Here is a 45,670-nt window from a genome sequence, read left to right as displayed (position 1 = left end):
CATGATCTCCACCTCACGCAGCTTGCCGATGATCTCCTCCGGCTTGTGCTTCTTCGCTGGCATTCGTCGTCCCTTCCTTGATCCAGACTGTCATAGTCGATGGACCACTCAGAAGGGGGCAGCTCAGTTCGCCCGGCCGAACGACGACATCGCCACCCTTCATCACGAACGCGACATGCTCGAGGGTCCGCACGTCGGTCAGGGGATCGCCATCCACGGCGATCAGATCGCCGTACCGACCCACTGCGATAGCGCCGACGTCGGTGGTGCGGTCGAGGGCCTGCGCAGCGCTACTGGTAGACGATTGGATCGCTTCCATCGGGGTCATGCCCCATTCGACCATCTTGGCGAATTGGAGCGCGTTGTTGCCATTGGGGTAGACGCCCGCGTCGGTCCCGAACAGCATCTTCACACCCGCAGCATGTGCAGCGCGGAAGGTTTCGCGTTGCTTGCGACCGATCTGGCGTTCCTTTTCAAGGCTTTCGGCAAAGACGCCGTTCTTGGCCCCTTCGGCGAGGATATAGTCGTCGTCGTAAATATCCATGACGAACCACGCGCCATGGTCCTTGGCGAGCTTGAACGAGGTCGCGTCGGCGAGGCTGGCATGCTCGACCGTGTCGACGCCAGCGCGCAGGCCGGTATTGATACCCTCGGTACCATGTGCGTGGATCGCGACGCGCATGCCCAGCATATGCGCTTCGTCGACGATCGCCTTGATCTCGTTATAGCTCAGTTGTTGCGCGCCGACCGAGTCGGTCTTCGACAGCACGCCACCGGTCATGCACACCTTGATGACTTCGGCGCCATATTTGCGGACGGTCCGTACGGCCGCGCGGAAGCCGTCGGGCGAATTCGCGATCTGCGGCTGCGGGACGCTGACCGATGGCGGGAACTCGGTCGCGTCGCAATGACCACCGGTCACGCCGAGGGCGTAGGTTGCGGGCACGATGCGGGGTCCGGGTATCTCGCCGCGCTCGATCCCCTGTTTCAACCCGACATCGGCATAGTCGCTCGATCCGACATTGCGCACGGTGGTGAACCCGGCATTGAGGGTCCGGCGGGCGTTGGCGACCCCGACGACCGTCCAGTAGCTGTCGGTGAATTCCAGCACCTTGTACCCGCTGAGGGTCGGGTCGCTGGTCAGATGGACGTGCATGTCGATCAGGCCGGGCAGCAAGGTGCGCGCACCGAGATCGATCCGCTCCGCCCCCGCCGGAACCGGATCGCCGCGGCGGCCGACGGTGCGGATGCGACCGTCGACGATCGTCACCTGCGGATCGTCGACGCGCTTTCCCGAAAGGACGTCGACCATATGCGCCGCGGTGACCACCACCGTTTTCGCCCCGGCCGGCGCCGCGACCAAGGCAAGCGCCAGCGAAAGACAGGCCAGACTACGCATCAACGTTCCTTCGAAAGCGGTCAGAAGCGGGCGCCGGCGCGGATGCCGATCGTCCGGGGGGTGTTCGTCACGATGTAAGGCCGCTGGTAGCAACTGCCGCATTGCTGAAAGCGCGACAATTGCGCGCGTTCGTCAAAGGCGTTCTGCAGATAGAATTCGAACGTATATGTCCGGAGATCGAGCCCGACCGAGAAATTGGCGGTCGTGAACGCGGCCAGCCGCCCGGTAAGCGCTGCCGGATTGACGATATCGCCGGTTCCGGTTTCGACGACGGCGGTGCGGATGTCGGACGACGCCGAACTTTGATGCGTCACCAGCGCCTGCACATAGCTTTTGGCACTACCGACCGGGACCGTGTAGCGCGCATTCCCGCTGATCTTGAAACGCGGCGTGATCGGCAACCGGGTGCCGGTCGGCGCGGCGATGAAATTACCGTCACCGGCGCAGGTGAAGGTCGGATCGTCAATCGCGCAGAGGTTCCGCTTCGTCTTCGCATCGGTGTACGACCCCGCGGCAGTCAGTGCCAGTCCGCCAAGATAGGCGCTGATATCGCTTTCGATGCCGCGGATACGGGCGTCGGGACCGTTATGGATTTCGGTAAAGCTGTTGGCGCCGAGGAACGAGAATTGGAACGCGTCCCAATTCTGTTGATAGACCGCACCATTCCAGCGCAGCCGGCCGTCGAGCAACGTCGTCTTCCACCCTGCCTCATAATTGGTCAGGAAGTCGGGCGCATAGGGCGCGACGGTCGCGCGACGATTGATGCCGCCGGGTCGGAAGCCTTTCGACCAGGTACCATAGAATAACAGCCCGTCGGCCGGCTTCCAACTCAGGTTGAGACGATAGGTGACACCCTGTCCATCGACGCTTCGCGGCGACAGTGAACGGCCGTCGAACTGCGCTAGGTTCGTACACGGGCTGCCGCTGACGGCGGCGGGGAACAATGTTCCACCGGGATTGTCGCGCAACAGCGCGCCGGTCGTCGTATAGCATCCGGCGACGCCCGTCCGCGAACTCCCCGCCGCATTATAGGGCGGGCCGTCGAGGTCGCGACCGAAGCCGAAGAAGCCGATCAGCGAATTGTCGAAGATATAGGCGCGCGCACCGGCGGTCAGTGTCAGCTTCGGCAACAGGTCGTAGCTGGCTTCGCCGAAAACGGCATAATCCTTGTCGACGCGATATTGCTCGGTCAGCCACAGCGTGCCGGGACGACCATTCACCGAAAGATTGTCGGCAAGACCGGCAACGCGATAGTCCTGCCCGATGCGGTTGCTCTGCCGTTGGTAGAAGGCACCCGCCACCAGCCGGAGCCGTTCGTCCTGCGGCGATGCGATGCGAAGCTCTTGGCTCATCTTCCTGAAGTGATCGGTGCCGATAATCCGCTGACGTGAATCGATCTGCTGCCCGGCATTGTTGAGGAAGTAGAAATAGCCGGCGATGCCGCCTACCGACGCGTAGAGCGAGTCATAGGCTTCGGCATAATCGGTATAGTCCGACGACTGCAGCGCGCGCCGATCGAAATAGGCGCCGGCATAGGTCAGGTCCCAATTGCCCAGCTTGCCTTCGATCGTCAGTGCCGCCTGCGCAAAACGGTCGCGGCGATATTCCGGGAAGAAATGCTGGACCTGAAGATCGCCGACCTTCGGATCATAGCCGAAGCTGCCGTGATTGCGCTGTTCCTGATAGAGAATGGTCGGCGTTACCGTCCAGCTATCGTCGAGATCGATCTTCAGCGCCGCGCGACCGCCCCAGATGTCGGCGTCATTATAGTTCTTCTCGACGAACTCGGCATTGTCGACGGTGATGTCGCCGGTGAAGCTGCGCGTGCCGGGGACGTTGTCGATGAAGCCCGCGTCATGCTGATAGAAGCCGACCACGCGCAGGGCCGCACGCTGTGACAGGGGAATGTTGAGCATCCCCTCCAGCCGGCCGCCCTGACCGCCCGATTTCACGGTGTTCGCCTCGCCATCGATCCGGCCGTAGAAACCGCTGGTATCGGGCTTGTTGGTGATGATGCGGATCGTACCGGCTTCGGACGACGCGCCGTACAACGTCCCCTGCGGTCCGGCGAGGCTCTCGATACGCGCGACGTCGTAGATATGGATGTCGGGGGTGCCGCCGATCGTCGTCACCGGCTGTTCGTCGAGATAGACACCGACGGAAGGGAGCGAGCCCGAATGGTTGCCGTCGCCGCCACTGGCGACACCGCGCATATAGACGGTGGTGACCCCCGGCTGCGAACTCTGGAACGCGACCGAGGGAAGCAGTTGCGAATAATCGGCGAAGCTGGTGACGTTCAGCTGATCGAGCCGGCGCGTTCCGATCGCCTGGATGCTGAGCGGTACCGTCTGGATGCTTTCGTCGCGCTTCTGCGCGGTGACGATGATCTCATCCTGCTCTGGTTCGCCAGCTGCCGCGTCTGCGGTCGGTGTCGAGGCCGGGCTGTCGGACGACTGGGCAAGGGCCGCTGCGGACGTCAGCGCTGACGAAACAAGCAAAGCCGTTGCAAGCGTTCCACGACAGATCGACCGCATCAAAGCCCCCGTTGTAACATAAAGTTACGCAACGCTACCAAGCGGCTTCCGGACGTCAATATCACGCCATTTGCCACCATCATTTCGCAGGTGCAGCGTGACAGTTTTACCACGCTCGCGCGTTCCGCTCAGTCGAACGGCGGTATCGCCGGGTAGGTGGTCAGCACCGGGCCGAGGCTGTTGCGCAGCGGCTCCAGCCAGCGATCGAACGGCTTCCACGCCTCGGTCCCGTCACGATAGATCGGCCGGCGCACCTGTTCGGAACTGGCGGTGCGGACGGCGCGGCGCGTTTCGTGAAAGGCGAGACAGGCGGGGTCCCAGTCCAGACCGCAGGCCGCGAGCAGGCGTCGCACCTCTCCCTCGGTATCGTCCACCATTTGCTCGTAAAAAACGCGGTGGACGCGTCCGGGAGCGACCCGGTCGACATGCGCCATCAACCGCACATAGTCGCGGTAGTAACGCCCCATGTCGACGAGGTCGTAGCTGAAGGCCTGACCGCGCGCGAAATGCTGTTTGTAGTTGGAGAAGCAGCAACCAAGCGGATGGCGACGGGCATCGATGACACGCGCATTGGGGAGCATCAGCAGGATCAGTGGCAGATGCGCCCAGTTGTTGGGCAGTTTGTCGATGAAGAAGGGCCGGTCGGAGCGACGTTGCACCGCAGCACGGCGCAGATAGTCGTCGCCCATCGCGCGCAACCGCTCGCCATCCAGCGCCGACAACCCGCTTGGATACTCGGCGACGCTCCGGGCAAGGGCGGGCACGTCGGGGAGTTCGGACGTTCCCTCCACCAAAGGATGGCTCGACAATATCTGTTCGATCAGCGTCGATCCGGCGCGAGGCATGCCGAGGATGAAGATCGGATCCGAGGCCATCGATCCCATCCGCGCGCACGCCGCGATCAGGGCGGCGTCGAAGGTCGCGATGCTGTCGTCGACGAAGCGCTCCGTCTCATCGGCGTCATAGACGATGCGGGTGCGCCGTAGCCGGTTGCCCGCGTCATAATGCGCGAATGCCGCTTCGGCCTGGCGGCGGTCCTCGAATGCCTTGCCGAGCGCGAAATCGAGGTGGAAGCGATCCTCCACGCTGACATCGTCGCGGGCCAGCGCGTCGGTCATCGCCGCGATATCGGCGTCGTCGAACGCGACGGTCTTGAGGTTCGCGAGGCTCCACCATGCCTCCCCCAACCACGGCGTGATCGCGACCGCGCGGCGATAGGCGGCGACACCGTCTGCCTGCCGCCCGACGGTCTTGAGCATATGGCCATAGCTCATCCACACGCGCGGCTGCTGCGGCGCATCGCGCAGCACGGTTTCGTACAGCGTGATCGCCTCTTCGAACCCGCCGATCCGCCCGAGCGCCGCCGCCTTCAGATTGGCGTGGCCGACATGATCGGGTTCCTCCTCGAGCAGCAGATCGAGTTCGCTGATCGCGTCCATCGGGCGATTGAGACGGTACAGCACGATCGCGAGATTGGCCCGCGCCGCATGAAAGGTCGGCGACAATTCCAGCGCCCGCCGCAACAGCGTCTCCGCATCCTTGTAGCGCCCGATCCGACCGGCGAGTTCGGCCAGCATCCGGATGGCGCGCGCGTCGAACGGGTCGGCTTTCAGATGCTGGCGCAGCAGCGGCTCGGCCTCGCTCAGACGATTGTCGTGCAGTGCCAGCGCGGCATCGACCAGACGGGGATGCCATCGGCGGTAGGGAAGCAATGGCGGCTGCGGCGTCATGGATCGTAGAAACCATCATGCAACCTCCAGATCAAGGTAAGCCGGTCGGCCGCACATATCGGCGGCCCGCTTCTGCGCAATGCGACGATCCGGTCGTGCGCGCGTTCAGCCGCGGATAAGTCGCCAAAGGATGCCATTTGCCCCAATATCTTATCGCGCAGAGCGAATTACCGGACGAGCGCGAGGCGCGTCGACGCAGGACGGGGAAAAGCGCAGGCGAAACCTATGCGGCCACGCTTCGGCAAATGGCGCCGGAGGCCGATGTGACCATCGTCGCGCCCGCCGATGACGACGCGCCCATCTTCTCGGCAGACGACCTTCGGACATTCGAAGGCGTGTTCCTGACCGGCTCGCCGATGCATGTCTATGACGAGACGCCCGAAGTCGCGCGACAATTGGCGTTCATGCGCGCGGTGTTCGGGTCGGGCGTACCGTCGTTCGGGTCGTGCGCCGGGCTGCAGATCGCGGTCGCGGCGGCGGGCGGGAAGGTTCGACGGATGCCGCAGCGCATGGAGGCAGGCGTCGCCCGTAGCATCCTCGCGACCGAGGCCGGGCGGCACCATCCGCTGCTGGCCGGACGGGGCAGGGTCTGGGAGGCGGGGGCGATTCATGGCGATGAGGTTGAAGTCCTGCCGCCGGATGCTGTTCTGTTAGCGGGAAATTCCGTCACGGGCGTGCAGGCGGCGGAGATACGTTTTGCCGGTGGCGTGTTCTGGGGCGTGCAATATCATCCCGAATTGTCGCTGGAAGAGATTGCGGTGGCGCTGCGGGCGCAGGCGGAGGAACTGGTTGCGCAAGGGCTGGCGGCGGACGCGGGCGACGTCGCCGATCAGGCGGACCTGCTCGAACGGCTGCATGCCAATCCGGACCATGGCCCGACGCGGTGTAAGCTGGGCGTCGGCGACGAACTGGCGGTCGAGGCCAACCGGCGGCGCGAGATCGCCAATTTCCTTGCCCATCTTCCCATGTTGCGGAACAAGGTGGGATGAGATGCTTCTTCGACGATCGCCAGCTCGCCCATGCGCCCGGGCGGGAGTTTCACAATGGCGGTTGGGCGGTCCATGCCGAGACGCCGGGGCGCGCGCGGTCGATAGCGGATGCGCTGGGACGATGGGAAGCGCCGCGCGACCATGGAGCGGAGCCGATCGCGGCGGTCCATGATGCGCGCTATCTGGCGTTCCTGCGGACCGCGTGGGACGACTGGGTTCGGGAAGGGCGCGAGGGCGAGGCGATCGGCTATGCCTTTCCGGTGCGGCATCGGCGGGCGCTAGACCTCACGCGTATCGACGCGCGGCTGGGCGCGTTCAGCATGGATGCGTCGACGCCGATCACGGCAGGCAGTTGGGACGCGGCCTATTGGGGGGCGCAATGTGCCGTGAGCGCCGTCGAGGCGCTGGTGGAGGGCGCGCGGAACAGTTTCGCGCTGTGCCGGCCGCCGGGGCATCATGCGGGCGCCGATTATCTGGGTGGCTATTGCTTCCTGAACAACGCCGCGATCGCGGCGCGGCGGGCAACGGCCAGGGGGCTGGGGCCGGTGGCGGTGCTGGATGTCGACTATCATCACGGCAATGGCACGCAGGACATTTTCCTCAGCGATGGCAGCGTGTTCTTCGCATCGATCCATGCCGATCCGCGCACCGACTATCCCTTTTACTGGGGGCATGGCGACGAGCGGGGTGAGGGAGCGGGGACGGGCGCTACGCTCAACCTGCCGTTGCCGCGGGGGACCGATTGGGCGGCATATCGGCCGGCACTGGCGCAGGCGCTGGCGGCGATCGCCGACTGGGGCGCGAGGACGCTGGTCGTGTCGTTCGGCGCCGACACCTATGCCCATGATCCGATTGCCGGTTTCGCGCTGGAGACCGGGGACTTCGCCGAAATGGGGCGGATGATCGGTGCGGCGGGGCTGCCGGCGGCGATCGTCATGGAGGGCGGCTATGCCGTCGAGGCGCTGGGGACGAATGTCGCGGCGTTCCTGTCGGGCGTGGAAGGTGACGAAGGTGCCACGTAACGGCATTTGTCGGCGCTTCCGCAATCGATTGTTGTCAGCGCCGGCGAAGCTGATATAGCGGGTGGCCAGGCTCGCGAAGACGGGCGTCAGCCATGAGGATGTCCGATGCGCGTACCCGCTTCCAAACCCCATTTGTCGCTCCCCCGCATCCTCGAGATGAATCTGGGCTTCCTTGGCCTGCAATTCTCGTTCGGGTTGCAGCAGGGGAATATGGCGCCGATCTACAGCTATCTGGGCGCGTCGGAGGCGACGATCCCGATGCTGCAACTGGCCGGGCCGATGACCGGCCTGCTGGTACAGCCGCTGATCGGTGCGCTGAGCGACCGGACCGACAGCCGCTGGGGGCGGCGGACGCCGTACTTCCTGCTCGGCGCGGTGCTGTGCGCGCTGGGGCTGTTCTTCATGCCGCTGAGTTCGTCGCTGTTGATGGCGGTGTCGCTGTTGTGGATCCTCGATGCCGGCAACAACATCACGATGGAGCCGTATCGCGCCTATGTCAGCGACCGGCTGAACGAAAATCAGCATCAGGTCGGGTTCCTGACGCAAAGCGCCTTCACCGGCGCGGCGCAGATGCTGGCGTTCCTGACCCCGTCGCTGCTGGTGTGGGCGGGGATGAACCAGGACTGGGTCGACGCCCACAACATCCCCTATACCGCGCGGATCGCGTTCATGGTCGGGGCGGTGCTGAGCTTCTCGACGATCCTGTGGTCGATCTGGCGCGTACCCGAATTGCCGCTGGCGCCGGAAGAACGCGCCCGCATCGCCGCCGAGCCGAAGGGGTTCGCTGCGATGCTGAAGGAGATCGGATCGGCGATCCGCGACATGCCGCTGGCGATGCGCAAGCTGGCGCTGATGAGCCTGTTCCAATGGTATGCGATGGCCGCCTATTGGGCATATGTCATCTATTCGATCGGCCGGTCGGTCTATGGCACGGCCGAGGCAACATCGACGGGCTTCCATTCGGCGGTGCTGACCAATGGCGAGATGGCGGCATTCTATAACGGCGTCGCGTTCCTCGCGGCGTTCGCGATGGTGCCGCTGGCCAAGCGGATGGGCGCGGCCGGGCTGCACGCCATCTGCCTGATCCTTGCCGGGATCGGCATGGTCTGGCTGCCGCATGTCACCCAGAAATGGATGTTGTTCCTGCCCGCGATCGGCATCGGCATCGGCTGGGCCAGCATCATGGGCAATCCCTATGTGATCCTCGCCGGATCGATCCCGCCCGAGCGGACCGGGGTCTATATGGGCATCTTCAACATGATGATCGTGATCCCGATGCTGATCTTTTCGGGAACGATGTGGCTGTTCTACGACAGCCTGCTGGGCAGCGATCCGCGCAACGTGCTGACGCTGTGCGGGGTGTTGATGTTCGCCGCCGCCGCTGCGGTATGGACGGTGCGCGAGCGCAATGCGCAAGGGCTGCCGGTCGGCGCGACGCACAAGGCGGCGGCGTGACCATCGCACTGCACGGGGACGCGTCGAGCCTGATCCTCGAAGCGCGGCCCGATGCCGCGCCGCTGTGGCGATGGTGGGGGCCGCGGGTCGATGCCGACACGCTGCCGGTGCTCGCCGACACCCGGCCGCAGGCGTCCTTCTCGCTCGATCGCGACCAGCCGCTGGCGCTGGTGCCGAGCTATGGCACCGGCTGGTTCGGGCCTGCGGCGCTGCGTGCGCATCGCGGGGGGCAGGCGTTTGCGCAATGGTTCGACGATGTCGCCATCGCCGAGGAGGCGGACCGCGTCACCGTTACGCTCACCGACCGGACCGCGCGGGTGACCGTGGTGCAGCGCATCGCGATGGCGGGCGACATGCTGACCCTGTCGGCGAGCGTCACCAATGACGGCGACGAGGTGCTCGACATCGAATGGCTGGCGGCGGGGACGCTGCCGCTGCCGGGTGACAGCGCCACGATCCGCAGCTTCACCGGGCGGCACAATGCCGAGTTCGTGGTCCATGACGAAGCGATGCCGGCACATGGCTGGGTCCGCGAGAACCGGCGCGGGATGACCGGCCATGCCGGACCGCCGGGGCTGTTCGTGGTCGGGCCGGATGCGGGCTGGCACCATGGCCGGGTGCATGGCGCGCAACTGGCATGGTCGGGCAATCACCGCCTGTCGATCGAGCGCGACGACGACGGTTTCTGGATCCTGCAGATGGGCGAGGCGCTGGCCCCGGGCGAGATCCGGCTGGCGCCGGGCGAGACCTATGCGACGCCGGAGATGCTGGCGACCTGTTCGACCGCCGGGCTGAACGGCGCGGTGCAGGCATTCCATGCCGCCGTCCGGGCGCGCGCACCATGGGGCGGAGCGATGCGTCCGCGCCCGGTGCATGTGAATAGCTGGGAAGGGTTTTATTTCGACCATGACGAGGCGGCGCTGATGGCGCTGGCCGATCGGTCGGCGGGGCTGGGGGTCGAGCGGTTCGTGCTCGACGATGGCTGGTTCAAGGGGCGCGGCGACGATACGGCCGCGCTGGGCGACTGGGTCGCCGATCCGGTGAAATATCCGCGCGGGTTGAAGCCGTTGGCCGAGCATGTCGTCGGCCTCGGCATGGAGTTCGGGCTGTGGGTCGAACCCGAAATGGTCAATCCCGACAGCGATCTGGCGCGGGCGCATCCCGATTGGGCGTTGCAGCTGGACGGGGTACCCAAACTGACCTCGCGCAACCAGCTGGTGCTCGATCTGGGGCGGGCGGAGGTTCGGTCATATCTGTTCGATGCGATCGACGCGCTGCTGCGCGACCTGCCGATCGCCTATCTGAAATGGGATCATAACCGCGATCTGGCGCCCGCGGGCGATGCGCGGGGGCGGGCGGGCTATCATGCGCAAACGCTGGGTGCCTATGCGCTGATCGACCGACTGCGCGCGGCGCATCCGGCGGTCGAGATCGAAGCGTGCGCCGGCGGCGGCGGGCGCAGCGATGCCGGCATCGCCACGCGGACGCATCGCATGTGGACCAGCGATTGCATCGACGCGGTCAGCCGGGTCGCGATGCAGCGCGGCTTCCTGCATTTCCTGCCGCCCGAGATGATGGGATCGCATGTCGGCGCCAGCCCGGCGCATTCAACCGGGCGCAGCCAGAGCATGGCGTTCCGCGCCGCGGTGGCGCTGCCCGGCCATTTCGGGGTCGAGCTGGACCCGGCGGCGATCGCGCCCGCCGATGCGGTGACGCTGTCGGCGGCGATCGAGCGGTACAAGGCGTTGCGCGACCGGCTGCATCATGGCCGGCTGTGGATGGGCGAGGGTGGCGACAGGCTGCTGTGGCAGATGCACGGAGCGCCGGGCGATCTGTTGCTGAGCGTGACGCAGGTGCAGCCCATGACGGTGCGCCACCCGTTGCCGCTGCCCGTCCCGCCCTTGGCCGGCACGGGGCGGGTGCGGGTGCGTCTGCTCGATCTTGCCACCGTGCCCGGTCACCCGTTGCCCGATGCGCCCGTCTTTGCCGGGATGCGCGGCGCGGGCGTGGTGCTCGACGGCGACTGGATTGCCGCTGCCGGCCTGCCGATCCCGGCGATGAAGGCGGAGAGCGTCGCGCTGTTCGCCCTCACCGCCGCCTGAACCCTTTCCTGTCGAGAGCACTACCCATGACCATGCCCGCCCGCCGTTCCGCCGCCGATCAGCCGCTGCCGACCCATTGGAGCATCGATGCCGTGCGGCAGGCCGCCGATCAGCCCGAACTGGCGCTGCCGCTATTCTCGCTCGACGAACTGGCGCCGGTGGTGCCGGGGCACGACGTCTGGGACATGTGGCAGATCGCCTATGCCGATGGCCGCACCGCGTTCGTCGACGATCGCAGCTGGTGGTTCTTCCTCCTAACGCCGCAATTCGCCGATCCCGACGACCGGCACGATGCGGCGCGCATCCGGCTGACCAGCCATGGTGCCGATGGCTGGCGCGACCATGGCGATGCGTTTCCCGACGGGTTCACGCCCGGCAGCCGCGAATGGTCGGGATCGGCAGTGCTGGCCGAGGATGGCGAGACGCTGACCCTGTATTTCACCGCATCGGGGCGGCGGGGGCAGGCGCGGACGTTCGAACAGCGATTGTTCGAGTCGGTCGGGCGCTTTGCCGATGGCCGGGTCGGCGACTGGTCGGTGCCGGTCGAATCGATCGCCGCCGATGGCGCGACCTATCTGCGCGCCGATCAGGCGGAGGCGGTCGATGGCCGGATCAAGGGATTTCGCGATCCGGGCTATTTCCGCGATCCCGCCGACGGCGCCGAATATCTGTTGTTCGTCGGATCGGCCGGATGGGTCGACGACGTGCATGACGGGGTGATCGGCGTCGCGCGGCGCGACGCGCCCGATCAGCCGTGGCGGCTGGCGGCGCCGCTGCTCGAATCGATCGGGGTCAATAGCGAGCTGGAACGGCCACATATCGTGCTGGTCGACGGACGCTATTATCTGTTCTGGTCGACACAGGCGAAGCGGTTCGTCGACGGGGCCGGGGCGCCGACCGGGCTGTACGGCGCGGTCGCGGACAGCATGGCCGGGCCGTGGGTGCCGCTCAACGGGTCGGGGCTGGTCGCGGGCAATCCGGCGGCCGAACCCTATCAGGCCTATTGCTGGTGGGTGACGGGCGAGCTGGACGTGATCAGCTTTGCCGATTCGGTGGGGCTGAACGGCGTGGAGCCGGCCGATGGCGCGACGCGGCGCAAGCATTTCGGGGGGACGGCGGCGCCGTGGTTCCGGCTGGTGCTCGACGGGGACAAGGCGCGCTGGACGATGTGAGGTCGTCCGGCTTTGGATGCCGTGGGGCGTCGCCGGTTGGGTCCGGCGGCGCCCTTTTTTTGTGTGCGGTTATGGGCCTTTTGCCAAATGCGTCGCCCCAGCGCAGGCGGGGGCCTCGCGCGGCTCCTGCTCCGTGCTGTCATTGAGAGATCCCAGCCTGCGCTGGGATGACGTTTGCGGCATGGAGGCCGCCACACGCCGCGCACAAAAAAAGGGCGGCCCGGCCGAAGCCGTGCCGCCCGTCAGGCTTGGGAGGGGGTTAGAAACGGTAGCGGATCGAGCCGGTGACGGTCCGACCATAGAGCGCGGTGTTGTTGAACACGGCGCTGGTCGACGACAGGACCGGGTTCAGGTTGCCGCCGCCACGGAAGCCGAGCTTGTCGAACAGGTTGTTGACGTTCAGCCCCAATTCGATCCGGTCGACCGGGCGCACGGTCACGAAGCCGTTGACGAAGGTCGAGCCCTTGATCGTGTAGAGGTTGAAATCGTCCGAGGGCGTGCTGGTCTGTCCGTTCACGCTCACGCCGAACGCGACCACGCCTGCGTCATAGGAGGGCGAGATGACGTAGAGGAATTCGGGCAGGCCGCCGGGGCGGTTGCCGACCAGGGCCGCCGTCGCGCTGCTGACGATCTTCGAATTCGAATAGGTCGCATCGGCGGCGAGGTGGAAGTTGCCGTAGTTGAGGCGGCTCGAGAACTCGACGCCGAACGAGCGATAGCCGTTCGAAATGTTCGGGTCGTTGTTCGGGGCCGGATTGTTGATGCGGGTGAAGTCGTAGTTGTTTTCGGTCAGCGTCGAGCGGAAGCCGGTGATTTCGACGGTGTAGGACGCATCGCCCAGCACGCTGCCGCGCTGCTTCAGGCCGATTTCCTGCTGATTGAGGAAGTTGACCGAGGTCTGCTGCCCCTGCGCGTTGAGCGAGCCGTCGGCGTTGAAATTGCCCGACAGGACGCGGCGATCGGCGTTGAAGCGGCCGCCGCGGCTGACGCGGGCGAAAGCGCTGGTATTGCCGCTGAAGGCGTAGAGCGCACCGACCGACCAGCTGACATAGCTGTCGCTGTAATCGATATTCTCGACCGTCGGGTTGAGGACCAGCGACGGGAGGAGCGCCGATCCCAGCGCGTCGCTGGCGCGGACGGTCGGGCCGGCGACGCCGCCCTGTGCCGTGCCCTTGCCGCTGACATTGTCGTAGCGGACCGAGGCGTCGAGGTTCAGACCGCCGGTTTCATAGCCGACCTGCAGGAACGGGGCGACGTCGGTGTAGCTGAGATCGACGCGACGGGCGCAGCAGCTGCCCCAATTGTCGTTGAAGCCGGCCTGACCCGCAGCGGTCAACTGCGTGCCGATCGTCGAGAACAGGTCGAGCGGCGCCGCATTCTCGCCGTTGATCTCGGCGAAGTTGCGGTTGACGTGCCAGTCCTGCTCGATGTTCTGCTTCATCACGAACACGCCGGTCGAGAAGGTCGCCTTGCCACCGCCCAGGTCGAACTTGCCGTTCAACGCGAGGTTGTTGGCGAAGTTGTTCATGTTCTTCATCAACGTGTTGATGTTCGGATTATTGTTGATGTAGGTCCCGGTGTAGAGCTGCCCCTGGTTCGGACCGGCGGCATAGCGGACCGAGCCGACGACCTGTCCGTTGACGCACGACCCGATCACGCCGTTCGCACCCGCCGAGCCGGCGGCGCAGGAAACGCCGGCGACCGTGTTCACCCGATTGGTAACGTTGATGAACTGGGTCGTGAAATTGCCGCTGATCCACTGATAGCGGATGACGTTGTCGAGCGTCAGATTGTCGGTCAGGTCGTAGTGGAACTGTGCGCCCAGACCGGTGACGCGCGGATGGATGCCCTGGATCTCCGCGCTGCGCAGGCCGCCGCCGTCATAGTCGAGATACTGGAAGCGGCGGTTGTAGATCGAATAGGACGAGCCGTCGCGTCCGTCGAAGGTCGGCAGCGGGGCGAAGCCGGTGACCTTGTTCCCGTCCAGCGTCGCGATCGACGGGGTGGTGGTGTTGGTCGGCGCCTGTTCGTCGAGCCGCTTGAAATACAGGCGGACGAAGCCGCGGCCGTCGGGCAGATCCTTGGTGATGTTCGCCTTGATCTGATAGCCGCGCAGAATGTTGAAGCGTTCGTTGGTCAGGCCGCCGCCGTTGCGGGCATAGCCGCCGACATGGAAGCGCAGCGTGTTGTTGATCGGCGCGCCATAGTCGAAATCGACGCGATGCTCGCGGAAACCGATGCCGTTCGAATAGGCGACCTGGCCCCCGGCCTTGTCGCCGGTCTTGCTCAGATAGTTGATGACTGCGCCCGGCGCCTGGCTGGAGAAGGTCGAGGCCGAACCCCCGCGCACCGCTTCGACGCGCTGCACATTCTGGTCGAAGCGCAGCCAGTAGTCGTTGTTGCCGAAGTTGATGTCGCCGAACAGGACGGTGGGCAGGCCGTCTTCCTGCAACGCCACATATTCCGAACCGCCGGTCGACACCGGAATGCCGCGCACGCCGATATTGGCGTTACCGCCCGGGCCGGCGGTGTCGCTGGGCTGCAGGCCGGGGATGTTGCGCAGCACTTCGGCTTCGGAACGCGGCGTGAAATTGGTGATCGCGTCGTTGCTGAGCTGCGTGACCGAGATCGAGCTGCGGAAGCGCGAGCGTTCGCCGCTGCTGGCAGTGACGACGATTTCGTCGGTCGCCTCGGCCGGATCGGGGATCGCGCCGGGGGCTTCGCTGGTCGTCTGCGCCTGGGGCGCGCCGACCTGGGCGATGGCCGGCGATGCGACCAACAGGGCAATCGGCGACGAGCACGCAAGCAGAACCGGCAATTTCATGGCAACCCTCCTGAACGGCCTCCCTGACGGGGCCTATGGCTGCTACATATACCTGCCGCAATCGTTTGCAAGCGGTAATGCAAAGGATTGTATTAACGATCTGGGACTAAAGCGTCGTTGCGCCGATCTGTTGCAGAAATGCCGCATGCATCGGCATCGACCGCGCCATCGCCTCGATCGCACCGGATAGACGATCGACGAAGCCGGCGCTGTTGGTGGTGTCGAGCAACGGGTCGAGCGACACCGGATCGTTCAGCTGGCCGATATGCACCGCCAGCCAGCTGGGCGGCCCGAACAGATCCATGTCACGCGCGACGAGACGCCCGCCATGCCGGAAATGCGCGATCTTCAGCGCGACCGTATCGGGCACCGCCATGTCCGCGCAGTCGCGCCACAACGGCGCATCGTCGCGCGCGGTCAGCTTGTAATGCAGGATCAGGAAGTCGCGGATGCGTTCATATTCGGTGATCGCGACGCGATTATATTCGTCGATCAGCAGCGGGTCGAAATCGCGCGTCGGGAAATAGGCGAGCAGCTTGGCGATGCCGGTCTGGATCAGGTGGATGCTGGTCGATTCGAGCGGTTCCATGAACCCGCTCGACAGGCCGATCGCGACGACGTTGCGGTTCCAGAAGCGCCGCCGCCGTCCGGTGGTGAAGCGCAGGAAGCGCGGGTCGGCCAGCGCCTTCCCATCGAGGTTCGCCAACAGCATGGTCGCTGCTTCGTCGTCGGACAGATGGCGGCTGCAATAGACATAGCCATTTCCGGTGCGATGCTGCAGCGGGATGCGCCATTGCCAGCCCGCCGCGCGCGCGGTCGACCGGGTATAGGGCGTCAGGCCGTCGCCACCGGTTTCGCACGGCACCGCCACCGCGCGGTCGCAGGGCAGCCAGTGGGTCCAGTCGTCATAGCCGGTCGCCAGCGCGCCTTCGATCAGCAGCCCGCGAAATCCCGAACAGTCGATGAACAGATCGGCGGCGAGGGTGCGCCCGTCGTGCAGCGTGACGGACGCGACGTTGCCGCTGTCCCCCGCTAGCGCGGCGTCGGCGACCTTGCCCTCGACCCGGACGACGCCGCGTGCCTCGGCATAGCGGCGCAGGAACGCGGCGTAGAGGCCGGCATCGAAATGATAGGCATAGTCGAAGGTCGAGGCGACGCTGCGCGGATCGGCCATCGGCCGTGCGAACCGGCCATGCTTCGCCGCGCCCCATGCCATCGACAGGTCGTCGAGCGGGACGGGCGACCCGGCGGCCCGCGCCGCCAGCCAATGCTGATGCACCGCGACCAGATCGAACGGTTTGCCGAAGGTACCGAACGGGTGGAAATAGCGATGCCCCCGCCGTGCCCAGTCGACGAATTCGATGCCGAGTTTGAAACTGCCCTTCGTCTCGCGCAGGAATTGAGCTTCGTCGATGCCGAGCGTGTCGTTGAACAGCTTGATCGGCGGGATCGTCGCCTCCCCGACGCCGACCGTGCCGATCTCGTCCGATTCGATCAGCGTGATCGCGCAGCGTTTGCCGAGCGCATGTGCCAGTGCCGCCGCGCTCATCCATCCCGCCGTGCCGCCACCGACGATCAGGATCGAGCGAATTGCCGATTGCGGTTGGTCCACGCTGCACTCTCCATCGGTCCGCGTTTGCCACGGTTCTGGGGGAGGTTTAGTGCGGGTTGGGTCGGACTGCAATCGAGTGCGGTCGGGCAGCCTCGCCCCGGACTAGATCGATCGACATGCCATTCTCCGTACGGGGGACGACTGCTCTATCTGCTATCGTCACTCCCGCAGAGGCGGGAGTCCATAGGCGCCAGCGTCGCGAATCCAGCCGAATCGTCGGCGGTTATGGATTCCCGCCTGCGCGGGAATGACGAACATTCAAGATCGTCGCTGAATGTCGATCGGCCTTGAGGCAGGCTTGTGCGACACGCCGCGCCCGTGCCGTACCGCCGCGAAGGCGAGACCTTTGCGACAATCGCTCAATCACCTGAAAACTCCGGTACCCCGGCGAAGGCCGGGGTCCAGTTGGGAAGGTTTTCCGTAGCTTATCGACGTCCCCCAACTGGGCCCCGGCATGCGCCGGGGTACGAGAAGAGCTTTTGCAGAGGTGTCACCTTTACGGGAATAGGGTGCAGTAGCGTTCCGCGGAGGTTTGCCTCGAACCCGGGGGGGCGCTTCGTCTTCGTAGCGGCAGTAAAGGCGGGGCCCCCGGTCAAGCCCGGGCAACGGATCGCTCGCCTACTTCCCCTTCGGCGCCAGCGCCTGCCGGATCGGTTCGACCCATTGGCCTTTGTCGATGTCGTACACCACGAAATCGCTGTCGAACTGCCAATAGGCCCAGGGGAAGCCATGCGCTTCCGCCTCGCGGCGGACGGCCGAGGTGTAACGGACGCGGGCCTCCATCGGGATGCCGCTCTTGTCATAGGCGCCGAATTCGCCGAGCAGGATCGGGCGGTTGTTCGCCTTCGACCACGAAGCCACCTTGTCGTAATCGGCCTTGATCCGCGCTTCGTCGGCGGCGGTGAAGGGAACGCCGCTGACCTTCGCCATATCCTCGGCCCATGGCGCGCCCTGATGGGTGAAGCGGAAGGGTTCGTAGGAATGGAACGTCACGATGATGTTCCGGTCGTCCTTGGGCAGGTCGAGCGTCGGCAGTTCCTCGAGATTGTTCCAGCGGGTCGGGCCGATGACGAGCGTCCGGTTCGGATTGGTCGCGCGCACGATCGGGATCAGTTTGGCGAGCATCGCATTCCACCGCGCGGCGTCGAGGGGCGCGTGCGGCTCGTTGAGCAGTTCGAAGAGCACGGTGTTCGGCGCGCTCCGATAGCGTTCGCCGATCTGCTGCCAGAAGGCGATCAGCTTCGGCTCGCAGGCATCGGGCGCCGCCGAACAGCGATTAAAGTCATGTTCGTCGAGGATGACGGTCAGGCCGGCGGCAGTCGCTTCCTTCACCACCCGGTCGAGCGTTGCCAGCCATAGTGGGTTCAGCCGGTTCTGCGCGTCCATATCCTCGAACGCCTGCAGCACGACGCGGACGAAATCGAAGCCGCCCTGCTCGATGATCGCGAAATGCTTGGTCTGGAACCGCGCCTTGGCCGGGTCGCGCCACAGTGGGTCATAGCCGATGATGTTGACGCCGCGCTTCAGCGTGGCCGCCGCCTGCCATGCCGGCTCGGGGGTCTGGGCGGGGGTCGCCGACAACGGTGTCACGATCAGCGCGGCGGCGAAAAGGGCGAGGGATTTGAAGCGCATGCGGGGTTCTTTCGGACGGGGCGGACGCGCGAGGCTATCGCGGTCCGCGCCGCCGTTCAATCATGCTCAGCGCCGCCGCTTCGCCCCGTCAAGCGCTGAGAGCACGCCGCGCATGGTACGCACTTCCTGCGACGTCCAGCCGGGCTTGGTCAGCAGCGTGCGCAGCGTCCGGCGCGAGGTGGCGGCGCGTTCGGGCGGGAAGAAGAAGCGTGCCGCCTCCAGCATGTCGTCGAGCTGGCCGATCATGCCCTCCAGCTCCTCATGCGGGGCGGGTTCGCCTAGGTCGACGACCGGCGGGCTGGCGAGATCCTGCCCCTTCGACCATTCATAGGCGACGAGGATCACCGCCTGCGCGAGGTTGAGCGAGCTGAATTCGGGGTTGATCGGCACGGTCAGGATGGTGCGGGCGAGGGCCACGTCGTCGGTTTCGAGGCCGGAGCGTTCGGGGCCGAACAGGATCGCCGAGCGACCGGCCTCGGCACGGATCGCCTGTGCGGCGGCTTCGGGCGTCGCGACCGGCTTGGTGATGCCGCGCTTGCGGACAGTGGTGGCGTAGACATGGGCGCAATCGGCGACGGCATCGGCGACGCTGTCATAGACGGTGGCGTCGCGCAGGACGCTGTCGGCGCCGCTGGCGGCGGGGCCGGCTTCGGGATTGGGCCAGCCGTCGCGCGGGGCGACGAGGCGCATCTCGGTAAGGCCGAAGTTGAGCATCGCCCGCGCGGCCTTGCCGATATTCTGGCCGAGCTGGGGGCGGACGAGGACGATGACGGGTTGGCGGGACTCAATGCCCCCCCGTTCGGTTCGAGCAGCATCGAGCTTGTCGAGGTGCGTCTGTCGGGAACTCGCCGCCGTGGACACGGTCGACCAGTCGCCGCGGAACAGCCCTTCCTTCTTCTTCTTCGACCAGTCCTTGACCTGCGCTTCACGCTCCAGCGCTTCGGTGCGGCTCTGGAAGGTTTCGCTCCACATCAGTTCGATCGGCAGGCGATCGGCGGTGTAGCCGGGGATCGCACCCGATTGATGCTCGGCGATGCGGCGGTCGAGGTCGTCGGTGTGGCCGGTATAGTAGGTGCCGTCCGAGCATTTCAGGATGTAGACGTGGAACATGGGAGGCCTTCTCGGGCGGGTTTCAGCCACGTTCGATACTGGTCGAACCGGATCGGGGGAAGGGGGTGCCCCGAACGACTGCGTTCTCGACGGACGCTTCTCGGCAGGCTCGAAGCTGCTCGAACCGAACGGGGTGGGGGGAAGGGACCTTACCCCTTCGCCGCGTCCCCGACCGTGCCCGCAAACGCCTCGAAATCCTTCGCTTCGCGGAAGTCCTTGTAGACGCTGGCGAAGCGGATGTAGGCGACCGGATCGAGGCCCTGCAGCCCCTCCATCACCAGTTCGCCGATCCGGCCCGAGGGGATTTCGCTGTCGCCGGTGGTTTCGAGCTGGCGCTGGATGCCCGAGACGAGGCGTTCGACCTGCGCGGGCGTGATCGGGCGTTTGCGGCAGGCGGTGGCGACCGAGCGGAGCAGCTTGTCGCGGTCGAAGGGCTGGCGGCGGTCGCCGGACTTGACGACGGTCAGGTCGCGCAGCTGGATGCGCTCGAAGGTGGTGAAGCGCGCGCCGCAGCCGGTGCATTGCCGTCGCCGCCGGATCGCGGCGCCGTCGTCGCTCGGGCGGCTGTCCTTCACCTGGCTGTCGTCATGGGCACAGAACGGGCAGCGCATCGGTCATCCTGTCAAACCACCCGCGCCACCCGGTGGCGGCGCGGGCGGGGCGCGTCAGTAACGCGGCTTCTTGTTCGCCTTGTACCAGGCATAGCCCGCACCGGCGGCGGCGCCGATCAGCGGGCCGACGAACGGCACCGGAATGGCGACGACCGCGCCGAGCGCGCCCCATTTCGCCATGCTTTTGCCGAGCGATTTGTCCTTCACCATGCGACCTCCTTACAGACCCGGATAGATCGGGAACCGCTCGCACAGCGCCCGAACACGGGCCTTAACGTCCGCCTCGACTTGCGGGTCCCCGGCCTCGCCCCTGGCGCGCAGGCCGTCGAGCACGTCGGCGACCATATGGCCGATCTCGGTGAACTCGGCCTTGCCGAAGCCGCGGGTGGTGCCTGCCGGGCTGCCGACACGGATGCCGCTGGTCTTGACCGGGGGGAGGGGATCGAACGGGATGCCGTTCTTGTTGCAGGTGATCGCGGCGCGCTCCAGCGCCTCGTCGGCGTCCTTGCCGGTGACGCCCAATGGGGTCAGGTCGATCAGCGCCAGATGCGTGTCGGTGCCGCCGGCGACGACGTTCGCGCCGCGATCTTTAAGCGTCGCAGCCAGCGTCTGCGCATTCTCGACGACGGCGCGGATATAGTCCTTAAACTCCGGGCGCAGCGCTTCGCCGAACGCGACCGCCTTGGCAGCGATGACGTGCATCAGCGGGCCGCCCTGAAGGCCCGGGAACACCGCCGAATTGATCTTCTTGGCGATGGCTTCGTCATTGGTCAGCACCATGCCGCCACGGGGGCCACGCAGCGTCTTGTGCGTGGTGGTGGTGACGACATCGGCATGGCCGAACGGGGTCGGGTGCAGACCGGCGGCGACGATGCCGGCGAAATGCGCCATGTCGACCATGAACTTGGCACCGACTTCATCGGCGATCGCGCGGAACTTCGCGAAATCGATATGGCGTGGATAGGCCGAACCGCCGGCGATGATCAGCGTCGGCTTGTGCTCGCGCGCGAGGGCTGCGACCTGATCGTAATCGATCAGGTGCGTTTCGCGATCGACGCCGTACTGGACCGCGTTGAACCACTTGCCCGACATCGCCGCCTTGGCACCGTGCGTCAGGTGGCCGCCGGCGTCGAGGCTCATGCCCATGATCGTGTCGCCGGGCTTGGTCAGCGCCAGCATCACGGCGCCGTTCGCCTGTGCGCCCGAATGCGGCTGGACGTTGACGAAGCCGCAGCCGAACAGCTGCTTGGCACGGTCGATCGCCAGCTGCTCGACCTCGTCCGAAGGGTGGCAGCCCTGATAGTAGCGCTTGCCGGGATAGCCCTCGGCGTATTTGTTGGTGAAGACCGAGCCCTGCGCCTGCAACACCGCCTTCGACACGATGTTTTCCGATGCGATCAGCTCGATCTGGTAGCGTTCGCGCTCCAGTTCGTGGGTGACGCCCGCGAATACGGCGGGGTCGGCATCGGCGAGGCTGGTTTCGAAGAAACCGTCGGGGCGGAACTGGTCGGTCATGGGGCGCGGCTCCCGCTGAGAAAGAGGTCGCGCGCGCTTTACTGCCCACGTCACATAATTGCCACCCGGGGAATCGGGTTTTCAGGCGGGCGGATTGCCGAGCTTGTCGACGCGGCGCTGGTGGCGATCGCCGCCGAACGGGGTCGCGAGGAAGGCGGTCAGGCAGGCCTTCGCCATTTCGCTGCCGACCAGCCGTGCCCCCATGGCGATGACGTTGGCGTCGTTATGTTCGCGCGCCAGCGATGCCGACAAAGGTTCGGACACCAGCGCGCAGCGGCAGGCGGCAACGCGGTTGACCGCGATCGAAATGCCGATGCCCGATCCGCACAAGGCGACGCCGAAATCGACGGTCTTGCCGCTAACTGCTTGTGCCAGCTTGTAACCATAGTCGGGATAGTCGACGCTTGCCGCTTCGGTGGGGCCGAGATCGGCGACTTCGTGTCCTTGGTCTTGCAACCAAGTGGCGAGTTCTGCCTTGAGCCCTAGGGCGGCGTGGTCGGATGCGATTGCGATACGGGCCATGCGCCGCTTCTAGCCGTCGGGATCGCCGGGCGCTAGGCTGAGGTCAACGATGAAGGCGAAAGGGACGGAAGGGATGCGTGGAACGATCATCGTCGCGGCGCTTGCGTTGAGCGCATGCGGCGCATCCGAACGGCGCAGCGAAGGAGCCGCGACCCAGGCCGCGATCGAGAACAGCGCCGCCACGCCGCTGCCCGCGCCCAAGGCACCGACCCCGCCGGTCACCCCCACTCCGACCCCGACCCCCAGCGCCACCGCGACGCCGGGGGCGACCCATTATCTGGGCCGCTGGACGGGCGTCGAGGGCATGTATCTGGTCGTCAGCGATCCGGCGCAGGGCGATGTGAAGCTGGAAATGCAATATGACCTCGACAACAAGGGCGATTATGTCGGGACGGTCGTACCCGAAGGCATCCGGTTCCAGCGGAACGGCGAGACGCTGATGCTGAAACCCAGCAACGGCGATGCAACGGGGCTGAAGTGGCTCGCGGGCAAGAAGGATTGCCTGACGGTCAAACCGGGCGAGGGCTATTGCCGTGACTGATATGGTCGAACCGGTTCCGGTCGTGCGGCCGCCGATCGCGGCGCTGCTGCTGGGCTATGCCGGGTTGTTGCCGCCGATCGTCGCGGTCGCCGTCCGGCTGATCGATCCGGCCAAGGGCGGGATGATGCTGGCGCTGGCGCTATTCTATGCGGCGCTGATCCTGAGCTTTCTGGGCGGCATGTGGTGGGGCGCGGTGTCGGCACGGGTGACCGGCGCGGCGCTGACGCCGTGGCTGGCGATCGCGGTGGTGCCGAGCCTGGTCGCGCTGGCGGCGGGGGCGGTGCTGTTCGCGTCGGTTCTGTCGGCGGCGGCGATCGTTGCCGCCGGGCTGTTGGGATCGCTGCTGGTCGACATGGCGCTGGTCCGGGCCGGGCATGTGCCGCCTTGGTGGATGAAGCTGCGGGTGCCATTGTCGGTGGGACTGGCGGCATTGACGCTGCTCACCGGGTTGCTCGCCCAGCCCTGACACAGTCGGGACAGGCATATCGCCCGTTTTCGATCTGGCGCCGTCTTTCCTCGTAAACTACTGATTGAAAAACGCAATAAACGCAGTATCTGCATGTTCCATGCGGATAGATTTCGATCATGCGCGCGAAGCGCTGGCGTTTTTGGAATATAATCAACTTGAGCCGAACGCGCTCAACTACGCAACGGCGCTTGCTTATCTGTCCAAGGCGTACGGAAACTTGTCCGACGACGTGAAGACGTCGATCGACAAGGGCGAATTGAGCGATACGCGCTTCGCGGAGATCGGCCGTCGGCATGCCGCCGAGATCGCCGATCGCGGCGAAGGTTCGCAGGATGCGGAAGCGCCGGCCGACGAGGCGTCGATCGCGGAGCGGCTGGCCGCGACCGAGCGCAGCGTCGCGGAATTGCGCGAACAGGTCGCCGCATTGCTTGCCACGGTCGAGCACAGCCGCGGCGGTGCAGTCGACGCCGAACATGACGAACTGACCCATGCGCTCAACCAGACCGGCGCGCGCCGCGTGCTCGATCAGATCGCTGCACAGGACCAGCGTTATGTGCTGGTGATGTTCGGGATCGACAAGCTGGTCGGGATCAACCGCCAATATGGCAATTCGGTCGGCGACAATATTCTCAACGCGTTCGCGAGCAAATTGGCGAACAGCTTTCCCGAGCATGAGGCGATCCGCTGGTCGGGCAACGAGTTCATCGTCGCCGTGCCGGGGCAGACACGGGCCGCGGTCCTCGCCCAGGCCGAGGAGGCGCTGCTGCTGCTCGAACGCCGCAAGTTCAAGCTGCGCGGATCGGGCGAGGCGATTGGCAAGGTGACGGCGTCGGCGGCGATCGTGGCCGATCAGAATAACGATGTTCAATGGGTGATTGAGGAGGCACGCGCCAAGTTGCAGGGCGCGATGCTGTCCGGCGGCAACCGGGTGGCAGTGTAGCGTTGCTTGCGTGCCCGGCACGGCGATGCCGAAGGGGGCATCGCGCCACGCTGCCGCGCCGTATGATGACAGCCCCCCCGGTGCCGGGGAGGATCGGGTTACGCCGCCTTGCGAAGTTCCAGCCGGCCCCAGATTTCGACCAGGGCGGCGGTCAGTTCCTGCATCATCGCCGTGTCGTGCGCCGGGCCGGGGGTGAAGCGCAGCCGTTCGGTGCCGCGCGGCACGGTCGGATAATTGATCGGCTGCACGTACACGCCATATTCGCGCAGCAATATGTCGCTGATCCGCTTCGCCTTTACTGGATCGCCGACCATCAGCGGCACGATATGCGTGGTCGTGTCCATCACCGGCAGCCCGGCATCGGCGAACAGCGTCTTGAGCGTCGACGCGGCGGCCTGTTGCCCCTCGCGCTCGGCGGTCGAGGCCTTGAGATGGCGGACGCTGGCGAGCGCGCCGGCGACCAGCACCGGCGACAGGCTGGTGGTGAAGATGAAGCCCGGCGCATAGGAGCGGATCACGTCGATCACGGTGCGATCGGCGGCGATGTAACCGCCCATCACCCCGAATGCCTTGCCGAGCGTCCCTTCGATGATCGTCAGGCGCGATGCGGCGTCGTCGCGTTCGGAAATGCCGCCGCCGCGCAGGCCGTACATGCCGACCGCATGGACCTCATCGAGATAGGTCAGCGCGTTATATTTGTCGGCGAGGTCGCAGATCGCGTGGATCGGCGCGACGTCGCCATCCATCGAATAGACGCTTTCGAACGCGATCAGCTTCGGCACCGACGGGTCCTCGGCCGCCAGCAATTCCTCGAGATGGGCGAGGTCGTTGTGGCGGAACACGCGCTTTTCGCAGCCCGAATGGCGGATGCCCGCGATCATCGACGCGTGGTTCAGCTCGTCCGAGAAGATGATGCAGCCCGGCAGGATGCGGGCGATGGTCGACAGCGTCGCCTCGTTCGAAACATAACCGCTGGTGAACAGTAGCGCCGCTTCCTTGTCGTGCAGGTCGGCGAGTTCGGTTTCGAGGTCGATGTGATAATGCGTGTTGCCGCCGATGTTGCGCGTGCCGCCGGAGCCGGCGCCGACATCGTGCAGCGCTTCCTCCATCGCCGCGATGACGGCGGGATGCTGGCCCATCGCCAGATAGTCGTTCGAGCACCAGACGGTGATCGGCTTCGGCCCGTTATGCCCGGCGAAGCAGCGCGCATTGGGGAATTGCCCCTTGTTGCGCAGGATGTCGATGAAGACGCGGTAGCGCCCTTCCTCGTGCAGGCGGTCGATCGCCTGTGCGAAGACACGGTTGTAATCGACCGAGCGGGCCGGAACTGCGTCGATGCTCATGGGGCGGGGGTGTACCCGTTGAAAGGCTGCGTTTCCAGCCGATAAAAGTGGTCACCGTGATCGACCGGCTTGGACATTTTGTCTCAGGTGGTTGGGGGGAAGCGGTTCACGCGAAGGCGCGAAGGGATTTTGGTTCGCGCAAAGGCGCAAAGGACGCAAAGGGGTTGCGACTGGGTCCGCCGTTTTGCTTCAGCGAAACCTTACCATCCCTTTTCGAGCGCCGGACGACGGATCGCTGCGCGATCGATGGCGACAGGCGCATCCTCTTTGCGTCCTTTGCGCCTTTGCGCGCAAAATAACCTGCTTCGCGCCTTCGCGTGAACCTATAGCGCCTCGACCGATGCGAAGCCGCGCGACTCGAGCCCCGCCGCGACCCGGCGTTCGCGTTCGCCGAGCCGGGTGAAGACCAGTCGTCCGGGGGAGGGGGCATCGGGAAATGCCTGTCCCGCCGTCAGCGCGGCGATGCGGCGGGCGATGCCGGGGCCGCCGTCGACGAAGGCGACCTGTGGCGCGACGGCGCGCATCGCGTCCTCCAGCAGCGGGAAGTGGGTGCAGGCGTTGACGATCACGTCGATCCGGTCGCCCGCCGGCTGGTCGAACAGTCCGGCGAGTTCGGCGGCGACGGCCGAGGGTGGGGGCGGGGTGCCGGCCAGCGCGCCCTCGGCAAGTTCGACCAGTGCCGCCGATCCGTGGCGCAGCACCGTGCAGTCGCCGGCGAAGCGCGCCGCGAGATCGTCGACATAGGGTTGGCGGACGGTCGCCTCGGTCCCGAGCACGCCGATCACCCGGCTGCGCGAGCGCTCCGCCGCGACCTTGATCGCCGGCACGGTGCCGACCACCGCCACGTCGAGCGCGGCGCGCACCACCGGCAGGGCGATGGTCGAGGCGGTGTTGCAGGCGATGACGACGAGGCGCGGGCGATAGCGTTCGACCAGCCGCCCGAGCAGCGCCGGCACGCGCGCCGCGATCTCCGCCTCGGTCTTGGTCCCATAGGGGAAGCCGGCCGAGTCGGCGGCATAGACGATCGGCGCGGTCGGCAGCAGCACGCGGGTCGGCGCGACCACCGACAGGCCGCCGACGCCCGAATCGAAGAACAGGATCGGTTGCGTCGTCTGGCCCATGACGGGCATACTCCCTTTGGCGTAGTCGGCCGCGTTGCATGGCGCCGCCGAACCCCTTACCCTCCGCGCGACAGACGGCAAGTTCAGGGGGCCATCCTGCCGAGCGAAATACTCTGGATCCCGCCGGCGGCGGCGTTGCTGATCGGTTATGTGCTGGGATCGATTCCGTGGGGCATATTGCTCACCCGCGTCGCCGGGGCGGGCGATTTGCGTACGATCGGATCGGGCAATATCGGCGCGACCAACGTGCTGCGCACCGGACGCAAGGGGCTGGCGGCGGCGACCTTGCTGCTCGACCTGCTGAAAGGGGCGGCGGCGGTGTGGATCGTCGCGCACGTTTATCCGGGCGAGGAACTGATCGCCGGGGCGGCGGCGTTCATCGGCCATTGCTACCCGGTCTGGCTGCGCTTTCGCGGGGGCAAGGGCGTGGCGACGATGATGGGCGTGGTCGTGGCGCTCAGTCCGTTCGCCGGGCTGGTCTATGCGATCGTGTGGCTGGGGCTGCTGGCGGGCCTGCGGATCTCGTCGGTGGCGGGCATGGCGGCGGCGGTCGCGGCGCCGCTGGCGGCGGCATGGGCCGGGCGGTTCGATCTGGTGCTGCTGTTCCTCGGCCTCGCGCTGATCGTGCTGTGGAAGCATCGCGAGAATATCGAGCGGCTGGTCGCCGGGACCGAGCCGAGGATCGGTCGCAAGCGTGACTGACTTTTTAGCTGAGGGCGGCGCCGGCCCGCTCCCCCACCCGGCCACCCAATCAGAATACGCTGTGGGTGGCCGGGTGCGGGTAGCCCAGCAAAGTACTACTTTGCTGGGACCCGTGGGGGAGCGGGCCGGCGCCGCTGAACAGAACGCGGCGCGGTTCGCGGCGCTGCGGTTGATCCGGTCGAGCAATATCGGGCCGGTTACCTTTCGCGCGCTGATCGAACGCTATGGCGATGCGGTGGCGGCGATCGAGGCGTTGCCGGTATTGGCAGCAAGGGGCGGGGGACGCGCGCCGGTGCTGGCCGACGAAGGCGCGGTGCGGCGCGAGATCGCGTGCGTACGGGCGCTGGGCGGGCGGTATCTGCTGCTCGGCGATCCCGATTATCCGGCGTTGCTGGCGGAACTGGACAGCGCGCCCCCCGCATTGATCGTACGCGGCGACCTGTCGTTGCTGACGCGCCCGGCGGTGGCGATGGTCGGCGCGCGCAATGCGTCGGCCGCGGCGTGCCGGTTCGCGCGCGGGCTGGCCGAGGAACTGGGCGCGGCAGGATATTGCGTGGTGTCGGGGCTGGCGCGCGGTATCGACACGGCGGTGCATCAAGGCGCGATCGGCCATGCGACGATCGGCGTCATCGCCAGCGGCATCGATGTGGTGTTCCCGCCCGAAAACGCCGCGTTGCAGGAGGATGTCGCGACGCGCGGGCTGCTGGTCGCTGAACAGCCGCCGGGTACGCAGCCGCTCGCCCGCCATTTTCCGTCGCGCAACCGGATCATCGCCGGGCTGGCGCTGGGCACGGTGGTGGTCGAGGCGGCGCCGCGATCGGGATCGCTCATCACCGCGCGGCTGGCCGGGGAGGCGGGGCGCGAGGTGATGGCGGTGCCGGGATCGCCGCTCGATCCCCGCGCACAGGGATGCAATATGCTGATTCGCGACGGTGCCACGCTCGTACAGAATGCCGCCGACGTCGCCGAAATGCTCCGGCCGATCGATGCGCGGGCGGTGCGGTCACCGGGCGGGGGCTATGCTGCCGAACCCACCGCGACCGATGCGAGCGATGGCGACCGGACGCGGATCACCGGGTTGCTGGGGCCGGTGCCGGTGGCGGTCGACGAACTGGTGCGGCAATCGGGATGCCCGACGACGGTGGTGCAGACGGTGCTGCTCGAACTGGAACTGGCCGGGCGGCTCGACCGGCATGCCGGCGGGCGGGTCAGTCTGGGGTAGCGCCTGCCATCAAACCGTAACGGCGCTACTTCACCGCACCCACCGACTTGACGCCACCCCCCGGCGCTCCCCACTCTCGCGTACGTACGCACAAGGACCGACCGCCACATCATGCAGCTTGTCATCGTCGAATCGCCCGCCAAGGCGAAGACCATCGAAAAATATCTGGGGTCCGATTACCGCGTCCTCGCTTCCTATGGCCATGTCCGCGACCTGCCGCCCAAGGACGGGTCGGTGAACCCGGACGAAGGGTTCGCGATGGATTGGGAAACGTACGCCGACAAGACGAAGCAGTTGAAGGCGATCACCGACCTTGCCAAGACCGCCGACCGACTGATCCTCGCGACCGACCCTGACCGTGAGGGCGAGGCGATCAGCTGGCATGTGCAGGAGGTGCTGAAGAAGCGCCGCGCGCTGCCCAAGGAAGTCGAGCGGGTCACGTTCAACGCGATCACCAAACCCGCAATTCTTGCGGCGATGAAGGCACCGCGGGAACTCGATACCGATCTGATCGACGCGTATCGGGCGCGGCGTGCGCTGGACTATCTCGTCGGGTTCACGCTGTCGCCGGTGCTGTGGCGCAAGCTGCCCGGCGCCAAGTCGGCGGGGCGCGTGCAGTCGGTGGCGTTGCGCCTGCTGGTCGAGCGTGAGCGCGAGATCGAGACGTTCGTCGCGCAGGAATATTGGTCGGTCGTCGCCAAGATGGAGGCCGATGGCACGCCGTTCGATGCGCGCCTCGTCAAGCTGAAGGGCAAGAAGCTCGACAAGCTGTCGCTCGGCGATGCCGGGTCGGCCGAGGTCGCCAAGGCGGCGGTGGTCGACGGCCGATTCACGGTCGTGAATGTCGAGACGAAGCCGGCGACGCGCAATCCGCCGCCGCCCTTCACCACCTCCACGCTGCAACAGGAAGCGGCGCGCAAGCTGGGCTTTTCGGCCAGCCATACGATGCGGGTGGCGCAGTCGCTCTATGAGGATGGCGCGATCACCTATATGCGGACCGACGGCGTGCAGATGGACGGGTCGGCGATCGATGCCGCGCGCGGGGCCATCGCCAACCGCTATGACGGCAGCTATGTCCCCGACAAGCCGCGCCAGTACCAGACCAAGGCCAAGAATGCGCAGGAAGCGCATGAGGCGATCCGGCCTACCGATTTTTCGAAAGACCGCGCCGGCAGTGGCGATCATGCACGCCTGTACGACCTGATCTGGAAGCGCGCGCTGGCCAGCCAGATGGCGTCGGCGCGGATGGAGCGGACGGCGGTCGAGCTGGAGGACCAGACCGGCCAGACCGGCTTGCGCGCGACCGGGCAGGTCGTGCTGTTCCCCGGTTATCTCGCGCTCTACGAAGAGGGCCGCGACGATGCGGCGGACGAGGATTCGCGCCGCCTGCCGTTGCTCCGCTCGGGCGATGCGCCAGCCAAGAAGGACGTGGTCGCCGAGCAGCATTTCACCCAGCCGCCGCCGCGCTTCTCCGAAGCGTCGCTGGTCAAGCGGCTGGAGGAACTGGGCATCGGGCGGCCGTCGACCTATGCCTCGATCATTCAGGTGCTCAAGGATCGCGGTTACGTTCGCGTTGAGAAGAACCGCTTCTTCGCCGAGGAAACCGGGCGGTTGCTGACCGCGTTTCTCGAACGCTTTTTCGAGAAATATGTCGGCTACGACTTCACGGCGGGGCTGGAGGAAGAGCTGGACGACGTGTCGGGCGGGCGGGCCGAATGGCAGGCGGTGCTCGAAGCCTTCTGGCGCGATTTCAAGCCGCGCACGTCGGAGGTGATGGAGCAGCAGCCTAGCGCGATCACCGCCGAGCTGGACCAGTTTCTGGGCAGCTATCTGTTCCCCGAAAAGGCCGACGGGACCGACCCGCGGCTGTGCCCCAATTGCGGCGAGGGGCGGCTGGCGTTGCGCGGCGGCAAGTTCGGGGCGTTCATCGCCTGCTCCAACTATCCGGAGTGCAAGTACACCCGCCGTTTCGCGCAGCCGGGTGGCGAGGAGGGCGGCGATGCCGGGCCGGAAGGGCTGGGCAAGGATCCGGCAACGGGGCTGGAGGTCGAGCGCAAGTCGGGCCGCTTCGGGCCGTACATTCAGTTGGGCGAGGGGAAGGACGCCAAGCGCGCGTCGATCCCCAAGGATATCGGCGAACTGAACCTCGAATGGGCGCTCAAGCTGCTGAGCCTGCCGCGCACCATCGGCAATCACCCGGAAACGGGCGAGCCGATCGAGGCAGCGATCGGGCGCTATGGCCCGTATCTGAAGCATGCCGGCAAATATGCGCGGTTGCAGTCGACGGCGGACGTGTTCGAAACGGGCATGAACGCGGCGGTGGTCAAGCTGGCCGAGGCGGCGGCAGGCGGCGGGCGTCCGGCGCGGGGTGCGGCCAAGGAGCCGCTGAAGGTGCTGGGCGCGCATCCGCGGACCGAGGCCGAGATCAAGCTGATGGAAGGGCGCTATGGCCCCTACGTCACCGACGGCACGACCAATGCGACGATCCCGAAGTCGATCGAACCGAACGCGCTGACGCTCGAGGAAGCGGCGCAACTGATCGACGACCGTGCGGCGGCGGCGCCGGCCAAGGGCAAGAAGAAGCCCGCGGCCAAGAAGGCGGCACCGAAGAAGGCGGCGGCGAAGGATGCCAAGCCGGCGGCGAAAAAGCCTGCTGCGAAGAAGGCCGCGCCGAAAAAGGCGGCGGCGGACTGAACCCGTCCCCCTGCGGCCGGTTCGTCCGGCCGCAGCGGGTCAGTGCGCGCGAACCTCGGTCCGCAGGAAGGCGCGGGCGGCCTTTTGCGCGTCGGCGATCTGGCGCGGCGTCATGTCGCAGGCGATCTCGGCGCGCCAGTGCTGCGCATCCTCCAGCCCCGACATCGCGGCGAGGTTGAACCACTTATGGGCTTCGACCAGGTCGATGACCGTGCCTCCAGTGCCGCTGGAATAGCAGATGCCGAGTTCAAACCACGCGGCGCCGGTGTCGCGTTGCGCTTCTTCTGCCCGGCTTTCCTGGAGAAAGCGGGCGCCTTCCAAACCAATGCCCATATCCACAACCCCTGTTGGTACGGGCAGAGAAATGGGGCACCGGCCCTTGCAATTTAGTTAATGTGCATAACCACTTAGGTTACGTACGTTAAGGTACGCAGCCTTAACCATCTAAGTCCCGGAAAGAGCATCGAGCGTCGGGCGGATGCCCGAGAGATCATAGCCGGCGGCGTGACCCGCCGTGACCAGTTCAGCCGAGTCGCGACCCCCCTTGGCACTGGCGAGCGCCCACAGGTTGCACGACCGCGTGCCCGAGCGGCAATAAGCGAGGATCGGGCCATCGGCTTCGGCGAGTATGTCGGCCATCGCATCGAGCTGGGGATGGCTGAACCCGGCATGGGTGATCGGGATGGCGTGATAGGCGAGGCCCGCCGCCGCTGCGGCTTCGGCGATGGTGTCGCCGCCCGGCTGGCCGGCTTCCTCGCCATCGGGGCGGTTGTTGACGATGGTGGTGAAGCCCTGTGCCTTCAGCGTCGCGACATCGTCGGCGGTGATCTGCGGGCTGACCGAGATTCGGTCGTCGATACGGCGGATTTGCATCGGGCGAGGATAGCGAGCCTGGGTGGGGCAGGCAAATCTTCGCCGGGGAGGGGGGGCATGGCGGAGGGGAGTAGGCGCGCAGCGCAACCGTGCCGTATGGCGACACCCCCCTCCACCAGCTTCGCTGGTCCCCCTCCCCGCGGAGCGGGGAGGATTTAGTGTTGTTTGATGACGCTCAGGAACGCGTCGCCATAGGCCTGCAGCTTCTTTTCGCCGACGCCGGTGATCCGGCGCATGCCGCCGATCGTTTGCGGGCGGTCGGTGGCCATGTCGCGCAGGACCGAATCGTGGAAGATGACATAGGGCGGCACGCCCGCCCCCTGCGCCAGTTCGCGGCGTTTGGCGCGCAGTGCCTCGAACAGCGGATCGCCGGTCGGGTTGGGCGTCGTGCCGCTGCCGCGCCGCCGCCGCTCGCGCTTCGGCGGGACGATCAGCGACAGCGTGTCGCCGCCCTTCAGCAACCCGCGCGCGGCGGGGCCGAATTCCAGCCCGCCATGGTCGTTGGCGCGGAGCGCATCGCGCAGTTGCAGTGCGCGGCCGACGGGCTTGAGCAGCGCGACCTCATCGCCGTCGACGATGTTCCACACCGACAGGTTTTCGTGGCCGTTGGTCAGGCTGCGCTCGGTCGACTGGCCGGTCAGCACCTGTTCGATATAGGTCGCGCCGAACATCATGCCGGTGCGGAATACCGCCGAGAGATATTTCTGCGCGACCTGCGTCGCGTCGACCGCATTGGGCGGGGTCAGGCAATTGTCGCAATTGCCGCAAAATTCGGGCGGCGACTCGCCGAAATGGCGCAGCAGGATCGCGCGGCGGCAGCCGGCGGTCTCGACCAGCGCGCCCAGTGCGTTCAGCCGCTGTCGCTCGCCGGGCTGGCGGGCGGGTTCGACCTCGCCGATCCGCTGGCGCGCGCGGGCGAAGTCGTCGGCACCCCAGAACAGATGCGCGACCGCCGGATCGCCGTCGCGGCCGGCGCGGCCGGTTTCCTGATAATAGGCCTCGATCGATTTCGGCAGCCCGGCATGGGCGACGAAGCGGACGTCGGGCTTGTCGATTCCCATGCCGAAGGCGATGGTGGCGACCATCACCATGTCTTCGGATGCGACGAAGTCGTGCTGGTTGCGCTGGCGCACGGCGGGATCGAGGCCAGCGTGATAGACGCGGGTCGGCCGCCCCGTCTTGGCCAGCGCCTCGGCCAGTCGCTCGGTCCCGGCGCGCGACTGGACATAGACGATGCCGGGGCCGGGGGTGGCGGCGATCACGTCGGCGATCTGGCGCGTGCCCTGATCGCGCGGGGTGATGTGGTAGCGGATATTGGGCCGGTCGAAGCCGGCGACGATCAACCCGTCCTGCGGAATGCCGAGCTGTTCGAGGATATCGGCGCGGGTATGCGCGTCGGCAGTGGCGGTCAGCGCCAGCCGCGGTACGTCGGGGAACTGATCGAACAGCGGGCGGAGCAGGCGATAGTCGGGGCGGAAGTCGTGGCCCCATTCGCTGACGCAGTGCGCCTCGTCGATCGCGAACAGCGCGAGGTTGCCACGGGCCAGCAACTCGCGGAAATCGCTGCCCGAGGCGCGTTCGGGCGCGACATACAGCAGGTCGAGCTCGCCATCCAGAAACCGGCCGCGCGTCTCGGCGCGATTGTCGTCGGCGCTAGTCAGTGTGGCGGCGCGGATGCCGACCGCGGTGGCGGCGCGCAACTGGTCGTGCATCAGCGCGATCAGCGGCGATACGACGACGCAGGTGCCGTTCAGCATCGTTGCGGGCAGCTGATAGGTCAGCGATTTGCCCGCGCCGGTCGGCATCACCGCCAGCGTGCGTTCTCCGGCGAGGACACGGTCGACCACCTGCCGCTGGACGCCGCGAAAGTCGGGAAAGCCGAAGGTCGATTGCAATACGGGGATCGGGTCGAGCGCCATTGCCCTCCACCTAGGGATGCGGACCTCGGGCGTCGAGGGTTAAGGCACCCGGACGGCGCGCCAGTCGTCGCCGGTGATCGCCGCTTCGCCGACCGTGCCGGTGTAGCTGCGGCCGGCGGCGGTGAAGCGGATCGCGGTGCCGCGCAGGGTGCCGGTGATTGCGGCGGCACCCAGCGTGCCGGCCACGTCCTGAAACCGCTGGTCGAAGTGCAGCGGCACCTCGCGTCCGTCGGCCAGGGTGGCCCGCCAGTCGCCGCCGGCGACGGCAGGGACGATCCACAGATAGACCCGGCGATCGGCGACCAGCCGTTCCGCGTCGGCGCGCCATTCGCCCATGTCGAAGGCGTGGGTGACGATGCGCGTGCCGGGGCGGAGTTCGGTCAGCAGGCGCGGGCGTAGCGCAAGGTTGATCCGCGGCAACAGGTACATCGTCACGACGCTGGCGTCGCGGAGCGGCACGTCGAACAGATTGGCGCGGGTGAAGCGGGCGCGGTCGCCGACCTCGTAGAGCGCGGCATTGCGGCGGGCGCGCTCGACCAGCGTGGCGTCGATCTCGACGCCGCTGGCGCGCGCACCGAGGCGGGCGGCGGCGATCGGAATGCGGCCGTCGCCTGACCCCAAGTCGATCAGCGTGTCGTTCGCCCCGACCTGCGCCATCGCCAGCATCGCGTCGACGACCGGCTCGGGGGTCGGGACGTAAGGGACGTCGTAATCGGGTTCGCGCGCAGCGATGCCCTGTCCGCGCAGGATATCGCCCATGCCGTCGCCATAGGGGGTGGTGCAACCGCCAAGCAGCAGCAGCACCAGCAGCAACGTCCTCACGCGGTCGCCGCCGTCCGCAGCCAGTCGGCGGTTTCGACCGGGTGGGTGACGGGGATCATGTGGCCGCCCGCGATCGTGGTGAGCGTCGCGCCGGGGATCATCGCGGCGGTGCGGTCGCCCTGTTGCTGCGGATTCAGCAACTGGTCGTCCCGGCCGTACAGGATCGCGACCGGCAGGCCGATCGATGCGTAGCGTGCCGCCATGCCGGATACCGCGCGATTGGCGTCGTCGATCTCGAACGCACCCGCCTGATAGCTGGAGGGCCGCAGCGCGACGAGGCCGCCGCCGCGCGTGCCGAAGTCCATCGGCACCGCGTCGGGGGCAAAGACATGCTTGGCGACAAGCGGGCCGGTTAGCGTCGTCAGGGGTACGCCGACCGTCCAAGCGGCCAGCCCGCGCAGCGGGGCGGGTGGCGCCTTGCCACGGAAGATCGGCGGGATATGGTCCATCGGCTGGGTCAGCGGTGCGATGAGCGCGAGCCCACGGACCTTTTGCGGATGGTTGAGCGCCAGGGCCAGCGCGACCGCGCCGCCCATCGAATGGCCGACCAGCAACGGGCGGTCGAGCCCCAGCGCGTCGATAAGGTCGGCGACCATGCGCGCCTGTTCCTCGATCGGCGGATGGCTGCCATCGACGCTGCTATGCCCCCAGCCGGGCCGGTCGACGAGGATCAACCGGTGATCGGCGAGTTCGCCGGTCAGTGCGTAGGAAAAGTTGCGAAGCTGTCCGTACAGGCCGTGCAGCATCACCATCACCGGGCCATCGCCACCGGTATCGACATAATGCAGCCGCCCGCCGGGGACATCGACGAAATCCCCGTCGGCCGGCACCATCGCTTCCGAAGCACTCGCGGCGAGCGCGGTCCACAGCGCGAGGCCGCCGCCGATTAGCGCCGTGGTCGTTACCGCTTTTTTCAGCCCGTCGTTCACCGATCGCTCTCCCGCTTTGCCCTGGCCGATACGCGCGGGGGGCGGGGAGTGTCCATCGGATACGGTTTCCAGGTTCAAGGCGAAACCGTTCGTGCTGAGTAGGGGCTGAGCGAAGTCGAAGACCCGTATCGAAGCACCTTACCACCAACGGTCCTTCGATACGCCCCTTCGACAAGCTCAGTGGCTACTCAGGACGAACGGCTGGTTAAAGTAATGAGTCACGCCTCGGCCAGCGCCGCCTCGCGCTCCGCCGCCTGTCGCGCCCACATTTCGGCATAGGTGCCATTCGCGCGGAGCAGTTCGCCGTGCGATCCGCTTTCGACGACGCGGCCGCCCTCCAGCACGACGATGCGGTCGGCATGGACCACCGTCGACAGGCGATGGGCGATGACGATGGTCGTGCGCCCGCGCTCGATCGCCTCCAGCGTCGCGAGGATATCGGCCTCGGTCCGGCTGTCGAGCGCGCTGGTCGCTTCGTCGAGGATCAGCACCGGCGGGTTCTTGAGCAAGGTGCGGGCGATCGCGACGCGCTGTTTCTCGCCGCCCGACAATTTCAGGCCGCGTTCGCCGACGCGGGTGTCGAACCCTTGCGGCAGGCTGGCGATGAACGGCGCGATCGACGCGCCCTGCGCGGCGCGCGCGATACCGTCGGCGGTCGCATCGGCGCGGCCGTAGGCGATGTTGTAGCCGATCGTGTCGTTGAACAGCACGGTATCCTGCGGCACGATGCCGATCGCGCTGCGCAGCGACGCCTGCGCGACGGTCGCGATATCCTGTCCGTCGATGGTGATGCGGCCTGCCGTCGGATCGTAGAAGCGGAACAGCAGGCGGGCGAGCGTGGATTTGCCCGCGCCCGACGGGCCTACCACCGCCAGCGTCGTGCCCGGCGGAATGTCGAGATCGATGCCGTTCAGGATCGTGCGGCCGTCGCCATAGCCGAAGCCAACCCCTTCGAAGCGGACATGGCCGCTGCTGACGGCGAGGGCGGGTGCGCCGGGGGCATCGACGACCTCGGCGGGGGTGTCGATCAGGTCGAACATCGCGCCCATGTCGACCACCCCCTGCCGCACGGTGCGATAGACCATGCCGAGCAGGTCGAGCGGGCGGAACAACTGGGTCAGCAGCGTCGATACCAGCACGACGTCGCCGGCCGAAAATGCGCCGCGCGCCCAGCCGAACACCACCAGCGCCATGCCGCCGCCCAGCATCAGCGCGGTAATCAGCGCCTGGCCGATATTGAGCAACGCCAGCGAATTTTCGGACTTCACCGCCGCATCGGCATAGCTGGCGACGGCGCGGTCGTAGCGGGCCGCCTCGCGCTCCTCGGCGCCGAAATATTTGACGGTCTCGAAATTGAGCAGCGAATCCACCGCATGCGCGACCGCGCCCGTGTCGAGGTCGTTCATCCGTTCGCGCAAGCTCGATCGCCAGTCGGTGACCCAGCGGGTGAAGGCAATGTAGAACACGACCATCGCCACCGTGCCGACAACCAGCCAACTGCCGAAGCGCGAGCCGAAAATCCATAGCACCAGCCCCAGTTCGAGGATGGTCGGCGCGATGTTGAACAGCAGGAAATACAGCATCGTGTCGATGCTCTTCGTGCCGCGCTCGACGACCTTGGTCACCGCGCCGGTGCGCCGTTCGAGATGGAAGCGCAGCGACAGCGCATGGAGGTGGCGGAACACCGACGCCGCCAGCCGCCGCGTCGCATCCTGCCCGACGCGTTCGAACACGACGTTGCGCAGATTGTCGAACAGCGTGCCGGCAAAGCGCGCGGCGGCATAGCCGGCGACCAGCGCCACCACCAGCCACAGCGCGTCGCGCGACCCCGCCGCCATGGTGTCGATCGCACCCTGCAAGGCGAAGGGCGCGCCGCGGACCTGCACGACCTTCGACGCGACGACCAGCGCCAGCGCGGCGACGATGCGTATCTTCAGGCCCGTGGCGCCGGCGGGCCAGAGATAGGGGAGGAATCGGCGGAGGGTCGCCAGCATCGGCCGGGTCGGACCGGAGGCGGTTGCGGTATCGGGAGGCATTGCAAGCGCCATTTGGGGAACCGGGCGCGCCCGCGCAACGCTTCGTCGGAACAAGCCGCTGCCGAATGTATTGAATCGCACGGTAGGAGACGATCGATGGCACCACTGGTCTATGTAATGGCGATCCTCGGTTGCGGTGACGACGGCGCTGCATGCAGTCGCGAACGTACCGTCCCGGTCAGCTATGCGAGCGTGGCGGAATGCCAGGCGGCGGTGCCGACGATGCTCGCCCGCAACACGGACCTGTCCTATCCGGTCATCAGCGCGTCGTGCGAGGGCGGCGACGCACAGATTGCCAGCAATCGGCCACGGGCGAAGCGCGACGCAGGCTGACGCTTGACGTCGAACCTGCTTCGGCATACTTACAGCAATGTAAGTAACGGAGTCGGTGATGGCGACGCAGGGGATCGAAACGGTGCAGCCGATGCGCCGCGATTGGGGCACGGCATGGGGTGCGTTGCGGCGTCTGCTGGCCGATGGCAACGATACCGTGCAGGTATTCCGCATCATGCGGGCGCTGAACGCCGATACCAGCCATCGCAATTATGCGCGGTTGCTGGCCGAACCGGGCGGTGGCCGGATCGCCTACGACCATGTCGAACTGACTCGGCGTTTTTCCGACCGGGCGTGGATCGATGCGCTGCCGGAGGGTAGCGTCGGTTCGCATTACCGCGCCTTTCTCGACCGCACGGGTTTCTCGGCACAGGGGCTGGCCGAGATCAGCTATGCCGACGGGGAGGGCTGGCAGGACGCGCCGCATCCGGTCGCATGGTTCGGTCGGCGCGAGCGCGACGTTCATGATATCTGGCACATACTGACCGGCTATACGGCCGAGGAGCATCTGGGCGAGGCGTGTCTGGTCGCCTTTTCCTATGCGCAGACCGGCGGACTGGGCTGGGCGGCGATCGGGCTGGGCGCAGCGCTCAAATCGTTGCGGGTGACCGGCGAGCGGGCGTTCGCGAAGGCGGTGTGGGAAGGATATCGCCACGGCCGCCGCGCGCGCTGGCTGCATGCCGAGGACTATGAGGCACTGCTGGCCGAACCGCTCGATACGGCACGGCGGCGGCTGAACATTGCCGAGCCGGTAGCGTACCACGCCGCGCAGCAGCGTCTACGCGAACAGGGGTTGCAGGGTATTTAGAGCAGGTTTCGACCGGCCGGATCGCTCTCACGCTTATGCGGCGGCGCCGCTTCCCCCTCTCCAAGCGGGAAAGGGAAAGGGCGAGAAGGGACGCGCTTACTTCGCCAGTGCTGCGCTGGCCTTGGCCTCGCCCGCGTCGCGGACCGCCTTGGCCCGGGCTTCGGCCTGCTGTTCGACCAGCTTGGCCTCGTCGCGCATCGCATCGGCACGGACCTTCAGCCGTTCGGCGTCATAGCCGGGCGCCTGCTGCGCCTGATTGAGCAGCCCTTCCGCCTCGACCTTCATCTGCGCGGTCTGGTTTTCGGCGGCAGCCTCGATCGCGTCGGCTTCGGCATCGGCCTGATCGCGCAGCTGTTCGGCCTGCTGCTGCTGCGGGGTCTGCGATCCGCAGGCGGTGAGGGCGAAGGCGGCAGCGGCCGCGAGAGCGAAGCGGGTCATGGCATATCCCTGTTGTATTTCGACAACCCCAATCCCCGGCGGCGCGGAAAGTTGCGTTCGTATAACATGGGCGCGGTCATGACGGGTTCCGTCGGGCGGGGCGGGGCGGTAACGGTCGGCCGCAGATGCTGACCCGCCTGACCCTGACCGACTTTCGCAATCATGCGGCGGCGACACTCGAACCGGGACCGGGTTTTGTGGTGCTGAGCGGCCCGAACGGCGCGGGAAAGACCAATGTGCTGGAGGCGGTGTCGCTGCTGGCGCCCGGACGCGGGCTGCGCCGCGCCGCGCTGTCGGACATGGCGCGCGAGGGCGGGGCGGGCGGGTTCGGGATCGCGGCCGAACTTGCGGATGACGTTCGGCTGGGGACGGGCACGCAGGCCAATGCCCCAGAACGGCGGATCGTGCGGGTCAACGGGGCCGGCGCGTCGGCGACGGTGCTGGCCGAATGGCTGTCGGTCCTGTGGCTGACCCCGGCGATGGACCGGCTGTTCGTCGAGCCGGCGGGCGAGCGGCGGCGGTTCCTCGACCGGATGACGCTGGCGCTGTTGCCCGGCCATGCCGCGCAGGCGACGCGCTATGACGCGGCGATGCGGCAGCGCAACCGGCTGCTGGCCGAGGACGTCGCGCCCGATCCCGATTGGCTGTCGGCGCTGGAGGCACGGATGGTCGAACATGGCGTGGCGCTGGGCGCGGCGCGGGCCGAGTGCGTGGCGATGCTCGACGGGCGGATCGCCGATACGCCGTCCACCGATTTTCCGCGCGCGGCGCTGACGATGGAGGGGTGGCATGGCGATGCCGCACTGTTCGCGCGCGAGCTGGCGGCCGGACGCGCGCGCGACGCGGCGGCGGGGCGGGCGCTGAACGGACCGCATCGCGCCGACCTGATCGTCACCGACCGCGACCGGGGGCAGGCGGCGGCGCGCTGTTCGACCGGCGAGCAGAAGGCGTTGCTGCTGGGACTGGTGCTGGCCCATGCCGAACTGGTCGCCGAGCGCGCCGGGCGTCCGCCGGTGCTGTTGCTCGACGAGGTCGCGGCGCATCTCGACCCGGCGCGGCGCGCGGCGCTGTTCGCGCGGGCGGCCGGGGTGGGGCAGGTATGGCTGACCGGGACCGAAGCGGGCCTGTTCGCCGACATTCCCGCCGATGCGACGCGGTTCCACGTCGCGCAGGGACTGGTTCAGTCGACCGGCGCGTAGAAGCGCAGTTCGTTCGGGATCTTCTCCGGGGCTTCGCCCTGTACCCGCGCCATCGCCGCCGCGATCGCATAGCCGAGCCCGGCGGTATAGAAGGGCTTGGCGACGCAGCCGAGGATCAGCGGATGGTCGGCGACGTCCGGACAATTGCCGCTGAGGAACAGGCAGGGAATGCCGCGTGCGGCCAGCGCCACCGCGACCGTACGCCCTGAATCGCCCTGTGCCAGCCGCACGTCGCACAGCGCGAGGTCGGGGCGATCGGCATCGGCCAGCGCCAGCGCGCCCGCCTGCGTATCGGCGACGCCAGTGACGATATGACCGTGCAGGGTCAACGCATCCTCGACCAGCATGGCGACGAGCGCCTCGTCCTCGACCAGCATGATCCGCAGCTTATCGGCCATAGGCACGTTCCGGAATCGAGAGGGTCAGGCGGTCGGTACCGTTGCGCGTCAGCGTCGCGCGCAACTGGCGCGACAGGCCCCGGACCAGCCGGCCGTCGTCGATCGATGGCCTGGACACGCCCATGGCGGGGCCGATCAGCGCGATCTCCATCGCTTCGCCCCCGGCATCGATCGCGACACGCGTCAGCGCGTCGGGATCGGGGTCGAGCATCGCATGGACCAGCATGGCGACGGCGGCGGCCTGTTCGATCGGCAGGCAGGCGGTACCGTGCGCGGTGACCTCGATCGGTTCGCCGTCGCCGCGTTCGGTGATGGCGTCGAGCAGCGCGGCGATGTCGATCGAGGTGGGTGTATCGGTGGCGTAGAGCGGGCGGTGGGCGGTAGCGAGTACCTCCAGCCGTGCGGCGGCGGCGGCCAGCGCTGCCTTCGCCGCATCGTCGGCGGTATCGGCCGCGCCGAGCCGGACGACCGCGACCGCGGTCTGCAACGCGTTGCGAACGCGGTGGTTGAGTTCGCCGAGCAGCCGTTCGCGGGTCGCGATCCCCTCGCGCAGTTCCGCCTCGATCTTCAGCCGATATTTGGCGAGCGCGACATAGTGGCAGACAGTGTGGAGGAAGGCGAGTTCGTCGGCGTCGAACCGGTCGGTCCAGCGCCGCCCGAAGCCGAGCGTGCCGAGCAGCGTCGATCCATGCACCAGCGGCGTACAGGCATAGGCATCGATGCCGAGATCGCGGACGAAGCCGGTCAGCGGATCGTCCGATGCCTGCACGCGGAATGCCTGGATCGGGCGGCGTTCCTTGGCCGCAAAGCCGCAAACCGCCTGCCCTACCGCCAGCCGCGCGCCCGCGGCGGCCTCCGCCTCGGTCAGCCCGGCGTGCGCGACCAGCGTCAGACCGTCGGGGTCGAGCCGATAGTTAAAGAAGACGTCAAGTCGCAATTCGTCGGAAATGAGCGCAAACAGGTCCTCGACCATCGCCGCCGGGTCTTCGGCGGCCAGCATCCGGTCGGCTGCCTCGCCGAGCAACCGCAACTGGCGGCGCGGCAAATTGTCGACCGGATCGGCAAGATGCGGACTGCCGGGAGTCGCGCCGAACGGGGCGAGATCGTTCATGTTCCGGCATGTACGGCCTTCACCCGTCGGATTCCATAGCGAAAACAGGCAAAACGGACCATGGCTTGACCATGACGCCGCCGTCGCCTATCTACTGCGGTGCAGCGACGCTTTTCAGGCAGCGTGATCGGACCTTGATGGTCTCGGCTCCGCGTCGATGCTCAACCGGCTTCCCTAGTCACGCGGGTCGCAATTTTTGCCCCGCCATCCGTGCGCCCATCGTGTGCGCCGCACGGATGCCGGACCTGTTTATAGGAACTACCATGTCCTTCCAGTCGCTTGGCCTGTCGAAGTCGATCCTCGACGCGCTCGCCGCCAAGAATTACGAAACCCCGACCCCGATCCAGCGCGACGCGATCCCGCTGGTGCTCGAAGGGCGCGACCTGCTCGGCATTGCTCAGACCGGCACCGGCAAGACCGCCGCCTTCGTGCTGCCCTCGATCGACCTGCTGGTGAAGGCGAATGTCCGTCGCCGGCCGATGCGCTGCCGGATGCTGGTGCTGGCGCCGACGCGCGAACTGGTCAGCCAGATTGCCGACAATGCCCGCGCCTATGCCAAGCACAGCAAGCTGACCGTCGCCACCGTGTTCGGCGGCGTGCCGGTCGCGCGCAACATTCGCGACGTGGCGTCGGGCGTCGACATCCTCGTCGCGACGCCGGGCCGGTTGCTCGACCTGATCGACCAGAAGTGCCTCGGGCTGGGCGAGCTCGAAATCCTCGTGCTCGACGAAGCCGACCAGATGCTCGATCTCGGCTTCATCCATGCGCTGCGCCGCATCGTGTCGATGGTGCCCAAGTCGCGCCAGACGCTGTTCTTCTCGGCCACCATGCCGAAGGACATTCGCGAACTGGCGGATAAGTATCTGACCGATCCCGCGACGGTGCAGGTCACGCCGGTGTCGTCGACCGCCGAGCGGGTCGAGCAATTCGTCACCTTCGTGCAGCAGACCGAGAAGCAGGCGCTCCTCACGCTGTTCTTCCGCAATACCAAGATCGACCGGGCGCTGGTGTTCACCCGCACCAAGCATGGCGCCGACCGCGTCGTGAAGCTGCTGGCGGCGAACGGCATTGCGTCGAACGCGATCCATGGCAACAAGTCGCAGCCGCAACGCGAAAAGGCGCTGGCGGCGTTCCGTGACGGCACCGTGCCGATCCTCGTCGCGACCGACATCGCCGCGCGCGGCATCGACGTGTCGGGGGTCAGTCATGTCGTGAACTTTGAACTGCCCAACGTGTCGGAACAATATGTCCACCGCATCGGCCGCACGGCGCGCGCGGGTGCGTCGGGCGTGGCGTTCAGCTTCTGCGCGGACGATGAGCGGCCGTTCCTGAAGGGGATCGAGCGGCTGACCAAGCAGAAGGTCGAGGTCGTGCCGCTGCCCGACGATTTCCTGCAGCAGAGCGCGCAAATCAAGGCGAGCCGTGCGCCCTATGCGCCCGACCGGCCCGAGCGTCTGCCCAGCGAGCGCGGTCCGGCGCGGCCGCGTGCGACGCATGCCCATGGCGCCAAGCCGGCGCAGGGTCGTGGCGGTCCGGCGCGCGGCGGTCAGTCGCAGCGCGGCGAAGGGCAGGGCGGTGGCCGTCCGCCGCAGCGTGAAGCCGGTGCCGGTGGCGGCGGCCGTCCGGGTGGCGGCGGTCGTGGTCGCGGCGGTCGTGGCCGTGGCGGCGGCGGCGCTCCCCGCGCCACGGCGTAACATTTCCAAATCCTCCCCGGCACGGGGAGGGGGACCAGCCACAGGCTGGTGGACGGGGATGTCCGCGAACGATACGGTTTCGTATGCCGCACCCCCCTCCACCACCGCTTCGCGGCGGTCCCCCTCCCCGTGCCGGAGAGAATTTTTACAGTTCGCGCAATGCCCTTGCCGGTCGCGCGCTCAGGATCGGCAGGGCGCCGAGCAGACCGATGCCGACGGTAACCCCGACCCCGGTCGCGAGCGTCAGGCCGATCGCGCGATAGTCGGGCAGCCAGTCGAACGCGAACAGTTCGACCACGACATACCAGCCGCCGGCGATGCCGATCGCCGCCGCCAGCGCGGCGAGGATCGCGGCGAGCAGCAGATATTCGAGCGCCTGTGCCGCCAGAATCTGGCCGCGGGTGGCGCCAAGCGTCTTCAGGATCACCGAATCATAGGTCCGCGTCTCGCGCGCCGCGGCGATCGCCCCGATCAGCACGGCGATGCCGGCGAGGATGGCGATGCCCGCCGCAGCCGCGATGGCAGTGGCCATTTGCGACACGATATCGCGGACTTGCCCAATTACCTCGCGCACCTCGACGACCGAGGTCGAGGGGAAGCGCGCCGACAGCGCACGCAGGATGACGCGTTCGCGGCCGGGGGGCATGGTGATGGTAGCGGCAAGGTTGTGCGGAACGTCGGACAGGGCGTTGGGGCTGAATACCATCACGAAATTGAAGCCCATATTGTCCCATTCGATCTTGCGGAACGAGGCGATCGTCGCGGTGCGTTCCTGTCCGGCGACGCTGATCGTCAGCGGATCGCCGAGCTTCAGGTTCAGCGCTTCGCCCATGCGTTCGTCGACCGATACCAGCGGTTTGCCGGCATAGTCCGCAGGCCACCATCGACCCGCGACCAGTTCGCTGCCGGGCGGCAGGGTGCGGGCGAAGGTCAGGCCGCGTTCGCCGCGCAGCGCCCAAGCGCCTTCGGGAATCGTCTTCAGGTCGGCGACGCGGGTGGTGCCATAGGCGGTGATCGTGCCGCGCATCAGGGGGACGGTCTGGATATCGGCGTCGGGCTGGAAGTTGACGATAGTTGCACGGAACGACGATTCCTGCGCCGGGGGCACGTCGAGCGCGAAGAGGGCGGGGGCGCGGGCCGGGACGGTGCGTGCGATGTTGGCATCGAGGCTGGTGCGGATCGTCGCCAGCAGGACGAACAGGGTCAGGCCGAGCCCGAGCGCCACGACCAGTGCGCCGGTGCGCGCGCCGGGGCGGTGCAGCGCGCTGACCGCTAGGCGCAACAGGGGGCGGCGGGGGCGGGGCAGCCGCGCCGCGGCCCAGCGGATCGACCAGCCAAGTATCGATAAAATAAGGAGAAGTCCGGTTGCGGCCGCGAGGAAGGCCGCGCCGAACCACGGTCGTTCGCTGGTGGTCAGGACTAGCGCGACGATGCCCGCGAACGCCGCGCCCATCCAGATCGCCGCCTTCCAGCGGGGTGGTTTGCGAGGGTCATGGACGCCCCGCAACAGTCCTGCGGCGGGGACTGCGCCTGCCGCCAACAACGGCGGGGCGGCGAAGGCGAGCGCAATCAGCAGGCCATAGGCGGCGGCCTGTAGCAACGGCAGGGGCTGGATCGCGAAGCGTGGCGCGACCGGCAGGACGTCGCCTGCGACCGCGACGATCAGCGGCACGGCGGCGACGCCGATCGCGAGGCCGATGGCGATACCGATCGCCGAGACCGCCATGATCTGAAGCAGATAGACGCGTGCGATCAGGCCGGAGGTCGCGCCCAATACCTTGAGCGTGGCGATGCTCGAACGACGGGTGGCAAGGTAGCTCGACACGCCGTTGCCGACGCCGATGCCGGC

The 45,670-nt window shown here is 67.0% G+C and carries 38 protein-coding genes and 1 pseudogene (1 of these 39 running past the window's edge); 16 read left to right on the top strand and 23 right to left on the bottom strand.

Annotation, left to right across the window (positions count from 1 at the left end; genetic code table 11):
• Positions 1-142: 142 nt before the first annotated feature.
• From MF607_RS10820 to MF607_RS10810, 3 genes and pseudogenes are all read right to left on the bottom strand, one after another.
• Positions 143-1,399, bottom strand: a pseudogene (locus tag MF607_RS10820) (Xaa-Pro dipeptidase); the annotation flags it as partial.
• 20 nt (positions 1,400-1,419) lie between these two features.
• Positions 1,420-3,933, bottom strand: a complete 2,514-nt coding sequence (locus MF607_RS10815; RefSeq protein ID WP_242118473.1) for a TonB-dependent receptor — start codon at positions 3,931-3,933, stop codon at positions 1,420-1,422.
• A 128-nt stretch (positions 3,934-4,061) separates the two neighbouring features.
• Entirely contained in the window at positions 4,062-5,663 is a 1,602-nt protein-coding gene (locus tag MF607_RS10810; protein ID WP_242118471.1) for a tetratricopeptide repeat-containing sulfotransferase family protein, read from the bottom strand.
• A gap of 137 nt (positions 5,664-5,800) precedes the next feature.
• Here MF607_RS10810 and MF607_RS10805 point away from each other — a divergent pair, with 137 nt between their 5' ends.
• The 5 genes from MF607_RS10805 (at position 5,801) to MF607_RS10785 (ending at position 12,403) form a co-directional block, all read left to right on the top strand.
• A complete protein-coding gene (locus MF607_RS10805; protein WP_242118469.1) occupies positions 5,801-6,652 on the top strand; it encodes a type 1 glutamine amidotransferase in 852 nt (283 codons plus the stop codon).
• Positions 6,649-7,674, top strand: a complete 1,026-nt coding sequence (locus MF607_RS10800) for a histone deacetylase family protein (RefSeq protein WP_242118467.1) — start codon at positions 6,649-6,651, stop codon at positions 7,672-7,674. Before MF607_RS10805 ends, MF607_RS10800 begins: the two co-directional genes overlap by 4 nt.
• A 105-nt stretch (positions 7,675-7,779) precedes the next feature.
• On the top strand, positions 7,780-9,129 hold the full coding sequence (locus MF607_RS10795) for an MFS transporter (protein ID WP_242118465.1): 1,350 nt from the start codon (positions 7,780-7,782) through the stop codon (positions 9,127-9,129).
• Positions 9,126-11,231, top strand: a complete 2,106-nt coding sequence (locus MF607_RS10790) for an alpha-galactosidase (RefSeq protein WP_242118463.1) — start codon at positions 9,126-9,128, stop codon at positions 11,229-11,231. Before MF607_RS10795 ends, MF607_RS10790 begins: the two co-directional genes overlap by 4 nt.
• Positions 11,232-11,257: 26 nt before the next feature.
• On the top strand, positions 11,258-12,403 hold the full coding sequence (locus MF607_RS10785; protein WP_242118461.1) for a glycoside hydrolase family 68 protein: 1,146 nt from the start codon (positions 11,258-11,260) through the stop codon (positions 12,401-12,403).
• A 259-nt stretch (positions 12,404-12,662) separates the two neighbouring features.
• Here the strand turns inward: MF607_RS10785 and MF607_RS10780 are convergent, their stop codons facing one another.
• From MF607_RS10780 to rpiB, 8 genes are all read right to left on the bottom strand, one after another.
• The gene (locus tag MF607_RS10780) at positions 12,663-15,227 is read right to left on the bottom strand and encodes a TonB-dependent receptor domain-containing protein (RefSeq protein WP_242118459.1); all 2,565 of its coding nucleotides are present in this window, start codon (positions 15,225-15,227) and stop codon (positions 12,663-12,665) included.
• A 106-nt stretch (positions 15,228-15,333) separates the two neighbouring features.
• Positions 15,334-16,776 (bottom strand): tryptophan halogenase family protein, encoded by a 1,443-nt coding sequence (locus MF607_RS10775; protein WP_242118511.1) that lies wholly within the window; start codon positions 16,774-16,776, stop codon positions 15,334-15,336.
• Positions 16,777-17,457: 681 nt separating this feature from the next.
• Positions 17,458-18,471 carry a glycoside hydrolase family 5 protein gene (locus MF607_RS10770; protein WP_242118455.1) on the bottom strand — a complete coding sequence of 338 codons (1,014 nt, stop codon included), beginning with the start codon at positions 18,469-18,471 and terminating at the stop codon, positions 17,458-17,460.
• A 66-nt stretch (positions 18,472-18,537) separates the two neighbouring features.
• Positions 18,538-19,581 (bottom strand): TrmH family RNA methyltransferase, encoded by a 1,044-nt coding sequence (locus tag MF607_RS10765; RefSeq protein WP_242118453.1) that lies wholly within the window; start codon positions 19,579-19,581, stop codon positions 18,538-18,540.
• A 149-nt stretch (positions 19,582-19,730) separates the two neighbouring features.
• Positions 19,731-20,192: a transcriptional regulator NrdR gene (nrdR, locus tag MF607_RS10760; protein ID WP_242118451.1), complete on the bottom strand. Its 462-nt coding sequence runs from the start codon at positions 20,190-20,192 to the stop codon at positions 19,731-19,733.
• A 54-nt stretch (positions 20,193-20,246) separates the two neighbouring features.
• Positions 20,247-20,402, bottom strand: a complete 156-nt coding sequence (locus MF607_RS10755) for a hypothetical protein (RefSeq protein ID WP_242118448.1) — start codon at positions 20,400-20,402, stop codon at positions 20,247-20,249.
• Between the two features lie 9 nt (positions 20,403-20,411).
• Entirely contained in the window at positions 20,412-21,707 is a 1,296-nt protein-coding gene (gene glyA / locus MF607_RS10750; protein ID WP_242118446.1) for a serine hydroxymethyltransferase, read from the bottom strand.
• Between the two features lie 81 nt (positions 21,708-21,788).
• Complete coding sequence (gene rpiB, locus MF607_RS10745) at positions 21,789-22,229, bottom strand: ribose 5-phosphate isomerase B (RefSeq protein WP_242118445.1); 441 nt, start codon at positions 22,227-22,229, stop codon at positions 21,789-21,791.
• A 73-nt stretch (positions 22,230-22,302) separates the two neighbouring features.
• Here rpiB and MF607_RS10740 point away from each other — a divergent pair, with 73 nt between their 5' ends.
• The 3 genes from MF607_RS10740 to MF607_RS10730 all read left to right on the top strand — a co-directional run bounded on the left by MF607_RS10740 (position 22,303) and on the right by MF607_RS10730 (position 24,179).
• Positions 22,303-22,770: a hypothetical protein gene (locus MF607_RS10740; RefSeq protein ID WP_242118443.1), complete on the top strand. Its 468-nt coding sequence runs from the start codon at positions 22,303-22,305 to the stop codon at positions 22,768-22,770.
• A gap of 1 nt (position 22,771) precedes the next feature.
• Positions 22,772-23,236 carry a DUF3429 domain-containing protein gene (locus tag MF607_RS10735; protein ID WP_242118441.1) on the top strand — a complete coding sequence of 155 codons (465 nt, stop codon included), beginning with the start codon at positions 22,772-22,774 and terminating at the stop codon, positions 23,234-23,236.
• Between the two features lie 100 nt (positions 23,237-23,336).
• Positions 23,337-24,179: a GGDEF domain-containing protein gene (locus tag MF607_RS10730; RefSeq protein ID WP_242118439.1), complete on the top strand. Its 843-nt coding sequence runs from the start codon at positions 23,337-23,339 to the stop codon at positions 24,177-24,179.
• A gap of 98 nt (positions 24,180-24,277) precedes the next feature.
• On the opposite strand, the gene hemA is transcribed toward MF607_RS10730, so the two are convergent.
• Positions 24,278-25,522: a 5-aminolevulinate synthase gene (gene hemA / locus MF607_RS10725; RefSeq protein ID WP_242118437.1), complete on the bottom strand. Its 1,245-nt coding sequence runs from the start codon at positions 25,520-25,522 to the stop codon at positions 24,278-24,280.
• A gap of 56 nt (positions 25,523-25,578) precedes the next feature.
• On the opposite strand from hemA, the gene MF607_RS10720 reads away from it, so the two are divergent.
• Positions 25,579-25,821 (top strand): hypothetical protein, encoded by a 243-nt coding sequence (locus tag MF607_RS10720; protein WP_242118434.1) that lies wholly within the window; start codon positions 25,579-25,581, stop codon positions 25,819-25,821.
• Between the two features lie 24 nt (positions 25,822-25,845).
• Here the strand turns inward: MF607_RS10720 and murI are convergent, their stop codons facing one another.
• The gene (gene murI, locus MF607_RS10715) at positions 25,846-26,643 is read right to left on the bottom strand and encodes a glutamate racemase (RefSeq protein WP_242118432.1); all 798 of its coding nucleotides are present in this window, start codon (positions 26,641-26,643) and stop codon (positions 25,846-25,848) included.
• A 96-nt stretch (positions 26,644-26,739) separates the two neighbouring features.
• Between murI and plsY the strand changes: the two genes are divergently transcribed.
• The 3 genes from plsY to topA all read left to right on the top strand — a co-directional run bounded on the left by plsY (position 26,740) and on the right by topA (position 31,261).
• The gene (plsY, locus tag MF607_RS10710) at positions 26,740-27,345 is read left to right on the top strand and encodes a glycerol-3-phosphate 1-O-acyltransferase PlsY (RefSeq protein ID WP_431311939.1); all 606 of its coding nucleotides are present in this window, start codon (positions 26,740-26,742) and stop codon (positions 27,343-27,345) included.
• Between the two features lie 112 nt (positions 27,346-27,457).
• Entirely contained in the window at positions 27,458-28,567 is a 1,110-nt protein-coding gene (dprA, locus tag MF607_RS10705) for a DNA-processing protein DprA (protein WP_242118427.1), read from the top strand.
• Positions 28,568-28,678: 111 nt separating this feature from the next.
• Positions 28,679-31,261: a type I DNA topoisomerase gene (gene topA, locus MF607_RS10700; protein ID WP_242118425.1), complete on the top strand. Its 2,583-nt coding sequence runs from the start codon at positions 28,679-28,681 to the stop codon at positions 31,259-31,261.
• 39 nt (positions 31,262-31,300) lie between these two features.
• Here topA and MF607_RS10695 read toward each other — a convergent pair whose 3' ends face one another.
• From MF607_RS10695 to MF607_RS10670, 6 genes are all read right to left on the bottom strand, one after another.
• Entirely contained in the window at positions 31,301-31,594 is a 294-nt protein-coding gene (locus tag MF607_RS10695; RefSeq protein ID WP_242118508.1) for an SEL1-like repeat protein, read from the bottom strand.
• Between the two features lie 111 nt (positions 31,595-31,705).
• Positions 31,706-32,134, bottom strand: coding sequence for a protein tyrosine phosphatase family protein (locus tag MF607_RS10690; protein WP_242118422.1), 429 nt, complete (start codon positions 32,132-32,134; stop codon positions 31,706-31,708).
• Between the two features lie 155 nt (positions 32,135-32,289).
• Positions 32,290-34,053, bottom strand: coding sequence for a DNA helicase RecQ (recQ, locus tag MF607_RS10685; RefSeq protein WP_242118420.1), 1,764 nt, complete (start codon positions 34,051-34,053; stop codon positions 32,290-32,292).
• 39 nt (positions 34,054-34,092) lie between these two features.
• Positions 34,093-34,875, bottom strand: coding sequence for a class I SAM-dependent methyltransferase (locus MF607_RS10680; protein ID WP_242118417.1), 783 nt, complete (start codon positions 34,873-34,875; stop codon positions 34,093-34,095).
• The gene (locus MF607_RS10675) at positions 34,872-35,804 is read right to left on the bottom strand and encodes an alpha/beta fold hydrolase (RefSeq protein WP_242118415.1); all 933 of its coding nucleotides are present in this window, start codon (positions 35,802-35,804) and stop codon (positions 34,872-34,874) included. Before MF607_RS10675 ends, MF607_RS10680 begins: the two co-directional genes overlap by 4 nt.
• Positions 35,805-36,022: 218 nt before the next feature.
• Complete coding sequence (locus MF607_RS10670) at positions 36,023-37,840, bottom strand: ABCB family ABC transporter ATP-binding protein/permease (protein WP_242118413.1); 1,818 nt, start codon at positions 37,838-37,840, stop codon at positions 36,023-36,025.
• 96 nt (positions 37,841-37,936) lie between these two features.
• Between MF607_RS10670 and MF607_RS10665 the strand changes: the two genes are divergently transcribed.
• Both MF607_RS10665 and MF607_RS10660 read left to right on the top strand, forming a co-directional pair.
• Positions 37,937-38,173, top strand: a complete 237-nt coding sequence (locus MF607_RS10665) for a hypothetical protein (protein ID WP_242118411.1) — start codon at positions 37,937-37,939, stop codon at positions 38,171-38,173.
• Between the two features lie 58 nt (positions 38,174-38,231).
• Positions 38,232-38,981, top strand: coding sequence for a ubiquinone biosynthesis protein COQ4 (locus tag MF607_RS10660; RefSeq protein ID WP_242118408.1), 750 nt, complete (start codon positions 38,232-38,234; stop codon positions 38,979-38,981).
• A 96-nt stretch (positions 38,982-39,077) separates the two neighbouring features.
• Here the strand turns inward: MF607_RS10660 and MF607_RS10655 are convergent, their stop codons facing one another.
• Positions 39,078-39,419 carry a hypothetical protein gene (locus MF607_RS10655; RefSeq protein WP_242118406.1) on the bottom strand — a complete coding sequence of 114 codons (342 nt, stop codon included), beginning with the start codon at positions 39,417-39,419 and terminating at the stop codon, positions 39,078-39,080.
• Between the two features lie 125 nt (positions 39,420-39,544).
• Here MF607_RS10655 and recF point away from each other — a divergent pair, with 125 nt between their 5' ends.
• Positions 39,545-40,618 carry a DNA replication/repair protein RecF gene (recF, locus tag MF607_RS10650; protein WP_242118398.1) on the top strand — a complete coding sequence of 358 codons (1,074 nt, stop codon included), beginning with the start codon at positions 39,545-39,547 and terminating at the stop codon, positions 40,616-40,618.
• Here the strand turns inward: recF and MF607_RS10645 are convergent.
• Both MF607_RS10645 and MF607_RS10640 read right to left on the bottom strand, forming a co-directional pair.
• Entirely contained in the window at positions 40,600-41,016 is a 417-nt protein-coding gene (locus tag MF607_RS10645; protein WP_242118395.1) for a response regulator, read from the bottom strand. The genes recF and MF607_RS10645 overlap by 19 nt on opposite strands.
• Complete coding sequence (locus MF607_RS10640; protein WP_242118393.1) at positions 41,006-42,127, bottom strand: histidine kinase dimerization/phosphoacceptor domain -containing protein; 1,122 nt, start codon at positions 42,125-42,127, stop codon at positions 41,006-41,008. Before MF607_RS10640 ends, MF607_RS10645 begins: the two co-directional genes overlap by 11 nt.
• A gap of 263 nt (positions 42,128-42,390) precedes the next feature.
• Between MF607_RS10640 and MF607_RS10635 the strand changes: the two genes are divergently transcribed.
• The gene (locus tag MF607_RS10635) at positions 42,391-43,821 is read left to right on the top strand and encodes a DEAD/DEAH box helicase (protein WP_242118392.1); all 1,431 of its coding nucleotides are present in this window, start codon (positions 42,391-42,393) and stop codon (positions 43,819-43,821) included.
• 145 nt (positions 43,822-43,966) lie between these two features.
• Here the strand turns inward: MF607_RS10635 and MF607_RS10630 are convergent, their stop codons facing one another.
• Positions 43,967-45,670, bottom strand: partial view of an ABC transporter permease gene (locus MF607_RS10630; protein WP_242118390.1) — the 3' portion only. 789 nt of this gene lie beyond the right edge of the window; 1,704 of the gene's 2,493 nt are visible here — the last part of the coding sequence; its start codon lies off the right edge, out of view — the gene reads right to left on this strand; the stop codon is at positions 43,967-43,969.

It is taken from the genome of Sphingomonas lacusdianchii (genome assembly GCF_022664395.1).
Lineage (GTDB): Bacteria > Pseudomonadota > Alphaproteobacteria > Sphingomonadales > Sphingomonadaceae > Sphingomonas > Sphingomonas lacusdianchii.
Note: the sequence above shows the minus strand (reverse complement) of the source record. Positions and strands in the feature narration are given on the sequence as shown.

Excerpts from the sequence above, each read along its gene's own strand:
- MF607_RS10815 (WP_242118473.1), bottom strand. The coding sequence starts at position 3,933 with ATGCGGTCGATCTGTCGTGGAACGCTTGCAACGGCTTTGCTTGTTTCG.
- MF607_RS10810 (WP_242118471.1), bottom strand. The coding sequence starts at position 5,663 with ATGACGCCGCAGCCGCCATTGCTTCCCTACCGCCGATGGCATCCCCGT.
- MF607_RS10800 (WP_242118467.1), top strand. The coding sequence starts at position 6,649 with ATGAGATGCTTCTTCGACGATCGCCAGCTCGCCCATGCGCCCGGGCGG.
- MF607_RS10795 (WP_242118465.1), top strand. The coding sequence starts at position 7,780 with ATGCGCGTACCCGCTTCCAAACCCCATTTGTCGCTCCCCCGCATCCTC.
- MF607_RS10785 (WP_242118461.1), top strand. The coding sequence starts at position 11,258 with ATGACCATGCCCGCCCGCCGTTCCGCCGCCGATCAGCCGCTGCCGACC.
- MF607_RS10780 (WP_242118459.1), bottom strand. The coding sequence starts at position 15,227 with ATGAAATTGCCGGTTCTGCTTGCGTGCTCGTCGCCGATTGCCCTGTTG.
- MF607_RS10775 (WP_242118511.1), bottom strand. The coding sequence starts at position 16,776 with ATGAGCGCGGCGGCACTGGCACATGCGCTCGGCAAACGCTGCGCGATC.
- MF607_RS10770 (WP_242118455.1), bottom strand. The coding sequence starts at position 18,471 with ATGCGCTTCAAATCCCTCGCCCTTTTCGCCGCCGCGCTGATCGTGACA.
- MF607_RS10765 (WP_242118453.1), bottom strand. The coding sequence starts at position 19,581 with ATGTTCCACGTCTACATCCTGAAATGCTCGGACGGCACCTACTATACC.
- nrdR (WP_242118451.1), bottom strand. The coding sequence starts at position 20,192 with ATGCGCTGCCCGTTCTGTGCCCATGACGACAGCCAGGTGAAGGACAGC.
- MF607_RS10755 (WP_242118448.1), bottom strand. The coding sequence starts at position 20,402 with ATGGTGAAGGACAAATCGCTCGGCAAAAGCATGGCGAAATGGGGCGCG.
- glyA (WP_242118446.1), bottom strand. The coding sequence starts at position 21,707 with ATGACCGACCAGTTCCGCCCCGACGGTTTCTTCGAAACCAGCCTCGCC.
- rpiB (WP_242118445.1), bottom strand. The coding sequence starts at position 22,229 with ATGGCCCGTATCGCAATCGCATCCGACCACGCCGCCCTAGGGCTCAAG.
- MF607_RS10740 (WP_242118443.1), top strand. The coding sequence starts at position 22,303 with ATGCGTGGAACGATCATCGTCGCGGCGCTTGCGTTGAGCGCATGCGGC.
- MF607_RS10735 (WP_242118441.1), top strand. The coding sequence starts at position 22,772 with ATGGTCGAACCGGTTCCGGTCGTGCGGCCGCCGATCGCGGCGCTGCTG.
- MF607_RS10730 (WP_242118439.1), top strand. The coding sequence starts at position 23,337 with ATGCGGATAGATTTCGATCATGCGCGCGAAGCGCTGGCGTTTTTGGAA.
- hemA (WP_242118437.1), bottom strand. The coding sequence starts at position 25,522 with ATGAGCATCGACGCAGTTCCGGCCCGCTCGGTCGATTACAACCGTGTC.
- murI (WP_242118432.1), bottom strand. The coding sequence starts at position 26,643 with ATGGGCCAGACGACGCAACCGATCCTGTTCTTCGATTCGGGCGTCGGC.
- topA (WP_242118425.1), top strand. The coding sequence starts at position 28,679 with ATGCAGCTTGTCATCGTCGAATCGCCCGCCAAGGCGAAGACCATCGAA.
- MF607_RS10695 (WP_242118508.1), bottom strand. The coding sequence starts at position 31,594 with ATGGGCATTGGTTTGGAAGGCGCCCGCTTTCTCCAGGAAAGCCGGGCA.
- MF607_RS10690 (WP_242118422.1), bottom strand. The coding sequence starts at position 32,134 with ATGCAAATCCGCCGTATCGACGACCGAATCTCGGTCAGCCCGCAGATC.
- recQ (WP_242118420.1), bottom strand. The coding sequence starts at position 34,053 with ATGGCGCTCGACCCGATCCCCGTATTGCAATCGACCTTCGGCTTTCCC.
- MF607_RS10670 (WP_242118413.1), bottom strand. The coding sequence starts at position 37,840 with ATGCCTCCCGATACCGCAACCGCCTCCGGTCCGACCCGGCCGATGCTG.
- MF607_RS10665 (WP_242118411.1), top strand. The coding sequence starts at position 37,937 with ATGGCACCACTGGTCTATGTAATGGCGATCCTCGGTTGCGGTGACGAC.
- MF607_RS10660 (WP_242118408.1), top strand. The coding sequence starts at position 38,232 with ATGGCGACGCAGGGGATCGAAACGGTGCAGCCGATGCGCCGCGATTGG.
- MF607_RS10655 (WP_242118406.1), bottom strand. The coding sequence starts at position 39,419 with ATGACCCGCTTCGCTCTCGCGGCCGCTGCCGCCTTCGCCCTCACCGCC.
- recF (WP_242118398.1), top strand. The coding sequence starts at position 39,545 with ATGCTGACCCGCCTGACCCTGACCGACTTTCGCAATCATGCGGCGGCG.
- MF607_RS10645 (WP_242118395.1), bottom strand. The coding sequence starts at position 41,016 with ATGGCCGATAAGCTGCGGATCATGCTGGTCGAGGACGAGGCGCTCGTC.
- MF607_RS10640 (WP_242118393.1), bottom strand. The coding sequence starts at position 42,127 with ATGAACGATCTCGCCCCGTTCGGCGCGACTCCCGGCAGTCCGCATCTT.
- MF607_RS10635 (WP_242118392.1), top strand. The coding sequence starts at position 42,391 with ATGTCCTTCCAGTCGCTTGGCCTGTCGAAGTCGATCCTCGACGCGCTC.